Origin of the sequence: Halorussus sp. AFM4, from assembly GCF_051194995.1 — an archaeon.
Taxonomy (GTDB): domain Archaea; phylum Halobacteriota; class Halobacteria; order Halobacteriales; family Haladaptataceae; genus Halorussus.
Genome location: NZ_JBNTJT010000003.1, coordinates 111,115 through 165,091, shown reverse-complemented (window position 1 = coordinate 165,091; position 53,977 = coordinate 111,115). Strand labels below are relative to the sequence as shown.

Sequence of the window (53,977 nt, the reverse complement as noted above, 5' to 3'; positions counted from 1 at the left end):
CGCCCGCAGAATCCGGCGCGCCCGGCCCAGCGAGCTCCCGGCGTCCCGGAGCGCCCGCCCGACGCCGGACCGGGTCGCGTTCGCCCGCTCGGCCCGCGACGCCAGCCGCTCGGCCACCCTGTCGAGGTAGGCGGCCCGCGCCGCGACCCGCGCCCGGTCGGCCACGCCGTCGTACTGGCTGGGTGCGTCGAGGAGTTCCGCGCGCCGACGCCGGAGTTCGCGGGCGAGTTCGACGGCGGGCGGCTCGCCGGCGATGACCCGGGTCCGCGCGACCGCCACCGAAATGTTCCGGACGCGCTCGCGGAGCACTGCCAGGTCCCGGTAGACCCACTGCCGCAGGTCGGCCGGTCGCCGCCCCGCCACCCGCTCGGGTCGAGTGTCGAGGGTGCCGGTCGCGGCGCGGCGGGCCAGCGCGTCGAACCCGCCGCGGTCCGCGACCAGTCGCTCGGTCGCCCGCGCCGGCAGGTGCCGGAGGTTCGGGCCGCCGAGCGCGCCGCCGCGCTCGTGGACGTCCGCGACGGGACGGGCCGGTGGCGAGGGTGCCGATTCGGGGGAAGTCGTCCCCGCGCTGTGGTCGCCGGCGACACCGATGCCCACGGCGTACGTCTCGGTCCAGCGCTGGACGGTCCGCGCGCTCTCGTTGCCCCGCGTCCACTCGGTGACCAGCGAGTGCGTCCGGACGACCCGCCGGGACTCCCCGCGGAGCAGGTGCCGGCCCTGTGGCGCCGCGGGTCGGGGTCCGGTGCCGACTTCGACCGCGGTCCGCGTCCGGACCTCGCTCGACCGGCGGGTCCAGTTCGGACCGGGCGCGTCGGGCGTCGGGGTCGGGTCGCCCTCGGTCCGGACCTTCCGGACCGCCGCCACGAGGCGCGCGTCGACCGCGTACGCCGACCGCAGGACGCCGCCGAGGTCGGTCCCGTTCGCGCCGGCTATCAGGTCGGCGAAGGCCCGGTCCGCAGTCCGGTTGACCCCCGTTGGGACGGGCGACGGCGAGGTGGCGCGCTCGTTCGCGACGCCGCCGGGCATCGGGTTCTCGCGCTGGTAGCGCCGGGCGGCCGCCAGCAGTCGGCCGGTCCAGCCCGGCCCGCGCCCCGCGTTCGCGGCCGCGAGCAGGTCGGTCGCGCCGACCCTGGCTGTCGCCCAGCCGACCGCCCGCCGTCCGCGTGGGTCGCTGGCGCCGAACGCGGCCCGCTGCTCGCGCAGCACCGCGCCGTTGGTCGCGAGTTCGACGTGCCGGTTGGCCACCACGTTCTGGATCGGCGCGCGGCCGTACTGGGCGTACCCCCGGGCCCAGGCCAGCGCGTAGAGCCGGGCGGTGAGCCGCCGGCCGAGTCCGGGCGAGAGCGGGCCGCGGTCGAGCCGCGTCTCGAACCGCTCGGTGCGCTCGTGGAGCGCCAGCGCGGGGGTCGCGACGACCAGTTCGGGCGAAAGCGACTCGCGGTCGATCACGCGCTCTCCCCGGGTCACGGTGACCGTGACGTTCCGGATTCGAACGCGGAGCCCGGCGTTCTCGGCTCTCCCGGCGCCGCCCGCGGGTTCGATGGTGACCCGGCGCTTGGCCCGCTCGAGCGCCGAGGCGTTCCGGACCGGCGGGAGCGAGACCGAGGCGGTGACGCCGCCGGAGCGACCGCGGCCGGTCCGCGGGGTGCCGGCTCGGCTCCCGCCGGCGCGGACGTCCACCGACCCGAGGGCGTCGCGTGCTGCGAGGTAGATCCGGATCCGGAGGTAGTCGCGGAAGGGCGTCGAGGCGTTCAGCGCGCTCCCCGCGGGCGTGTCGGCGACCTCGGTCAGCGGCCGCCGGGCGGCCGTGCGTGCAGCGCCGGCGATAGCTCCGCGGAGCGCCGTGCTCGCGGCGGCGGTGGCGCGGTCCGCGGCGACGCCCGCCGCGTCGTCGGTCGCAGGTGCGGGCCCGCCGGCCAGCGTCGCGCTGAGGCCGGCGCTGCCGACCAGCAGGACGACGCCGACCAGCGCGAAGGGGACCCGCGCCCGGCGGTCCTCGGCGAAGTTCACGCCGACCACGTCCTGACGGTCAGCCGGACGTCCCGGACCGCGAAGGCGGCCGAGTGGACGTCGGCGTCGGGAGGCGGCGCCTCGCCCGCGACGACTCGACTGCCGGGGGTCGCGGTCGCGTCCGAGGCGTTCCGTCGAGCGACCACCTGCACGTCGCCGTCGAGCCGTCGTAGCGCGCGCTCGACCCGGGCCGTGACGGCGCCGACGAAGCCGGTGGTGCCGACTGTCGACTGGGCGCGTGTCGGGGGACGGGAGTCCGCGGTGTCCGCGGTGGCTGCACGGGCGAGCAGTCCGGCGAGGGTGTCGTGGACGGTCCGGTTGCCGGCCTCGCGCCCGCTAGCGGTCCCCGTCGGCGTGTCCGTCCCGCCCGCCTGGTAGGTCACCCGGGCGGTGCTCGTCGCCAGCAGTTCCGCGGCCTCGTCGGCGGTGTCCGGGTCGGTCGCCGTCGGCGTGCCGGCGAGGGTCAGCGCGCTCGCGGAGACCAGCAGGAGACAGAGCGCGGCGTCGAGGACGGTGCTGACGCCCCTCACGTCCACACCTCCGCGCGGAGCCGTCCCGGCCGGAGTCGGCCCGGCCCGACCCTGACGCTCACCGCGAGGTCTGCCGCCTCGGCGCGCGCCGGCGGGGTCGGTCCGGCCCGCCAGGTCCGGCCGGCCGCCGACAGGGTGAGGTTGACCGCGTACCCGTCGGGGGCAGCCCGCAGGCCGGCGGCGAGCGCGTCGGGAGCAGCGACGCCCGCCGGACCGACCGCGCGCTCGGCGCGCTCGACGGTCGGCTCGGCGAGGTTCCGATCGGGCGTCGGCAGAGCGTCGCCGAGGACGCCCGCGTAGGCCGCCAGCGCCACCCCGACCGCGAAGACCGCGACCAGCGCCGCCAGCGGTTCGACTTGGGCGCGGGTCGGTCGGCGAGCCGCCGGCGGGTCACCCGACCAGCGTGACATCGACGCCCTCCCAGGTGACCCGCCTGACCGTCAGTCGCTCGCGCCGGCGCCACGCCGGCGTCCGGTTCCGGGCCGCGGCCGCGGCGCGCCGGAGGTCGGCCGGTGCGCCGAAGGCCCGGTCCGGGGGCGTCCCCCGGAGGACGTCCCAGAGCGCGGTGTCGGGCCGGACCGGGGTCACTGGTCCGAACCCGAAGGCGGCGTGGCCGGTCGCGCCGTCGTCCCGGAGCCAGAGCCGGTACGGGCCGACCTTCGCGGCGTCGACCGACAGCGGGTGGACGCCGGTCGCGGCGTGGTCGCTCGCGGCCACGGCGTCGACGGTGTCGGCCGCGCCGGCCGCGTCCGGCGGGGGCGCTCGGGGCAGGGTCGCGGCGATGCCGACCGCGGCGGTGCCGGCCACCGCGAGACCGACCCAGAGGTACCACGTCTCGACTGGTGCGTCGAACATGGCCCGGGTTCGTCCCGTCCTCGCATTTAAACCCTCGCGCGATTTTCCACGCTCCGGCTCCCTCGCTGGTCTGACGTTCGAGACCTGGCGCGCGCCGGCGCGCCCTCGTGGCGCGCCGTCACCGTGCGAGGGCTGAGGACCGCAGGGAACGCAGTGACCGAGGACCGAAAGCGGCTGGGGAGGGGTGAGGCCCGCGGTCGCGGTTGCGGTGCTGTGCGGGACAGAGGTGACGGCAGTAGCTAGCCCCACTGCGGTTTCTGTCCCCGCAGATTCTGTAGGAATCCGACAGTACGACCCGAAGAAGAACCGACTCCGCCGAACCAACGAATCGAACTTCGATGCCTCAGACCAGGCTCTTGCCGTCGAACTCGCCGGGGTCGTACTCCATCTCCATCAGGTCGAGGATCGTCGGCGCGATGTCGTAGAGGTCGACGTCCCGGACGGTCGCCTCGGGGTCGTCGACGAACAGCGAGGCGTTGTCGAAGCTGTGCATCCCGTTGCGTGGGCCCTGGCCGAACACGTCGTCGTGGCCCTTGAACCCGGCCTTGAGGTCGAAGCCGTAGTTCGGGATGGCGACGAGGTCGGGCGCGATGTCCTCGTGGTCGCCGTGGAAGACCTCCTCCTTCTCGACCACGCGGTCGCAGACCTTCCGGCCCTCGGGGCCTTCGAGGTTCTCCAGCGCCTCCTTGAGCTGGGCGCGCTTCTCTTCGTACTCGCTCTCGGGGACGCTGCCGCGGGGCTCGCGGCCCTCGAGATTGATGTAGAACCGGCCGGGGATGAGCGAGTAGGCCTCGGTGTCGTCGCTGATGTCGCCCAGCTCCTCGTGGTCGTCGTCCTCGTAGGAGAGCCACCCCTCCTGCTCGAGCCAGGTGTTGGCGTAGAACTCGTAGTCGAGCGAGGTGAACCCGTGGTCGGAGGCGACCAGCATGGTGACGTCGTCGGGGAGGTTCTGGCGGATCTCGCCGAGGTAGCGGTCGACCTTCCGGTAGAAGTCGATGAACTCCTCCTTGTACTCGCCGTCCTCCTCGTAGTGCTTGTAGAGGAAGTGGTTGACCCGGTCGGTGGTCATGAAGACGCCGAAGAACAGGTCCCAGTCGTCCTGCTGGAGGTAGTGCTTGAACGCCTCGTACCGGGCGTCGAGGGTCTCGTGGGCGTTCTCGATGAACTCGGACTTGTCCTCGTCGTGGCCGAGCTTGGGGTTGGCGTCGATCTTGTAGTCGATCGACTGGAGGTACTCGCGGAGCTCGTCGGGGTACGACGCCTTGTCGACGCCGGGCGAGAGGAAGCCCGAGACCATCCGCTGGACGTTGCGCTGGGGCGGGAACGTGACGGGGACGTTCATCACCGTCGCGTCGCGGCCGGCGTCCTGGACGCGGTCCCAGACCCGGGTCGCCTGGACGTCGCGACCCATCGGGACGTACGTCTCGTACGAGCCGATCTCGCGGTCCTGGAAGCCGTAGACGCCGGTCTGTCCGGGGTTGACGCCGGTGGTGAGCGCGGGCCAGCAGGCCGACGACTCGGGGGGCACGATGCTGTCGATGGGGCCGGCGGCCCCCTCGTCGGCGAGCGCGGCGAGGTGCTGGAACTCGTCGAAGTGATCCTCGAGGAAGCTGTACGGCACGCCGTCGATTCCGAAGAAGGCGATGCGGGGCTTGTCGTCGCCACGCAGCCTGTCGAAGAGACCCATGTACCCGCATAGAAGGACCGCCTACATGAAATTTCTTTTCGTAAGGGCCGCTTTCGACGTGAACGACGGTGAAGGATTCTACCGGGCGACGAGCCCGTCGGAGCACGGACGCCGAACGTCCCGGGTTACGAGCTCTCGAACGCCTCGAACAGCGCCTTCCGGGTGCTGGCGTCGATGAGCATGTCGAGGGTCTCCTCGTGGTCGCCGTCGACCTTGGCGAACAGCCCCAGCGGGACCCGGGCGGTCGCGGCGTCGGTGTTCCCGCCGGTCGTCTCGCTGGTGCCGAACGCCGAGTCGAGGATGTCGACCGCGTTGGTCCGGACGTCCTCGGCCCGGCACGACACCACGATGGTCTCCTCGTGGAGCCCGAACACCGCCGCGGTCGAGACGCCCTCGAGCCGGAGCATCGTGTCGGCGGCCTCGTCGAGCGCCGACACCGAGGGGACCGACCCGACGTTGGTCACCGCGAAGCTCGCCCGGCGCTCGCGGTTCGCGATGGCGTCGCTGATGACGTCGAAGGTGTCGCCGCTCATCCCCGGCGACCGGAGGTCCTCGATGCGGCCGAGGTCGGCGTAGGCGTGGAGGAAGCCGGCCGCCTCGTAGTCGTGGCTGCCGTTCGCCCGGCGGAACTCCCGCGTGCCGGCCCGGACGCCGTGGAGGAGCGCGGTGGCGACTCGCTGGTCGGGGACGGCGTCCTCGGCCTCCAGCAGCCGTGTGACCGTGGTCGAGGTGGCGCCGTCGCCGGTCGGCGTCAGGGTCAGGATGTTCTCCTCGGCGGTCGGCCGGTGGCGCACGACCGCGACCACCGGCGGGTTGTTCGAGAGCCGCGGGACGGCGCCCCCGCCGCCGACCGCGATCGCGGCGTCGGCCTCGGTCAGGTCCTCGGCCCCCTCATCGCCGATGACCGCGAGTTCGAGGTCGAAGATGTTGCAGAACGTCTTGCTGTCCTCGCCGGTGACCGGGCCCTCCGCGAACAGCTGACCCGTGACGCCCCACTCGGTGCAGAGCGACTGGAGGCCCATCGCGGCCGCCAGCGCGTCGATGCTCGGCCCCTCCGGGACGACGAGCGCGACCCGGTCCTGTCCGGCGATCGTCTCGCGGAGGTCGTCGATCGGTTCGTCGTCGTCCCCTCGCCGCCAGTCGGTCAGCGACTGGGCGGCGTAGAGGACCAGTCCGCCCGAGAGCAACAGCGCCGCGGACACGGCGACCGTCTCTGCGCCGCCGAACGGGGACCCTAATGCCATCGGTTCGGCGTTGTTCAGGCCAGCGCCAAATAGTTTCGGGCGGTCGGCGTCGTACCTATCCGGTGCGAGATACGTCCGCCCATCGACACGCGGGTCGGGTCAGCTCCAGTTGTAGCGGCCAGTCGGGTCGTACCGGGCTCTCGGACGCGACCGCGAAAAGGATTCGAGTGTGTTCGAAGTGAGTGTACCCGATACCCGAGCGATCGCGGTTCGGACCGTCCTCAGGCGAAGTTCTCCTCGTAGAGCTCCATCGCGTGCTCGATGGCGTCGTGGGCGGACTGCCTATCCTCCCAGCCCAGCGTCTCGGTCTCCTTGCCGGCCTCGAGGTTCTTGTAGGTCTCGAAGAACTCCGAGATCTCGTCCTTCTGCTGGTCGGTGAGGTCGTCGACGTCCCGGACGTCGTCGTACCGGGGATCCTCGCTGGGGACGGCGATGACCTTGTCGTCCTGCTCGCCGTCGTCGTCCATCTTCATCAGCGCGACCGGGCGGGCCTCGATGACGCAGCCGGGGAACGTCTGGTCCTCGACGAGCACCAGCACGTCGAAGGGGTCCTCGTCGTCGTAGTACGACTGGGGGATGAACCCGTAGTCGCTGGGGTAGTGGACGTTGCTGTGGAGGACGCGGTCGAGCACGACGCCGGGGATGTCCTTGTCGTACTCGTACTTGTTGCGCTCGCCTTTGAGGCACTCCACGACCGCGTAGATCTCCTCGGGCGGGTTCGGTCCGGTCTCCAGATCTTCCCAGAGGTTCGCCATTGTTGCAGTGCGGGAATCCGTCCGAAGTCCGGAAAGTCCTTTCGGCATCGGGCTCGCGGCGCGTGCGCCCGAAGACGCAAGCGGAGTGACACCTCCCGGCGATTCTCGGCCGACAGTTTAACTTTCATAATAAGTGGTGGTACAACCGGCGGATGGGCTACGAAACGGTCGGGCGAGTGAGGAAGGATTAAATACCGTCGTGACAAACCGCTGGATGTCAGAGTCTATGTCAGAGGCACAGACACTCACAGAGACGAGTACCGCGCGTAATCTCACCGCCTTCCAGCGGAACATCCTGACCATCCTCTCCGAGGAGCCGATGTACGGGCTCGCGATCAAGCGAGAGCTCGAGGACTACTACGGCGAGGAGGTCAACCACGGGCGGCTGTACCCCAACCTCGACACCCTGGTCGAGAAGGGGTACGTCGAGAAGAGCGAACTCGACAAGCGAACGAACCAGTACGAGCTCACCGACGAGGGCCTCGCGGTGGTCGTCGACGCCCTCCAGTGGACCCTCTCGAAGTTCGTCAACGACGAGGAGCGCGCCGAACAGGTCAGGGAACTCGTCGCGGACAACGAGTAACGACCCCCACGCGACCCGTTACTCGTCGGCGACCTCGAACACGAGGTCGATAGACTCCTCGACGACCGCGCGCTGTTTTTCGGTCGGCCACGCGTTCCGCGGGAAGTACTCCTCGAGGAACTCCGCTACCTCGCCGCTGGTCGCCGACTCGACCGGCCGGGCGTAGTGGTTGCCCATGAAGTCGGCGAACGCGGCGGCGTTGTCGCCGTGGACGTCGCCGTGGGCCTCGCGGACGCGGGCCGCGACCTCGCGGTTGTGGCGCTCGACCGTCTCCCACTCGTCGGGATCACCGGGTCCGGACAGCGACACCTCGACCGCGCGACCGGTGTCCTCGATGCGGTCGGTCCGGATGACGCCGTCCTCTACCCACTCGTCGGGGTGGAGGACGAGGGTCGCGCCGGTGTCGTCCTCCCGGACGCGGGCCCGGTAACCGTGGGCGGCCAGCAGGTCGGCGCGGTCCTCGCGGTAGGCGTCGGCCTCCGCGTCGTCGACCGCGTCGCGCGCGCGGCGGGTCAGCCGCTCCGCGCGCTCCACGACCTCCTCGGGGAGTGCGTCGCGCTCTTCGGCGGAATCGTCGTCGACGCTATCGGGGACGGACATCCCGTCGTCACCGGTCTCGTCGGAACTGTCGGAATCGGTAGAACTGTCGGACTCAGGCATCGTCGAGGGCCTCGTTGGCCAGTTTGTCGGCGCGCTCGTTTATCTCTCTCGGCACGTGGCTAAGCTCCCAGTCGTCGAAGTCGGCGAGCAGTTCGCGGACCGTGACCCGGCGCTCGCGGAGTTCGGGGTCGTTGGTGTTCCACGCGCCGGTGACCTGCTTGACGATGAGCTCGGAGTCGCCCTTCACCTCGACCGAGTCGAAGCCGTAGTCGCGCGCGGCCCGGAGCGCCCGGATCAGCGCCTCGTACTCGGCCTGGTTGTTGGTCGCGCGCCCGATGGTCTCGCTGCCCTCGGCGGCGATGCCGTCGCTGGTGACGATGACCCAGCCCACCGACGCGGGGCCCGGGTTCCCCCTGCTGGCGCCGTCGAAGTAGACGTAGGCGTGGCCCCCGGCGTCCCGCAGCACCGCCTCGATGTCCTGGGGATTCGAGCCCTGGACGACGACCTTCCCGTCGTAGGCGACCGCGTTGGCGTCGCCGTACGTCGCGCGCCACCGCTCGTGGTCGGAGTTGCCCGCCGACACGTCGGCGCCGGCCTCGACCAGTTTCTCGCGCGCGGCATCCACGTCGCACTCGATGACGGGCATGCGGTGTCCTCCACGACAGCCGCATAAACCATTTCCGGATGGCGGTCTGTAGGCACTGACGTCGCCGGGCCGCCGAGCGTGGACGACCGGTGCCAGTCCGCCGATTCCGACCGAACGGCGCCGATCGGGTAATCTGCCCCCCGATTAACCACCGATTACCGGCCGAGGGTTTAAGTGCGTCCACACTACTACTATAAAAGTGCGATGACACGGTCCACTCGCCAGCGGGAGCGCCAAGCCGAGGCGGAGCAAACGGAGGACGAGTCAGAGGGTGTACGGGAATGCCCCGAGTGCAACTCTGATAACCTCGTGAAGAGTTCCGACAGGGCGGAACTCGTGTGTGAAGACTGCGGCCTCGTCGTCGAGGAGGAGCAGATCGACCCCGGTCCTGAGTGGCGCGCGTTCAACCACCAGGAGCGCCAGGAGAAGTCCCGCGTCGGCGCTCCGACCACCCAGACGATGCACGACAAGGGGCTGACGACCACCATCGACTGGAAGGACAAGGACGCGTACGGTCGCTCGATCTCCTCGAAGAAGCGCAGCCAGATGCACCGCCTGCGCAAGTGGCAGGAGCGCATCCGCACCAAGGACGCGGGCGAGCGCAACCTCCAGTTCGCCTTGAGCGAAATCGACCGCATGGCCTCGGCACTCGGCGTCCCGCGGTCGGTCCGTGAGGTCGCGAGCGTCATCTATCGGCGGGCACTCAAGGAGGACCTCATCCGGGGGCGCTCCATCGAGGGCGTCGCCACCAGCGCGCTCTACGCGGCCTGTCGAAAGGAGGGCATCCCGCGAAGCCTCGAAGAGATCTCGGAGGTATCGCGCGTCGAACGAAAGGAGATCGGTCGAACCTACCGGTACATCTCCCAGGAGCTCGGCCTGGAGATGAAGCCGGTCGACCCGAAGAAGTACGTCCCGCGGTTCTGTTCCGAACTCGAACTCAGCGAGGAGGTCCAGACCAAGGCCAACGAGATCATCGAGACCACCGCCGAGGAGGGCCTGCTCTCTGGCAAGTCGCCGACGGGCTACGCGGCGGCGGCGATCTACGCGGCGTCGCTGCTCTGCAACGAGAAGAAGACCCAGCGCGAGGTCGCCGACGTCGCCCAAGTGACGGAGGTCACCATCCGGAACCGGTACCAGGAACAGATCGAGGCGATGGGCATCCACAGCTAACGTCTCGGGCCGTCGACCGACTTCTCGCGGTTTCCAGTGCCGACCGGAGCCACTGCTGGCAGGTGGGCCTCTTCACGCTCGAAATCGAAGAGGAGCCGGGCTCGCGCCGCTAGATCAGGTCGTCGAGCTGGTCGTTCCGGAACTGCTCGGCCGGGTCTCGGTCGGGCTCGTCGGCCTCCTTGCTGGCCTGCTTGGCGCGCTCGAGGAACTCCTGGATGCGCTCGGAGCGCTCGACGCCCCCGAGCAGGATGAGCGACGCCAGCCGGCCGCTGTCGAGCGGGAAGTCCCCGCCCCGGACCTGGAGGCTGCCGGTCTCCTCCTCGACCCACTTCCGGGCGCGCTCGACACCTTTCCGCGGGATGGTCTCCGGCTGGCCGGCGGCGACCAGCAGCCCCGAGTCGGCCTCGATTGCGTTGGGGAGGCTGAGGTTGCTCAGGAGGGCACGGCGGGTGGTGGAGGTCACGGTGTTGATGTTCTCCTCGGCGTCCTCGGCGGCCTCGGCGCTGGCGAACCCGAGCGCCGCGATGCCGCCCGACCGGAGGGTGTTGATGACCTCGCTGGAGTCGACGACGCTCTCGCCGACCCCCTCGACGGCCTCGCCAGAGGCGAACAGGAGCCCCACGCGCTGGGCGATGTTCTGGTTGATCTTCTCGAACGCCTCGCCGACGCTCTCGCCGGAGGTGTGCCAGGCGTCGTTGTCGATGAGGAGGGTCGCGTCGGCCTCGCGGACGAGGGTCTTGAGCGAGCGGCCGGCGTTGGCCTGGTACATCGCCCCCTCGCCCCGGCCGGGGAGGACGCCGAGGCCGTAGACGGGCATCTCGTAGACGCGCTGGAGCTCGTGGGCGAGGACCGGCGCGCCGCCCGAGCCGGTGCCGCCGCCGAGGCCGGCGACCACGAAGATGGCCTCGGCCTCCGCGGTGATGCGCCCGTCGAGGGCGTCCATCACTTCGGTCGCGTCGCTCTGCATCACTTCGGCGCCGAGCTCGTTGTCGCCGCCGACGCCGTGGCCCTTGACGCGCTCCTGGCCGACGAGGACGGTATCGAGGTCGAGCTCCCGGAGGTCCGCCTCGGCCGAGTTGACCGCGAGGGCCCCCTGGACCGCGCCGAACCCCATCCGCTGGTCGTACTCGGCCAGCCGCTGGGTGAGCTTCCCCCCGGCCTGTCCGACACCAATCAGGACGACTTTCATGGGCGTTGGGTTGAATTGACGGCTAATCAACTTTCCGGCGTCGACCGACGCCGTCGCCCGACGCCGTCGCGGAAACCGACATCGCCGGCGAACAGTCGCCGCGCTCGCCGGTCGCGGTACCGGCCCCCGCGAAGGTTTAAGGCACAGGCCGGGACGAACCGGGGCCATGTCCGACGCGACCGACGCCGACACCGAGCGACTCGACCGCCGGCTCCGCGCGGTCGAGCGCGCGCTGACCGACGACGACCGCCCGCTCGCGGACCTCCGGGACGCGGCGGAGCTCGCCCGCGACCTCGAACGGCTGGCCGAACGGGTCGACGACGCGGCCGAGCGCCTCGACGACCTCGACGCCGCGACCCAGGCGCTCCGGGGGTACGTCGGCAGCGTCCGCGCGGTCGACGAGTCGGTCGAGCGCCGGGCCGACGCCGCGCTGGCGACGGCCGAAGCGGTCGAGACCAGGCTGGCGGAGGTCGAGGCCCGCGTGAACGACGGGCCCCGGTCGACGGAATCGACGGGGACCGAACCGACGCCGGGTGTCTCGGACTCCGGCGCCGTCTCTGGCTCTGACCCCGACGCCGAACCGACCGTCCGCGTCCGGCGACGACCGCCGTCCGACCGACCGTGCGGGTGCGAGTCCCGCGAGTCGGCTTCGCGGGCACGCCCCGACACCGGCGTCGGGGCGGACGGCGCCGAGTCCGACCCGGAAGACGCCGGCCTGCTCGCCCGCGTGGCGGCGTCGCTGCGGGGTCTGACGTAGTGCTGCGGCTGGTCCTGGCGGCCGCACTCGCGGTGGCGCTGGTCGCGGCCGTCACGACCGCAGTCGACGACGCGCGAGCGACCCGGACCGAACGCCTCGCCGGGCGCGAACTCGACCGGGTCGGGGCGACCGCGGCGACTCTGGCCCGCGAGGAGTCGCCCGGCGCGCGCCGGACGCTCGACCTGTCGCTGCCGGCGGACTCGCCGACCGCGGCCCCGCTGGCGTTCGTCTCGCTCGGCGGGCTGCCGGGTGAGGAAACTATCCGGGCCGACACCGCGGGCCGCGACGTGCTTGCCTTCCGCGTCGCGGACGGGCGACGGCACGTCAGGCGGGTCGCGGCCGATCTGCGGGTCGTCCGTGGCGGGCGGACTTCGGACGACGACAGGCAGGCACTCGTGCTTTCGAGTGGCGGGTCCTACGCGGTGACGCTCCGCCTCGTTCGCTCGGACGGGCGTCGAACCGTGGTCGTGTCGATCGGGTCGTCTCGTGATGGATAGCGGGTGATTCGACCGTTTATCGAGTTCTGGCAGAAGAACGGGCCTGAGGAGAGCGGACGGACGGTGAGAAGCTAGCTACTGCCGTCACATCTGTCCCGCACAGCGACCGCGAGCCTCACCCCCGGCCTCTTGCGATCCTCGCTTCGCTGCGTCCTCATCCCTCGCACGTCTGGCGCGGTACAGGGGCCGCGCCAGCGCGCGCCGATGGCGGTAGGTTGGCACCACACGCCGGCCCCCGTACGAGGCTTTAAACCCGAGGACGGGACGAACCCGGGCCATGCGAAACCCGCTCGACCGATTCCGCGACGACGATCCCGACTGCGCCTGCGAGCCCGCCATCGAGGACGATCGGCTGGTGGTCGACGCCGCGGCGTGCCCCGGCGCGGGCGACCTCGCGGCCGAACCGGCGTGCCGCGAGACGGTCGTCGCCGCGCTGGCCGACCGCGAGGCCGAGTCGGTCGCGACCCGGACCGACCGGCTCGAACGCGCCTACGAGGGCGAGGCGGCCGCGTTACTGATCGCCGCCGGCCGGTTCGCCGAGCGCGCGGCGTTCTACGACCGGTCGCTGGCCGACCGCGCGAAACGCGACCCGCTCGGCGCGGCCCGCGCCGCGGTCGGTCGCGCCGGGCCCGTGGCCGCCGTCGCTGCCGAGACCGGCCTCGCGGAGTTCGCCCACCGGGCGGAGGGGTACGCCGACGTGCTCCGGGCGTTCGTCGGCCCGCCCATCGCGAAGGCCCGCGTGGCCGCCGACCCGCCGCCGGACGCGGCGTTCGCCGCGACCCGCCGGCTCGCGACCGGCGCGACCGTCCGCATCTACGGGGACGAGCGCCCGCTCCGGACCTACCACCTCGAACCCGTCGAGCACGGCTTCGACCGGGCCGCGCTGGGGACCCTCGCGGGGGCCTACGAACTCCTCGCCGACGGGGGCGTCCCGGCCGGCGAGCGCGCACCGGGTCGGGCGGTCCGGCATGTCGCAGAAGCCGACGCCGACGTTCCGGTCGAAGCGGTCGCGGCCGCGCTCCACAAGCACACCCGGGGGTACGGCGTCCTCGCGGACTTCTTCGCCGACCCCGCCGTCTCGGACGTGTTCGCCACCGCCCCGGTCGACCGGAACCCGCTCCGCGCCACGGTCGACGGCGAGCGCATGCGGACCAACGTCCGGTTCACCGGGGCCGGCGCCCGGGCGCTGGCCTCCCGCTTCCGGCGGTCCAGCGGTCGGGCGTTCTCGCGGGCGGCCCCGACGCTCGACGCGACCGCCGACCTCGACGCCGCGCCCCACGTCCCAGCCGCCACCCAGGCCGACGGGGACCCCGGCGACGAGCGCACGGCGACGGCGGACGCGACGGTCCGGGTCGCGGGCGTGACCGACCCCGTGAGCGACGGGCCGGGATTCGCGTTCCGGGCCCACGACGCCACGCCGTGGACTCTACCGGCGCTGGTCGCCAACGACACCGTCCCCGCGCGGGCTGCGGGCCTGCTCTCGCTGGCCGCGGAGCGCGCCGCGGCCGGCCTCGTCGCCGGCCCCCGCGGCGCGGGCAAGACCACCCTGCTGGGCGCGCTCTGCTGGGAACTGCCCCCGGCGACCCGGACGGTCGTCATCGAGGACACGCCCGAGCTCCCGGTCGCGGCGCTCCAGCGCCGCGGGCGGGACGTCCAGCCGCTCCGGACCGAGTCGGGCGACGGACCGGGCCTCGAACCCCCGGAGGCGCTCCGGACCGCGCTCCGACTCGGGGAGGGCGCGCTGGTGGTCGGCGAGGTCCGCGGCGAGGAGGCCGCGGTGCTCTACGAGGCGATGCGGGTCGGCGCGAGCGGCGACGCGGTGCTGGGCACCATCCACGGCGACGGCGGCGCTGGCGTCCGCGAGCGCGTCGTCTCGGACCTCGGCGTCCCGGCCTCCTCGTTCGCGGTGACAGACCTCGTGGTCACCCTCGAAGCGATTCCGACCCCCGAGGGGAAGCGCCGCCGCGTGAAAGCCGTCGAGGAGGTCGTCGACGGTGAGCGGTTCGCGTCCCTGTTCGCGGTCGGTGGCGGAGACTCCACAGCGACCCCGGACGACGAACTCGCCGCCACGGGCCGCATCGACCGCGGGAACAGCCGACTCGTCGCGGACCTCGCCGAGGCAGACGAGTCCTACGCCGACGTGCGGGAGGCGCTCGCGGAGCGCCGCAAACTGCTCGCCGACCTGGCTCGCGAGGGGCGGACCAGCCCGGAGGCGGTGGTGTCGGCCTACGCCGCCCGGAGGGGAGCGTGAGCCCGGCGTCGCGGGGCGAGGCCCCCGGCGACCGCTTCGTGGTCCGCCTCCTCCGCGGCCTCGCCCGACTCTACCCCTGGCCGGTCGACCCCGGAGAGGACCTGCCGCGGGCGCTCGCATACCTCGACGCCGGGGTCGACGCCGAGACTGCGGTTCGGGCCGGATACGGCGCTGGCGCGCTTGCCGCGCTGCTCGGGCTCCCCGCGGTCGCACTCGCACCTGTCGCTCTTCGAGTGCCGGTCGCTGCCGGGCTCCTCGCCGTCTCGCTGGGAGTCGTCTACGCCGCGAAGCGGGGCCCCGTCGCGCTCGCGACCGCCCGGCGGACCGCCGCCCTCGGGGCGGCCCCCGCGCTCGTCGCCCGGGCGGTGCTGCGGATGCGGGTCGAACCCGCGACCGAGCGCGCGGCGGCGTTCGCGGCTCGCGGCGGGGACCGCCTCGCCGAGAGCCTGCGGGAGCACGTCCGGCGGGCCGAGGGGACCCCCGAATCGGGGCTCGCGGCGTTCGGCGCGACGTGGGCCGACTGGAACCCGCCGCTGCGCCGGGCCGCGCTGCTCGTGGAAGCGGCGGCCGACGCGCCGGCCGCCGAGCGCGAGGCGACGCTCGACCGGGCGATGGACGCCGTCCTGGACGGCACCCGCGACCGGATGGCGGCGTTCGCCGAGTCGGTCCGCGGCCCGACGACGGCGCTGTACGCCTTCGGCGTCCTGCTCCCGCTCGCGCTGGTCGCGGTCCTCCCCGCGGCCCGGGTCGCCGGCGTCCCGCTGTCGATTCCCGCGCTGGTGGTGCTCTACGACCTGGCGTTGCCCGCGGCGCTCGTCGCGGCGGGCGCGTGGCTGCTGGTCCGGCGGCCCGCCGCGTTCCCGCCGCCCGCGGTGTCCCGGGACCACCCCGAGGTTCCCGACCGGCGGTGGCCGGCCCTCGGGGCGGGCGTCGGTACTGGACTGTTTGCCTGGATCGCAATTGGAACCGCCCCGCTCCCGGGCTGGACCCGCTGGCCGGCGATGGTCGGCGGGGCGGTCGGGGCGGGACTCGTCGTCCGGTACCGCCCGGTCAAGCGCGTCCGCGACGACGCCCGCGCCGTGGAGGCGAACCTGACCGACGCGCTCTACCTGGTCGGCCGGCGGGTGAGCGACGGCGCCGCCGTCGAGGCCGCGATCGCCGACGCCGCCCCCGAGGTCGCCGGCCGGACCGGCGAGACGCTGGCGGCGGCCGCGGGCGTCCAGCGCCGCCTCCGGGTCGGCGTCCGCGAGGCGTTCCTGGGCGAGCACGGCGCGCTCGCCGACGTGCCCAGCCCCCAGGCCCGGAGCGTGGCCGCGCTGCTGGCGGTCGCGGCCCGGGAGGGCCGACCCGCGGGCCGCGCGGTCGTCGCGATGGCCGACCACGTCGACGACCTCCAGCGGGTCGAGCGCGAGGCCCGGCGGGAGCTCGCGAGCGTGACCGGGACGCTCCGGAACACCGCGGCTGTGTTCGGCCCGCTTGTCGGCGGCGCCACGGTCGCGCTCGCCGACGGAATGGCCGCCGGCGCGCTGGGCGAGCCGCTCCCGACCGCGGCGCTCGGTCTCGCCGTGAGTACGTACGTCCTGCTGCTGGCGGCGATCCTGACGGCGCTGGCGACCGGGCTGGAGCGGGGGTTCGACCGCGCGCTGGTCGGCTACCGGGTCGGCCTGGCGCTGCTGGCCGCCGTGGGGTCGTTCTTCGCGGGGTACGTCGGCGCGGGGTTCGCGCTGTGACGCCGGCGCGGGGCGACCTGATGGCGTCGGCAGACTCGGGAGCAGGCGCGTCCGGATTCGAGCGAGTAAGGTTCAAATCGCTCGGGTGCCAAGGGCCGACGAATGCGTCTCGACGAGTACATCGAGGGCCTCGGCCCGGACGAGGACGACCGCAAGCGCCGGCTCGCCGAGGAGAAGTCCTACGAGATTCTCGACTACGTCGAGCAGGTCGAGGACCGCTTCGCCGAGGTCGCACAGGGCGACTCGCTGGTGGGGTCGACCTCGCCCTCGGTGTTCGTCGGGCGGTCGAACTACCCGAACGTCTCGACCGGCATCCTCTCGCCGGTCGGCGAGGAGGACCGGGCCGCGGAGTTCGCCACCAGCAGCGAGTGGTACGACCGCGGCCTCGACATCGACAACGTGCTCCAGTACCGGACGGGGCTGCTGAACTCCAACCACGCGGCGAACGTCGACAACGTCGCCGACGCCTGGGACGGCTTCGTCGGCACCCAGCGCGAGGTCGCCATCGCCGACCGACCCGTCGACGTCGAGATCGGGCTGTCGGACTCGCTGGACCTCGATCTGGACGTCGACGACATCGCGACGCCGACCGGCCCCTCGGCCCGGGCGACCTCCGCGGACCTGACCGAGAACCCCCACGTGCCCCGGCCGGTGAAGAAGACGCTGGAGGACGACGACTGGCAGGCCCAGGGCGCGATGACCTACCTCTACCGCCGGGGGTTCGACGTCTACGAGATCAACGACATCCTCTCGGCGGGCGCGCTCGGCCGGGGCGAGAACCGCCGGCTGGTCCCCACGCGGTGGTCCATCACCGCGGTCGACGACACCATCGGCCAGTTCCTCCGCGGGCAGATACGGACCAACCGGAGCGTCGACGAGACCCAGGTCTGGGTCAACGAGTACGTGGGCAACCGCTACTGGGTGATCCTGACCCCCGGCAAGTGGGAGTTCGAGCTCGTCGAGATGAAGGCGCCGGGCAGCATCTGGAACCAGGACCCGACCGGCGAGACGTGGATGGCCAGCGCCCACGAGGGGTTTGAGGGCCGGACCGGCTACGTCGACGAGACCGCCGGCGCCTACTACGCCTCCCGGCTGGCGGTGCTCGAACACCTCCAGTCGGTCGGCCGGCAGGCCAAGTGCCTGGTGCTCCGGGAGGTGTCGGACGACTACTGGGCGCCGGTCGGCGTCTGGCAGATCCGCGAGAGCGTCCGCAACGCCTTCGACGGCGAGTTCGGCGAGGCCGAGACGTTCCACGGTGCGGTCCGCGAGATCGCGCCCCAGCTGCCGGTCTCGCTGGCCGACCTCCGCCGGAAGTCCCACCTGCTGTCGGGGCTGCAGGCGAACCTCGCGGACTTCTCCTGACGTCGGGGCTGGCCCGTCTCCCGTCCCGGCCGAAGACTTATCCCGACGGTGTGCTCATTCCCGGCCATGGTCCCCCTCCAGGTCGCCGTCCCCGGCGGTGTCGAACTCCTCGTCATCCTCCTGGTCGCGCTCGTCGTGTTCGGGGTCCCCGTCGTGCTGGTGGGCGCGGGCCTCTACCTCTACCGGCAGTCGCGGTCGGACCGCCCCGCCGGCGAGGAGATCGCGTCGCTCCGCAGGGAGGTCGAGCGGCTCCGCGAGGAGGTCGACCGGCTGGACGACGAGAAGTAGCGACCGCGATCACGGTTTCGGCGCGGGGAGTCGGCGTCTCGCTCGAGCGGCGCCGACACCTACGCCGTATCGAGGTTCGCCCAGGCCTCGTCGACCAGGTCGCCGGTCTCGGCCACGATGTCGTCCCACGCCTCGTCGTCCGGCGCCATCCCCACCAGCCGGGCGATGCGCATGATGCTGACGTGGTAGACCACCTGCTTGCCCGGTTCCTCCTCCCAGACGACCACGTTGCACGGGAATATCGCGCCGATGCGGTTCTCGCTTCCGTCGAGCGCCCGGTCGGCCATGCCGGGATTGCACGCGCCCAGCACGTAGTAGGGGTCGCGGTCGGCGTCCTCGACCTTCTCGTTGAGCAGTTCCGACGGGGAGAACTCCGCGGGCACGCCGAAGCCGGCGTCGGTGAACGCCTGCCGGACGTGTTCGATCGCCTCCTCGTGGTCCATCTCCAGGGTCGCCCGCTTCTCGCCGATGTCCTCGTCGTCGAGCTCCCGGGGGTCTATTGGAAGACTCATGCAATACTGGCTTCGCGTCGGAGGGTGAAAAGTCCGCCCCTCCCGGCCGTCTCGGTCCGGCGGTGTGAGGGCGCCGCGGAGTCCGCGGGCCGGTCTCAGAGCGGCACCGGCAGCCACCGCAGCCACCGGACGACCTGCTCGGGCGGGAAGATCGGCGGGTGGAGCACCAGCCAGTCCAGCAGCCCCAGGCCGAGACCGTGGGCGACCACCGACGGGAGGATGGAGTTGCTCTTGTAGTCGACCGCGCCGAACAGCACGTCGGTCGGCCCCGACAGCATGAGCTCGATGGGGGGCTTGTACATGTGGTGGAACGCGTACACCACGGGGCTGATGAACACGCTCTTGAATCCGATCTCCCGGACGCCGACGCAGAGCAGCCCCCGGTAGTACGTCTCGGCCGCCAGCGCGATGACGAACTGCATGAGCGCGTGGGGGAGAAACTCCCCGAGCGCGGCGCTGGTCTCCCACATCGGGTAGTAGGTCCGGATCGTCGGTAGCGACGACCCCACGACGTAGAACGGGAGGACGAACAGCGACAGCAGGACGGTGTTCCGGAGCGCGGTCCGGTCGACCCGGTAGCCGAGGGTGCGCCCGTGCCGGACCGCCAGCGCGAGCGGCGCGAGGATGTAGACGACGGTGTCGCGGACGAGTCGCTCGTGCAGGCCCCCGACGTCCCACGCCATCCACGCCACGGTCAGGACCGCGCCGGCGAGCAGCGCGCGCTGGACCCAGCTCAGCCGGGCGACGCCCCGGCGGACCGCCCGAGCGACGGACACGCTACTCGTCGGCCGTCGGGATCGGTCCGGTGCCGGCCGCCGCGCGGACCAGTCCGAGGAACTCCTGGCGGCTCTCGAAGTACGTCTCGTCGACTGCGGCCAGCAGGTCGCCCAGGTCGCGCGGGCCGTCGGGCGTCCGGACGGTCGTCTCCTCGCCCTCCTTCCGGAGTATCTCGCTCTTCTGTACCGGCCAGTGGAGTCGAGAGGCCACGCGAGCGAGCGGCGCGCCCTCGACGGGGTCGCCCTCGCCGAGTTCGACGGCTGGCTCTTCCTCTTCCTCGTTGTCGTCGGCCATACGGCCGGATTCGAATCCCTCGGGATTAGAGCTTTCGGAACTCCCCGTTCGCGCGCCGAGGCCGGCGAATCAGACCGACGGGCGACGGACGCACCGCCGGCGAACCGGCGGTATCAGTCGCGGACGACGACGTAGCCGTCGCTGTAGACGGTCACTTCGTAGCCGAGGAGGTCGAACACGACGTGGCCGCTGCCCCGCGGCGCGCCGTCGTGTCGGTCGGCGAAGAGGCTGTCGAGCGCGTCGGGGTCGATCTTGTCGTAGAGCGGCGTCCCGAGCTCGGCCGGGTCGACGTCGGCGGCGTCGGCGACGGCGTCGATGACCGCCGCGCTGAGCGGCTGGTCGCGGTCGGCGGCGGTGCGGTCGGTGAACTGTGGCGTCTCGTCGAGGTTCTCGGCGGCGTTCTCGCTCATTTGTCGTCTTCCTCCGTTCGGTCGATGATACCAGAGGTTGACGCAGCTACATACAAAAAATCACCGCATCCATTTGAATAGGTTGTTCGTTTATCAAAATCGACGGCCTCCGTCGACGGAGCGATCCGAGCGCCTCGCCGCGCTCGGGACCTGTTCAGGGTCGTTCGTCGGCGATTCGGCGGATCGCCCCGGCGAGGACGTCGACGCCGATCGGGATCGTGTCCTCGTCGACGTCGAACGTCGCGGTGTGGTGGCCGCCGGGGTGGTCGGTGCCGACGCCGACGTAGGCGGCCTTGCCGCCGTTCCGCTGGACCGCCCGCATCAGGTAGGTCGCGTCCTCGCTGCCGCCGAGCTCGTCGCGCTCGACCACGCTGTCGACGCCGTCGGTCTCGCCCGCCGCGTCGCCGACCAGGCCGACGAGTTCGTCGTCGCTCTCGGCGCTGGGCGCCTCGCCGTTGGTCGTGAGCTCGACGTCGCAGCCGTGCATCTCGGCGGCCGACTCGATGGTGCGCTCGGCGCGCTCGACCATGTAGTTCTTGAGCTCGGTGGTCTCGCCCCGGACCTCGCCCTCGATGTACGCCTCCTCCGGGATGATGTTGGTCGCGGTGCCGCCGCCGACCCGCCCGGCGTTGACCCGGGTGGCGCCGTCCTCGTGGCGCGGGATGGCGTAGAGGTTCTGGACCGCGGTCGCCATCGCCTGGACCGCGTTCTCGCCGGCGTTCGGTTCGCCGCCCGCGTGGGCCGGTTCGCCCGAGAACTCCGCCCGGAAGTGGCTCACCGCCAGGAAGCCGTCCATCCCCGCGACGACCTCGCCGGTCGGGTGGTCGAGGCCGACGTGGGCCGCAAGCAGGTAGTCGACGTCGGCGAGGTGGTCGCTCTCGGCCATCGACTTCCCGCCGGCGATCATCTCCTCGCCGGGCTGGAAGAACACCTTGAGGGTGCCCTCGAAGTCGCTGTCCTTGACCGCCTCGATCACGCCGAGGCCGATAGTGGCGTGGGCGTCGTGGCCGCAGGCGTGCATCGCGCCGTCGTGCTCGGAGCGGAACCCCTCGGCGACCGGCGCGTGGTCGTCGTCGGTCGACTCCTCGCGGAGGAGGCCGTCGATGTCGACCCGGAGGCCGACGGTCGGCCCCTCGCCGCGGTCGAGCACCGCGACCGCGCCGGTGTAGCCGCCGTCGAGCCGTCCGAGGACGTCCTCGTCGGCGCCCGCCTCGCGGGCCTGCTCGTACCACTCCTCGAGCTCGTCGTCGTCGGGGACCGCCATGCGCTCGTCCTCGGCGACGGCGTCCGGCCCGACGTACAGGTCGTCGACGCCGATGCGTTCGAGCTCCCCGACGATGCGGGCGGTGGTGTAGAACTCCCGCCACGCGGGCTCGGGGTGGCGGTGGAGGTCTCGTCGGATCTCGACCAGTCGGTCGCGTTCGGCCTGGTGGCTCATGTGGGACCCGAGGCGTGCCACCGCCTTAAGCGCTTGAGGCCCGGCAAGGCGCGTGGCCGGAATTGCGTGCGTTCATGTGGCTCCGCTCGGAAGGCTTGACCGAGACACAGACATGGCGGACACCGGAGACGAGACGGCGGAGGAATCGGTCGCCGAGGAACTGGCCGACGCCAGGCGGGCGCGGACCGGGGACCGCATCGCGTTCCACGGCGGGCCCGCGGCCAGCGCGATCCCCATCGGGCTGTTCATCCTGTGGGCCATCTTCCAGAGCGGCGTCCTGCGGGTCAGCGACACGACGGGGCTGGTCGTCGGCATGCTGCTGTCGCTGGTCGTCGGGATGTTCTTCGCGAAGGGCGACTGGAAGACGTACGCCAACACCATCTTCGAGGGGATGACCCAGCGCGTGGCCGCCACGGCCATCGTGGCGTGGCTCTGGGCGGGCATGTTCGCCGAGACGATCCAGGTCGGCGGGTTCGTCGGCGGCCTGGTCTGGGCCGCCGACGCGCTGTCGGTCGGCCCGGCGCTGTTCCCGGCGATCACGTTCGTGCTGGCCGCGCTGCTGGCGACCGGCATCGGCACGGGCTACGGCACCGTCATCGCGTTCACCGGGCTGTTCTTCCCGGCGGGCGTGCTGCTGGGCGCGAACCCGACGCTGCTGTTCGGGGCCATCCTCTCCGGCGCGGTGTTCGGCGACAACCTCGCGCCGGTCTCGGACACCACCATCGTGAGCGCGGTGACCCAGGACGCCGACATCGGCGGCGTGGTCGCCTCGCGGTTCAAGTACGCCCTGCTCGCGGCCGTTCCGGCGTTCGCGGGCTACCTGGTCGCCGGGTCGGTGATGGAGGGCGCCGAGATCGCGGGCAGCGCCGACGTGCTGGCCGGCCAGGCCGAGGCGCTGGGACTGGTCCACCTGGCGTCCATCGGGGTCGTCATCGTCACCGCCGTGGCCGGCCGCCACATCGTGGAGGCCATCTCGTGGGGGCTGGTGGTCGCGGTCGCCGCCAACCTCCTGTTCGGCCTCGCGTCGCTGTCGGAGATGCTGCTGTTCCAGGCGCCGGCGAACGTCGAACTCGCGCAGCGGCTCTCGGTGCTGCCGATCGTCACGACCGTGCCGGCGACGTCCGACCGGATCGCGGTCTCGGGCGCCTTCTACGACGGCGCGGCCGGGTTCTTCCCGCTGATCGTCCTGACGCTGCTCATCGTGGCCGGCGCCCGCATCATGATCCGGGGCGGCGGCTTCGCGGCCATCCAGGACTGGCTGCTGTCGCGGGTGGCCACCAGCGTCCGCCGGGCCGAGACCACGATGGTCCTGGGCACGGCGTCGGTCAACGCGATGATCACCATCAACACCGCGGCCGAGATCGCCATCGCGCCGTACGTCGCCCGCATCGGCGAGCGGTTCAACATCAACGGCTACCGCCGGGCGAACATCCTCGACGCCAACACCTCCGCCCTGGGCTACATCTTCCCGTGGGCGGGCGGCGTGCTCGTCGGCTACACGGAGATGCGGGGCCTGGTCGGCGCCGAGGAGTTCGACTGGTTCACCCGCGAGCTGCTGGTCAACCCAGCCGAGGTGTTCCCCTTCGTCTTCCACGGCTGGCTGCTGTTCGGCGTCTTCGTCTTCTCGGCGCTGACCGGCTTCGGGCTGGAGTACACCACCGACCGCGAGTCCGAGGAGGTGGCCCGGGTATGAGCCTCCGCGAGAAGTACCTGGCCGGCCTCTGGTTCCGGACGAACAGACCCGCCTTCGAACCGGGCGCGGAGATCTCGGCGTTCGTGACGGGCTACGACGGCGACGTGCCGGTCGCCCGCGTGGGCGACACCGTGCTGCGGATCGAAGACGCCCCTGCGGACGCGCTCGACACCCGGGTCAGGCTCCGGGTCGAGGAGTTCGACGAGGCCGCCCACCGCGGGACGGCCCGGTACCTGGAGACGGTCGGCGAGTCGTCGTTCTGACCGCCGTCGCTCGGCAGTCGACCGCCCGGCCCCGCGGTCGGGGCGCGGCTCGCCGGAAGCGCCGCGTATTCCCCTCGGGCGGCCCTACGGCGACCCGAGATGTCCTCCGAGATGACCGCGTACGTGATCGAGGAGTTCGGCGGCCCGGACGCCTTCACCGAGACGACCGTCGAGGTCCCGGAGCCCGGGCCCGACGAGATCCGGGTCTCGGTCGCCGCGACCAGCCTCAACCCCGTCGACTACAAGATCCGGCGGGGCGACCTCCCCGACTTCGCCCCCGAACTGCCGGCGCGGCTCCACTGCGACGTCGCCGGCGTCGTCGACGCGGTCGGCGAGAACGTCGACCGGTTCGAGGAGGGCGACCAGGTGTACGGGATGCCCGGCGGCGCGGGCCGGCAGGGCGCGCTCGCCGACTACGTCGTCGGCCACGCGGGGACGTTCGCCGGCGCGCCGGAGTCGATCCCGCTCGAGGACGCCGCCGCGCTCCCGGTGGTCGCGCTCACCGCCTGGGAGATGCTCGCGGACAAGGCGACGGTCGAGGTCGGCGACGACGTGCTGGTCTACGGCGCGAGCGGCGGCGTCGGCCACGTCGGCGTCCAGCTGGCCGACTGGTTCGGCGCGGCCGTGACCGCGACGGGCTCGACCGAGGCGAAGCGGGAGTTCGCCGCCGAGCTGGGCGCCGACGCGACCGTCGACTACACGGCGACCGACGTCGAGACCTACGTCGACGAGCACGCCGGCGGCGAGGGGTTCGACCTGGTGTTCGACCCGGTCGGCGACGACCACCTCCGGACGGCCTTCGAGGCGGTCCGGCCGTTCGGCGCCGTCGTGACGACCGAGTCGAGCTCGACCCAGGACCTCTCGGCGATGCACGCCAACTCGCTGGAGCTGGGGGTCGTGCTCGTCATCCTGCCCGTGCTGCTCGGCGAGTACCGGGAGCGCATCGGCGAGGAGCTCGACACGATAGCGACGCTCGTCGACGACGGCGCCGTCGAGCCCCGCGTCGACGAGCGGTTCGGCTTCGACGAGGCGGCCGACGCCCACCGGCTCGGCGAGTCGGGCGAGTTCCGCGGGAAGCTGCTGCTGGTCAACGAGTGAGCGCCGCAGAGAGGGAGGAGACCGCGGTCAGGCCATCTGCTCGATCTGTTCGAGTTCGACCTCGACGTGGACGCCCTCGGGGAAGTCGAACTCGGCGACCCGGCGGGCCAGCGCGTTGTGGCCGACGATCTCGAGCTGGCGGGTGTAGACGGTGTAGTCCCACGACCGGAACTGCCGGCTCTCGTCGCCGGTCGTCGATTTGTACTGCGGTACGGTGAGCTGTTCTGGCGGGGCGGAGTGCGGACCCCGCAGCTCCGCGCCCTTCCGCTCGGCGGTCGAGCGGATCTCGTCCACGACGGTCTCCAGCGCGGGGTGGTTGCCGCTCTGGAGCCGGATTCTGGTTACGAAGGTCATGGCTGGGGGTTCGGTGTGGCATCTGTTTTGCGTCGAAGTACGTAAATCGTCTGCTCTTCGCGCGGTCGGCCGGCACCGGACCGGCACCGTGTTCCGCCGAGTCGCGTCCGGCGTTCCGGCGAGTCGCGTCCGGCGTTCCGCCGTCGGCTGGCGGAAACGCGCGACCCGTTTTCACGGATTTCCGGGCGTTCGTTCTCCGACATTCTCTTAACGCACCGCCGTATATACTCCAGTAAATGACGGTTGAAGCCACGTCCGCGGGTGCGATCCTCTACAGGGATACCCGCGGCCGCCGCGAATACCTCCTCCTCAAGTCCCGTCCGGGCGACTGGGAGTTCCCCAAGGGCGGGGTGGAGGGGGACGAAGAGCTACAGCAGACGGCCATACGAGAAGTGAAAGAAGAGGCCGGGATCAAGGACTTCCGGCTGCTCGACGGGTTCCGCGACGACTACGACTACGTCTTCGAGGCCAACGGCAACACCATCCACAAGACGGTCCACCTGTTCGTCGCCAAGTCCTACGAGGCCAGCGCCGAGCTCTCCCACGAGCACCGCGACCACCAGTGGCGCGACTACGAGCAGGCCATCAACACCATCACGCAGGACGGGCCGCGCGAGATCCTCGAGGACGCCCACGAGTTCCTCAACGAGAAGGAGGAGAACGGCGACGTCTGAGAGTCGCCGCGGGGCATCCGCGGCGATCGGACTGCGCCGGACCGCAACTGATCCCGGTCGAACGTCGACCGGCGTCGGCCCCGCCGAGCGACTGCGCTGTCTGGACGCCGACGCCTGACTGTTCTCGCCGAACCGTCGCCGGTCGACCGAACCACTTAGGCCGGCCCCGCACCTGGCCCCGAGCGTGAGCGACGCCGACGACGGCGCGCCGACCGCGGGCGCCGACCCGGAGTTCGTCTTCGAGCTGCGGACCTGCCGGTGGGCCGAGCGCGAGTGGCCGCCCGGCGAGACCGAGAGCGCCGGGAACGGGGGCGGCACCGGCGCCGACGCGGACGCAGAACGGAGCGACTGCCCCGCTATCGTCGCGCGCCAGCTCGGCACGAAGCGCCGGCGATGGGACACGCTCGTCGTGGAGGTCGACCCCGAGGGGCTCCGACAGCGGGCGAACTTCGGTTCGCGCCGGCTCGACTCGGACCTGCTCGACGTCGTCCCGCACGCGCCGGCCGACTGGGAGTGGTACCGCGACGCGCTCCCGGACCCCGGCTACCCGTGGCGGTACGTCCGGGAGTCCATCCACCGCGCCGACGACCGCGGCATCCTCGACGTCCGGCGGCGGAACAACCGCATCCAGATCCGCCGGAAGTGGGCCTACCCCGACTGGGTGCGCCGCGTCGTCGCGGTCGAGAACAAGCCCGACCTCGACGCCAGCGCGGCCCGGGACCTCGCCGCGCAGCTGGAGTACGACGTGGCGCTCGCGCTGGCCGACGAGGTGTGGGTCGCCACCCGCGCGACCGGCGAGCGGGTCGAGCCCGCGCTGCTGGAGAGGCTCCCGGTGGAGGCCGGCATCCTCACCTTCGATCCCGGTTCGGGCACCGCCGGCGTCGAGTGGTACCCCCGCAGCCTCGACGTCGAGGCGCCGGGCACCCGCATCCTCGAACGCGGCGAGGTGACCGAGTACGGCAGTTCGGCGTCCCGGTTCGAGTACGCAGACCCCGAGTGGAAGGCCCACAAGCGCCTGGAGATCGCCGAGCGGGCCTACGAGAAGGGGTGGCGGGCGTTCGCCGAGACGATGCGCCCGGACTGCCGGCACTTCCAGCTTCGGCGCGACGGCCGGACCCTGCTGCCGTACTGCGCCGCCAAGGAGCGCCACCAGACCAGCTCGGAGTGCTCGGGGTCGTGCCCGGAGTTCTCGCCGGAGCCGCCCCAGTGGCGCACGAAGGGGTGGCCCATCGAGGGCGGGCCGGGCAAGGGGGTCCGGAAGCTCCTGACGGACCGGCGGGAGCGCAATCGGCCGGACTGATGTTCCCGCGCCGGTCGACGGACCGGCCGCGGTCGGTCACCGCCCGACCGTGAGAACTATTCGTTGTCGCTGAGTGACACCTGCCATGGATCCGCCTTCCGTCTCCAGGCGCCACCTGCTGGCCGCGGCGGGCGTCGGCGCGGCCGGGACGCTCGGCGTGGTGACGCGCAAGCGCGGCCCCGACACCGTCTCGACGCAGGCCGACAGCCCCGACTGGCCCCTGGTCCACCACGACGCGCGCAACACCGGCGCGAACCGCCGCGCGTCCGGCCCCGAGAGCGACCCCGACGTCCGCTGGCGAGCCCGGCGGTTCGGCGCGGGCCAGCGGTTCGACGGCTACCTGAACCTCCCGACGCCGGCCGTCGTCGGCGACACCGTCTTCGTCGGCGGCCCCTCGCTGTCGGCGCTCCGGGTCCGCGACGGGACCGAGCGCTGGTCGGTCGGCGGCGCGGCCGACGAGACGTTCCACGGCGCCGGGTTCGCCGACGGGACCCTCTACGTCTCGACTCGATACCCGGACGGACCGGGTGTCGCGGCGGTCGCACCGACCGGCGAGCGGCGGTGGCGACGGCGCATCGACTCCGACTTCGACGTCGCCCAGCCGCCGCTGGTGGCCGGCGAGACGGTCTACGTGCCGGGGTACACCGCTCTCGCCGCCCTCGGCGCGGCGTCGGGGACCCGGCGGTGGCGGACCGACGCCGGGGCGCGTCCGGCCGCCCACCCGGCGGTGACCGACGACGCGCTCTACGCGCCGACGGGGTGGTACGGGCTGTTCGCCCGGGACCGGCGCCAGGCGTTCCACGCGGTCCCGCTGGGCGACCCGCCGCGGGTCCGGTGGCGCTACGAGCCCGACGAGATGGCGCGTCCGGCGCCGGCGGTCGGCGACGACGGTCGCGTCTTCGTCCCCGAGACCGAGGAGTGGTACCCCGAGCACGACGAGGACCGGGGGAAACTCGCCGCGCTCGCCCCCGACGGGTCGCGGCGCTGGGCGAAGCCCGGCGGTACGGTCGCGACCTCCCCGGTGGTCGTCGACGGGACCGTCTACTGCAAGTGGGGCGCAACGGTCGAGACCGTCGACAAAGGCGAGTACGTCAGGGGCCGGTCGGACGCCCGAATCGCGGCCCGCAACGCCGACGACGGGTCCGTCTGGTGGACCCGCCGGTTCGGCGACCTCGGGAGCTGGGCCATCTCGCCCGTCTCGGACGGCGACCGGCTCTACGTCCCGCTCCACGACGGGGCCGGCGACCGGAGCGCGGTGGTCGCGCTCGACGCCGCGACCGGGGAGACGCGGTGGCGCCGGAACCTGGCCAGCCCGGCGTACCACCTCGCGCTGGCGGGCCGGACGCTGTACGTCGCCACCGCGAACGGGACGCTGTTCGCATTCGAGTAGCACAGAAACTCCGACGCGAGGTCGATCCAGGCGGGGTCCGCGACCGGCGCGGTCACTCCGAGACCGACACCTCGACCTCGTCGCGCTCGACCGCCAGCTTGAACGTCGGGACGGTCCGGTAGACGACCTCCACGACCCCCTTCCGGCGGAGCGCCTGGAGCGCCGACCGGACGTCCTCGGCCTCGGGGTCGACGTCGTACTCCGCGCGGAGCTTCTGGAGCACCGACACCACGCTCTCGGACTCCTCGTCGGGGCCGGCGACGACCGAGAACACCTGCCGCTGGAGCTCCGGCACCCGGATGGCCGAGGGCGCGCCCTCCTCCTCGTCGTCGACCACGCCCGGTTCGACGTCGACGAGGTCGGCGGCCTCGCTCGTGGCGCGGATGAGGCTGTTGTCGTCGCGGTAGTAGTAGTCCTTGAGTTCGCTCTCGAGGTACTGGTGGACCTCGCTCCCGCTCTCGAGACCCCATCGCTCCTGGAGTTCGGCGTTCTTGGTCGGCTGCAGCTCGACGAGGTCGGCGAGTCGCTCCTGGGCCTCCTCCGAGAGAGTCATCGGCCGGCGCTACGGCGGGGGGATATTTCCGCTTTCCGGAAGGTCGGACGCTTGCGGGCGGTCGGGCGACGGGGGTTTGGTCCCGGGATTCCAACGGGTCCGCGACCGGTGGGACAGCCGTTCGGCGTTCCGGGAGAACAACGACCGGTGATCCGGGAGACCGGGGATAGCTAGCTACTGCCGTCACCTGTGTCCCGCAACCGCCACCGCACCGCGACGGCCTCACGCCTCCCTAGCCTCCTGCGGTCCTCACTTAGTCGCGGTCCTCGTCCCTCGCACGGAGATGGCGGCTCACGAGGAGCCGCCGGGGAGCGAATCTCCCACGAGCCTGCCCTCGCTCCGCTCGTCAAAACGCCAGCGCGCGCCGAGTCACTTAGACCCAGTTCTCCAGGCCCGCAGAACGTATCAACCACCTGTCGGACCCTCGGAAGGATTATTCCGCGCGGCGCCGTCGGGAGGGGTATGTCCGACTGGGACACCATCGCGCTCGACTACGAGGACGACGTGGCGACGATCACCGTCGACCGCCCCGACCGACTGAACGCGCTCAACGTCGACACGCTCGAGGCGCTCGACGAGGCGCTCGACGAGGTCGAGGACGAGCGGCCGGGCGCGGTCGTCCTCACCGGCGCGGGCGACGACGCCTTCGTCGCCGGCGCGGACATCAGCTACATGCGGGACCTCTCGACGCCCGAGGCCCAGGCGTACGCCGAGCTCGGCCACCGGATCGCCGACAGGCTGGAGCGGTTCCCCGCGCCGGTCGTCGCGGCGGTCAACGGCTACGCCTTCGGCGGCGGGTGCGAGCTCGCGCTGGCCTGCGACCTCCGAGTCGCCAGCGAGGACGCGGTCATCGGCCAGACCGAGATCGACCTCGGCATCATCCCCGGGTGGGGCGGCAGCCAGCGCCTCCCCCGGCTCGTCGGCGACGAGATGGCGCGCCGGCTCATCTTCTTCGGCGAGCGCATCGACGCCCAGGACGCCCGCGAGCACGGCCTCGTCGGCGAGATCGTCGCGGCCGACCAGCTCGACGACCACGTCCACGAGCTGGCGGCCGACCTCGCGGCCAAGCCGACCTACGCGCTGGCGGCCGCCAAGGAGGCGCTCAACCAGTCCCACGAGATGAGCCAGGAGGCGGGCCTGCGCTACGAGCGCCGGCTCTGGAGCGGGCTGTTCGGCACCCACGACCAGCGCGAGGGGATGGCAGCGTTCCTGGAGGACCGCGAGCCCGACTGGGAGTAGGCCCTAATCCTGCGGGGTCGGCGAGACCAGGCTCTCGGTCTCGGAGACCGTCTCCTCGACCTGCGTGTACACCAGCGCCAGCCCCAGGGCCGCCAGCGCCGCCCCGAACGCGAACGGCCAGACGAAGCCGAACGTGACGAGGAACCCGGACGCGAGGGGACCGATGGCGGTCCCGAGCCCGAACGCCATCGTCAGGACCGAGAGCTTCGTCCCGGACTGGCCCTCCGTCGCAAGGTCGCCGGCCAGCGCCAGCGCGGGGGCGAACACCAGCGCCACTGCGATGCCCTGGACGAACCGGGCGACGACCATCGCGGCCGGGGTGGTGACGTACCCCTGGGCGAGCAGCGCCGGGACGAGCACGGCGAACCCCGCGACCAGGAAGGGTCGGCGCCCGTACCTGTCGCTGGCCCGCCCGATGGGCACCTGGAAGACGACGTTGGCGATGACCACCGCCGCGAACTCGACGCTGAACAGCACCGACCCCTGCGAGAGCCGGTCGGAGAGCTGGGGTTCGAGCGTCGCGAACAGCCCGATGCCGATGGCCATGAACAGCGTCGCGACCCCGAGGGTGAACACCGGGTCGAGCCCCGCGTCGTCGGGGTCGGTAACCGACACCGCGAGGTCGTCGCCCGCGCTCGCGGCGGTCCGCTCGGGGTCCTCGACGAACGCGGCCACGAGCGCGAAGCTGACCGCCGCCCCCAGCGCCGCGACGCCGAACGCCGCGGCGAACCCCGAGATCGTGCCGGCCGGCGTCGCGTAGGGGCCGAACTCGAGTAGGAACCCAGCGATGAGCGGGCCGAAGCCGAACCCGATCAGCCGGAAGGTGTTGAACACCCCGAAGTTGTTCCCGCGGGTCGCGTCGGTCGCGAGCTCGTTGACCAGCGCGACCGTCGCGGGGATGGCCAGCGCCGCGCCGACCCCCTGGAGCATCCGGAGCGCGAGGATCGCGGCGTAGCTGTCGGCGAAGACGTAGGCGCCGCTGGCGACCCCGAGCAGCGCGAGCCCGGCCAGGATGAACGCCCGGCGCCGCCCGGTCCGGTCCGAGAGCCGCCCGGCGAACGGCTGGCCGAAGCTGTTGAGGAAGCCGAACAGCGAGAGCGCGACCCCGATGAGCACCGACTGTGCGACCGCGACCCCGAGCAGTTCGCCCCCGCCGCCGGGCACGTCCAGGATCACCTCGTCGAGGAACTGCGGCAGCACCACGATGAGAAAGGAGTTGCCGACCGAGTCGATCATCCGGGCGAACGCGAGGGTCAGCACCCGCCGGTCGGTCCCGAGCAGCGCCATCCGTCGGACCCAGGGCGCGTGCGGGGAAGACGGTTGCGGCACCGGCGTCGCCCGGGTCGAGTCCGGACGGGGTCAGTCGGACGCGGGGCGGTCGGACGCCGGACGGTCCGACGCGGGGCGGTGCACGGCCGCCCGACCGTGGGACGACCGCTGCCATGCGTAGGTTTAACACACCCGGCCGCGTAGGTTCGCGTTCTCCAGCCGGTCGCCGGCCACCCGCCGCGACCCGGAGTCCGACAGATGACCAAGATAGAGTGCCAGAACTGCGGGCGGAAGGCCACCGTCGACAGCGACCAGCGGGCGTCCGACGCCCCGATGCGGTACTGTCGGCGCTGCGGCGAGGAGCTCCCGCCGCGCGAGGAGTGGTGAGCAGGCCGCCCGGGCGACGACCGAGTCCCGCGCGACCCGCGGCGAGTGACGACCACGGATCGCTGGCCGGCGACCCCGGGCCCGTCCTCGGCCCGTCACCGGACCGATTCGTCCCCGTCACACAACCGATTTAGCCCCGCTGCCCGAACGCCACCGCATGGAGCGGACCGCTATCGACGCTGTGGAGTCGGCCGCGTTCGGCGACGGCGTCGACCGACGCGGACTGACCGACGCGCTCGACGCGGAGCACCTCGCGGTCAACCGCTACCGCGTCCCGCCCGGCGAGGGGTTCCCCAGCGGCCTCCACGCCCACGGCGACCAGGAGGAGGTGTTCGTAGTCCTCGACGGCGAGGCGACCTTCGAGACCCTGGTTCCGCGGGGCGAGGCGGGCGGCGACCCCGGGGCCACCGAGTGGGAGGCCGGCGAGGTCGCCGTCGCCGCGGGCGAGGCGATCCGGTTCGCGCCCGGCGAGTACCAGTCGGGCCGGAACGCCGGGGAGGCGGAGCTGGTGGCCCTCGCGCTCGGCGCACCGCGGGACAGCGAGGACGTGCGAATCCCGCTGGCCTGCCCGGAGTGCGGCCACGGCTACCTCCGGCCGGAAGCGGGCGGAGCCGGGGATGTCCGGCTCGTCTGTCCGGACTGCGACGCCCGGAACGCGCCCGAGGGGTGTCCGGACTGCGGGAGCGAGATGCGGGTCGCGCTCGCCGACGCGGAGCGGCGGGAGTCGCCGTCCGGTGACTCCCGGGAGGTCGCCGGCGATCGCCCGGAGACGAGAGTGGTCTGCCCGTACTGCGGCGCCGAGGCGGCGACGCCGTTCCGGTCGTGACGCGGTGTCGTTCGAGGGTCGGTGAGACCGACCGCTCCGCCGCGCCGGTCGAGGTGCGTCAGTTCACGACCGCGTCGCCTTCGACGGCGGTCACGGCGACGTCCTCGTCCAGCACGACGCGGAGTTCGTCGCCGTCGCACGCGACCGTCACCTCGACCCGCCACGGGTCCTCCGAGCGCACGGTGACCGGGTCGGTGGCGGAGACGAACGCCAGTTCCCAGAGCGGGCGGTCGGTCACGTCGACGCCCCTGGCGTGGAAGAACGACACGACGGCGGGGTGGTAGAGGACGTTCTCGCCGGGCGTGGTGAACATGAACCCGCGGCAGTTCTCGCAGCTGCGGGCGACGAACACCGCCGACTCGTCCTCGCCGGTGAGCGTGTCGCTGTCCACCCGCCGGAACTCGCCCGGCATCGGGCCCGCGCACCACTTGCAGACGCCCCGGTTGAACAGCATGATGTTGTGGCGGCTCCACTGGTCGAACGCCCGCAGCAGCTCGTCGTCGCCCCAGTTCTCGACCGCGGTCGGCGGGAACGGGACGTCCTGGAACTCCCGGTCGCAGTCGGGACACGCGATCCGGAGTCGCGCGTCCTCGTAGCGGACGTCGAGCGCCGAGCCGCAGTCGAGACAGCCGCTCTCGGGCTCGACGTCGCCGGCGTCCGTCTCGTCCGTGAAGAACCCGGAGACGACCGTCCGGTACAGCAGGTCGCCGGGGTACGTCAGCGAGTAGCCGCCGTCGCGCTCCCGGACGAATCGGCCGACCAGCTGCTGGAGGTGGTAGTTGAACTTGCCGCTGTCGCGGATCCCCGCCCGGTCGCGGAGCTCCGAGAAGCTGAGGACGCCCTCGTACTCCTCGTAGGGGGCCTCCGCGAGCGCCCGGAGGACGGTCATCCGGGTCTCGTCGGCGACCAGCCCGAACGCCTCGGCCGGGTTGAGTCCGTCGGCCTCGCTCATACGGGCCACTCCGCTCGCGGCCCCTAAATACCCACTCCTGCCGCAGGAGCCACTCCGGTGCTGGCGAGCCTCCCGCGGCGAGGGCGGCCGCCGTCGGGGGACGCCGCCGACGAAGGGGCAGGGATTTGTCGCTCGACTCCGAACGGCCGCGCATGGAGACCACCGACGCGTTCGTCGGCCTGACGTGTGTCGACTGCGGCGAGACGTTCGACGCCGAGGCGGCGACCCACCGCTGTCCCGACTGCGGCGGCATCCTGGACCCCGACTACGACTACGACGACATCGACCTGACCCGCGAGGACCTCGAGTCCCGGCGGTTCGAGTCGATGTGGCGCTACGAGGAGCTGCTGCCGTTCCCGCGCGAGGCGGCCGTGACGATGGACGAGGGCGCGACCCAGCTGGTGGAGTGCCCGACGCTCGCCGACGAGCTCGGGGTCGGCCGGGTGCTGTTCAAGGACGAGGGCCGCAACCCGACCGGGACGTTCAAGGACCGGGGCCAGACCGCCGCGGTGACGGCGGCGGTCCAGCACGGCGCGACCGACGTGGCGCTCAACTCGGCGGGCAACGCCGGTCAGTCGGCCGCGGCCTACGCCGCCCGGGCGGGCCTCGACTCCCACGTCTTCCTGCCCTCGCGGGCCGGGTTCACCAACAAGGCGATGGTCAACGTCCACGGCGGCGACCTCACCGTCGTCGAGGGGCGCATCGGCGACGCCGGCGCGGCCTACCAGGACGCGATGGCCGAGCACGACGACTGGTACTCGGTCAAGACGTTCGTGACGCCGTACCGCCACGAGGGCAAGAAGACGATGCTGTACGAGGTCGTCGAGCAGAACGACTGGGAGGTGCCCGACGCCGTGGTGTACCCGACCGGCGGCGGCGTCGGCCTCGTGGGAATGCACAAGGCCGCGAAGGAGCTGCGCGACCTCGGCCTGACCGACGACATCCCGGCGATGTACGCGGCCCAGTCGGCTGGCTGCGCCCCGGTCGTGGAGGCGTTCGAGGAGGGCAAGGACGTCCACGAGGTCTGGGAGACCCCCGACACCATCTGCGGCGGCATCGAGATCCCCGACCCCGGCGCGAGCCCGCTCATTCTGGACGCGCTCCGCGAGAGCGACGGCGGCGCGGTCGCCACCAGCGACGAGGACATCCTCGACAGCGCGATCACGGTCGCCCAGCACGAGGGCCTGGAGATGGGCGCGACCTGCGCGGCGGCCGCCAGCGGGGCGTGGGAGCTCGCCCGGCGCGGCGAGTTCGACGAGGACGACACGGTCGTGCTGCTCAACACCGGCGCGGGCAACAAGGACGACGACGTGCTCCGCAGCCACCTGATGAGCAAGGGCGTCTGACCGAGCCGTTGGAGAACACCGGAGCGTCGCGGTTTCCGATTCCGGTCGCGTCGCTCGATTCGACCGGGCGGTGGGCGGCCCCGGCCCGTTCCGGGAATCTCGGTTCTACTGTTCGACGCTGACCGGATTCTCCGTGATGATCCAGGCGTCGGGCGATTCCTTCGACCGGAGTTCGAGGCGGCCGTCGTGGAAGTGAGCGGTGACACGTTCGCTCGACTCGGTCTCTGACATCCTGTCCGGCGCTACGCCGGACCCGGCCATTACTATACGCCGTCTACCCGCAGGATACAGGCGGTCTACCGGTCGATACGCGGGGTCTACTCGGCCGTAAGCCCGACCGGACCGCGAGAAACGGACGGCGGTCAGTAGTAGTACACTTCGAACTCGGTGCCGCAATCGCCGCAGTCGACCGTCGTCCCGGTGAGCCGGTCGGCGTCGCTGAACCGCGGGTCGGCCTCGCCGCCGTCGGTGGCGACCGCGGCGATCCGGCCGTCGCAGTTCGGACACCCGATGCTCGTCTCGATGCGCGACATGCCCCGAGATACCCCGCGTCGTCGGTTAGTTATACGCCGTCTAAACTCGGCACAGGTCGGGCGTGGCGCCGGGACGGTTCGCCGTAGTTCCGCGGGACGAGGGGCGCCGGTCGGTGCGCCCCGGCTCCCCGGCGGTGCGCGCCGACCTGGGACGGGACAAATATAAGTTTTAGACGCCGCTAAATCCGGACAACGAATGCTGAGCGACGTGATGGAAGACTACCTGAAAGCGATCTACGCCCTCCAGAACGAGGACGGCGGGCCGGTCGCCACCTCGGCCATCGCCGACTACCTCGACGTGACGTCGCCGACGGTCACGAGCATGATCGAGAAGCTCGAGGACCGGGGGCTGGTCGAGCGCGAGAAGTACAAGGGGGTCGAGCTCACCGCGGAGGGCGAGACGGTGGCGCTGGAGGTGGTGCGCCACCACCGGCTGCTCGAGTCGTACCTGACCGAGCACCTCGACTACGCGTGGAGCGAGGTCCACGAGGAGGCCGACACCCTCGAGCACCACATCAGCGAGGAGTTCGAGCAGCGGGTCGCCGAGGCGCTGGGCGACCCCGAGGTCGACCCCCACGGCGACCCGATCCCGGGCGCCGACCTCACCCCGCCGGAGGCCGACGACACCACCCCGCTCTCCGAGCGCGAGGCCGGCGACCGGCTGGTGGTCGCGCGGGTCAGCGACCGCGACGAGGAGGAGCTGCGCTACCTCGCGGACGCCGGCGTCGCGCCCGGGACCGAGCTCCGCGTCGTCGACGTGGCGCCGTTCGGGATGGTGACCGTCCGGCTCGACGGCGGTGACGGCGCCGAGCAGAGCCTCCCCGAGAACGTCGCCCGCTCCATCCGGGTCCGCCCCGTCGAGGACGCGAACGGAGACGAGGGCGACGACGCCCGCGGTGACGGCGGCGACGCCGACCGGGACGGGGGAACCGACCGCGGCGACGCCGACGCGGACCGCGACGGCGACGACGCCGGCGGTGCGAACGACCGCGTCGGGGCCGACGTCGAGGGCGCCAGACCGTGACCGGTCGCGCGGCGCTCGCGGGCCGGAGGGGACCCGACCGGTCCGGTACCGCCTGCCGATCGCTGATACTGTCGACGCGATAGACTTTTCTCCCGCGGGGTTCCTACCACGGAGCGATGCTCGACGCAGTCGTCTCGGCGCTGGCGGGCGTCGCGCTGGGCCTGTCGCTGGCGGCCCCGCCGGGGCCGATGAACGCCGTCATCGCCGAGGAGAGCGTGCTCCGGGGCTGGGGGTCGGGGTTCCGGGCCGGCCTCGGCGCGATGTCGGCCGACGCCTGCTTCTTCGCGCTCGCGCTGCTCGGGGTGGTCGCGGTCGTCCGGGACGCCCCGGCGCTCCGGGGCGCGCTGTTCGCGGTCGGCGGACTACTGATGCTGTACTTCGCCTACGGCGCGGCCAGCGACGCCAGCGAGGCGTTCGGCGCCGACGCCGCGACCGACCCGACCGCCGCGGACGGCGCCGGCGGCGGCCACGAGGACAGCAAGGGCTTCCGGAAGGCGTTCGCGCTGGCGCTGACCAACCCCTACCAGATCCTCTGGTGGCTCACGGCCGGCGTCGGCCTGCTCGACCCCGGGACGTTCGCGATCGACGCGCTGGGCGGCCTGACCGTCTCGACCGGGAGCCCGGTCATCGTGGTGGGGTTCTTCGGCGGCATCGGGCTCTGGATAACCGGGTTCCCGGCGGCGCTGGTGTCGGTCGGCCGGCGGGTCGACGCGTTCGCGCCGGCGGTCGCCTACCTCAGCGCCCTCGTGCTCGCGCTCGCGGGCCTCTCCTTCCTCTCGAAGGCCGCGGGGATGGTGGTGTAGGCCGGCGGCGCAGCTCGGCGACGGAGCCTCGCGTCGATCGCGCAGTTTCCAGAACGGGTTCACCCGCGGGTGACCGGCCCGTTCGTCCGGGCCGACCCGCGCTCGGCGGACCGTCCGTCGCTCAGGGTCGCCGCTGGGTCCGGCGGTCGGCCGACGTCTCGCAGTCCATCTCGGGGACCTCGCTCTCCAGCCACTCCCGGAACCACTTGACCCGCTTGAGCCGCTCGTGGGCGATGCCCTCGGCGGTGTCGCTCTCGACGCGCTTGGCGGCGTCCTTGCCCCGCTCCATCACCCGGTCGACCATCTCGGCGGCGTCCATGTGGGTCCGGGCCTCGTAGCCCATCCGGAGCAGCATCAGCGCGGTGCCGTTGGCGCCCACCTTGTCGAGCAGGTCGGCCTCGATGAGACACCGGGTCTCCTTGGGCAGGTCGGTCAGGTCGCCCTGGTAGGAGTGGTTCTCGACCGCCTTGCACACCTCCTCGATGAACGACTCGGGGAAGTCGCCGTGGGTCTCGAGGTACTTCCGGGCGACGCGCGCGCCCTCCTCGGCGTGGACGTCCTGGTCGGCGTCGAGCTTGGCGATGTCGTGGAACAGCGCCGCGACCCGCGCCACGTCGACGTTCGCGCCCTCCTTCTCGGCGATGGTGCCCGCGAGGTCGACCACGTTGAGGATGTGGTTGAACCGGTACTCCGCGGAGTGCCAGGGGTACCACCGCATCCGGCCGCCGCCGTCCTCGTTCTCGACGCTCGCCGCGAGGTATTCGTACACGAAGTCCTTCATCTCCTCGAACTCGGCCTCGGAGACGGGCGACTCCTTAATCTCGACGCCCACGGAACCACCTCAGTTCGCAGCTGTCCGTCTTCATTGTTACTCGTATAAACGAATGATTGACTCTTTAGGCTTACGACGAGAGAACTCGTGCCGAACGTCGCGATTTCCCGGGCGTCGGTCGGGGTTCGACCGCCGTCCGTCGGACGGTCGTCGCCGCGGGGTCGTCTCCTTTCCGCGATACGTCGCCGGGACGCGGTCGCGCGACTGTCGATGCCCCTCGGGGCGGACTGCTCGCACTCCCGCCACGGCGCGCGGTCAGCCCCGCCGCGGCACGCAGACCGACCCCGCCACGCCGCGCTCGGTCTGACCCCCTACGGCGCGCGGTCCAACTCCCCTACGGTGCGCGGTCTGATCCCACTACGGCGCGCGGTCCGACTCCGCTACGGCGCGCGCAGCTCGAACTCCACTCGCTCGGTCGCCTCGCCCTTCGACTCCCGGCCGGTGATCTCGATCCGGCCCAGCTCGCCCAGGCTGTCGACGTGGGTGCCACCGCAGGGGCAGTAGTCGAACCCCTCGATCTCGACCACCCGGAGCGGGTCGACGTGGTCGGGGATGCGGTCGAGCAGCGCCCGGCCCTCGTCGGTGCGCTCCTCGACCTCGGCGCGCGGGCGCTCGGCCTTCGTCACCGCGAGGTCGCGCTCGACGGCATCGTTCGCGAGGCGCTCGATGCGCTCGAGGTCCGCGTCGTCGAAGTCGACCGGCTCGAAGTCGATCCGCGACCGGTCGGCGTGGATCTGGTTGCCCGCGGTCGTCGCGCCGTACTCGTCGAGCACCACGCGCGAGACGACGTGCTGGGCGGTGTGCATCCGGCGGTGGGCCGCGCGGCGCTCGTCGTCGATGTCCCCGCGCGCCGCGTCGCCCGGCCCGGGGAGGTCGCCCTCGACGTCCTCGACGTAGTGGCGGACGTCGCCGTGGTTCTTCCGGACCTTCGTCACTCGGGCCCGGCCGCCGTCCCACGACAGCTCGCCGCGGTCGGCGGGCTGGCCGCCGCCCTCCGGGTAGAAGTACGTCCCGTCGAGCACGACGTAGTCGTCGGTCGCCTCGGTGACGGTCGCCTCGAACTCGGTCACGTCGTCCTCGTCGGGGAGGTAGCGTTGCTCGGTCACGGGCGAGAAAAAGCGGCCGGGGGGCTTAACGCTTAGTTGAGCCAGCCGGCGACCCGCCTGCGGAGCCGCGCGAACAGCGGCGTCCGGCGGGCCTCGTCGCCGTCGGTCCGGGGTCGGTCGGTCGCGCGGTTCGGCGATCTGGCGGGCTGCGACACGGGTCGGGCCTGCTCGCGCGACCGGAACAGGTCGCGGGTCGCGAGGGCGAACAGCGACGCGCCGAGCAGGGTCCAGCAGACGACGCGGGTCCGTCGGGCCCGTCGGGCGAAGACGTAGCCGACGCCGACGAGCGGGATCGCGGCTATCGCCCACGTGGGGTCCATCGCTCTCCGGTCGGGCGGAAGTGGTCGAGTCGGTGCGTCCGGGTGGGGGCCATGCGGGCGGAATCACGGTCCGTAGCGGCTTTGTTATGCGTTGCCTGAGGACGTGGTGCGACCGACTCGCGGCGCGGTCGGGGCGCGGTCCGCCGCGGTAAAGAGGGTCTGTAGCGCAGTAAGCACCCGTAACCGCCCCGGCGGCCGGGTCGCGACCCCCGACCGACCGCGGGTCACGACGTCACCCGATCGCGATCGAGACCGCCACCAGCCCCGCGAGGATGCAGACGAGGCCGACCCGGCGCTTGTGGCGGGCCAGCGCCGCCTCCGGTTCCGGCGGGACGTTCAGGAGGTCGGACTGGAGCTCCAGCACCGCCCGCGGGAAGCAGTAGTCGACCAACCCCAGCGTGAGCAGGGCGACGCCGAGCGCGAGTCTCACGGGGACGGACATGGAGTGTACCTAGTCGGCACTCGGCACGAAATACTTACTCCGGACCGAGCCGACAGGTCGGCGCGCGGAGGGGAGTCGCCCGCCGGGCGGCTCGCCCCGCGGTGTTCACGTGACGGTCGCCTGCCGGGCGGCTCGTCCCGCGGTGCTCACGCGACGACCGGCCGCGAGATGATCCACAGCGACAGCACGGTGTAGCCCACCATGACCGCGACCAGCGGGAGGTGGGCCCGGCGGGCCCGGGCGGGCGTCCCGTACCGGCCGACCGCGACCCGGTGGGCCGCGATCACCGCGACGACGTGCCCGACCACGACGAGCAGCACCTGCGACCCCCAGAACGCCGACACCGACAGCCACCCCAGCAGGTCGACGGTCGCGTCGGAGCCGACCGCGCGGAGCCCGAGTTCGACGGCCCGCGCCAGGTTCCGGACCACGTAGGGGAAGTTGTGCGCGAGTTCGTAGGCGACCGCGATGGGGACGACGGTGGGCGCGAACGCCCTGGCGGTCGCGACCGCCGACGGCCGGGTCGCACCGTCGCGGTCGGGGACCGCAGCCCCGCGGTTCGCATCGGCGGCCGCACCGTCCGTATCGGCGGCCGCACCCGCACCGGCCGCGTCGGCCGGCCCGGCGCCATCGGTTCGACCGGCAGTTTCACCGGGGCCGCCGCGGCCGTCTGTCGCGTCCGGACCGCCCGGCGTCGGCGTCGACCCGATTCGCTCGACGGCCGCCGCGGCGCCGACGAGCCCGAGCAGGAACACGACGAATCCGGCGACGTACAGCACCACGCCGGTCGCCGCGCCCGCGCCGAGCGCGTCGCGGGCCGCGAACAGGAGCCGCTGGTACTCCGGCGTCGCGGTGAAGCCGTCGAAGCTCACCGTGTACACCATCGCGACGACGAAGGCGAGCAGGCCCGGTTCGGCGGTCGACGACGCGCACCCCTCCCAGGGGTACCGCGCCTCCACGGCGTAGCCGTCCTCCCGGGCGCGGACCCGGACCGGCGCGACCCGGCCGAACTGCCGGTACAGCACCTCGAACGCGTCGGCGCGGCGGAACCACGCCCGCCCGAAGGCGACGCCGCCGAGCACCATCGCGACCGCGTAGAGCGCGACCAGTCCCGCCGTGAGCCGGGGCGAGCGCGGGATCACGGTGAGGTTCTCGACCACGCCCGCGACGGCGACGTAGCCGACCACGGCGGGCCAGACGCCCCACGCCGCCGGGTACTCCACCAGCCTGACCCGGTCGCCCTCCAGCGCCTCCAGGAGCGCGTGGACGCCCCGCCACGGCGAGAGCGCCCGCCACGGGCTCCCGACCAGCATCGCGACCAGTCCGACCCCCTTCAGCCAGAGCGGCCAGACGAACACCGTCGCGGCGTTCTCGGCCGCGACCTGCCGCCCGGCGAGCCCCCGGACGACGGCGAACGCGACGAGGGCGGCGAAGCCGACCCGTCCGGCGGCCCGGAGCCACCGCACCGTCCCGGCCGGGAGCCGACCGACCGTCCGGGTCCCGGTCGGCGCGAGCTCGCCGCCGCGTCCCAGCCAGGCCGCGGTGAGGGCGACCGTCGCGCCCGCGCCGACGAAGAGGGCGGGCAGCGGAATCGGCGCGTCGAACCGCGTCCCCCCGAGGTCGTGGGCGGCGGCCACGCCAGTGGACGCGACGACGACCCCCGCGAGCGCGACGAGCGTCGCGACCGACCCCCCGACGCGTCGCGTCCGTTCCATACCTACGCACCCGGCGGTCGCGCGGAAGTAGCTGCTGGTACGCGCGTCGAATCCCGCCCGCCACATCGGTACCCTTTATCCGGGGTGGCCGCAAGCCACGGTATGCGTCTACGGACGGTCGCCGTCCTGCTCGCGGTCCTCGTCGGCCTGCTCGGCGCGACCGCTGTCGGCCTCGGCGTCTTCGGGGGGGAGAGCCTGACCCTCACGACCGAGTGGGTGAGCGAGACGGGCCGGGAGGTGACCTCGAACCACCACGCGGTCGCCGCGGGCCGGCCCGGCGGCCGGGGGACGGTGTACGCGCCGGTGAGCGGTCGGGCCAACACGACCCAGTGTGCGCTCTACGCGCTCCGCGGCTCGAACGGGTCGACCGCGTGGCAGTACGACGTGCCGCCGGCGGACTGCACGATACACTCCGTGGCCGACCCGACGCTGGCCGACTACGACGACGACGGCACCGTCGAGGTGCTGGCCGCAACGACCGAGCGGGCGGTCGTCGCGCTCGACCCGACCACCGGCGAGGTCGAGTTCCGGCGCGACCTCCGCTCCTACGGCTACTCGAAGCCGGTCGTGACCGACCTCGTCGGCGACGGCGCGAAGGAGATCGTCGTGGTCGACGTCCACGGGTCGGTGTACGTGCTCCGGCCGAACGGGTCGGTCGTCTGGTCGAAGCGGCTCGACCGGTACACGTGGGGCCAGCCGGCGGTCGCGGACTTCGACGCCGACGGCGCCCCGGAGCTGGCGGTCGGCGTCGGCGGGGAGGGCGAGCTCACGGTGTTCGAGCCGAACGGCACGGTCGCCTGGCGGCGGACCGACCCGCTCGGCGGCTCGATCTCGTGGATGACGACGGGGCAGGCCGACGGCGACCCGGCGCGCGAGATCGTCACCGCGACCGCCGCGGGCGGCGTCACGGCGTTCGACGGGCGGTCGGGCCGCATCGAGTGGGAGCACGACTTCGGCCGACTCGCCGCGGTCCGGGCCCTCGGCGACGGGGACGGCGACGGCGCGCCCGAGGTGTACGCGGTGGCCCGCGACGGGAAGCTCCGGAGCGTCGACGCCGCCAGCGGGACCGTCGAGTGGACGACCGCGCTGACGACCGCCGACGTCCAGATGACGCCCCCGCCGTCGCTCGGCGACCTCGACGGCGACGGCTCGCCGGAGCTCGTCGCGGTCGCGAACGACGGGACCGTCGCGGTCGTCGACCCGACCGACGGCGACGTCCTGGCGCGCCACGAACGGGACGTGCCCATCTTCACGTACCCGGTCCTCGCGGACGTCGACGCCGACGGTCGTCCGGAGGCGCTCGTCATGTACGGCGACGGTCGGGTCGTGGCGCTCTCGGTCCCCGAGAACGGATAGAAGCCACCCTCTCGGAGCCGATCGCCAGTCGGTCGATCAGGTGGCGGACAGGACGGCGACGCTCCCGTCGTCGTAGATGACGACGATCTCGTCCTCCGGGTCGGCGTCGAGGTTCTTCAGGCGGGGGTACGTGTTGATCGGCACCTCCCGCTCGTACGTCGACTGCATCTCTCCAGTCTCCGGGTCGACGATGGAGACGACGCCCGCGTTGCTCACCGCGACGAGTTCGGACGCGGGGTCGCCGTCGACGTCGCCCAGCGTGGGCGGCGGCCCGACCACCGATTCCTCCGTGGTGAGGGTGGTCGTCCACTCGACGGTCCCGTTGCCGGCGTCGAGACTCCGGACGACGCCGTCGCGCGCGGCGACGTACACTTCGGCCTGGCCGTCGCCGTCACCGTCGCCGAGCGAGTGGACCGTCGCCCCCGTCGCGTCGAAGTCGCGGCGCCACTGGACCGCGCCGTTCGCCCCGTCGAGCGCGATCACGGTCCCGCTGAACGTCGTGAGGACCATCTCCCGCGGGGCGTCGCCGTCGGCCTGCCCCGTCGTCATCCACTTGACCGAGGTCACGTCGCTGAGGTCGGTCCGCCACGCGGTGCGCCCGTCGTTCTCGAGGAGGACGACCCTCCCTTTTATCTGGCCGATCACCAGCTCCGGGGCGCCGTCGGCGTCGAAGTCCGCGACCGCGGGCTGACGGACCCGGGCGTCGGGGAACTTCCGGGTCCACAGCTCGGTGCCGTTCGCGTCCAGCGCGAACACGCCACCGAGCAGGTCCGCGACGAGCGTCTCCGGCGCCGGCGCGCCGGTGACGTTCGTGACGATGGGCTGGGAGTACCCCAGCGACGTGAGGCGGTGCTCCAGTTCCTTCTCGCCCGTCCGGAGGTCGTACGCGACGAGGGTCTTCAGACTCGTCGCCGCGACGATCTCGCGGCGCCCGTCCCGGTCGTAGTCGGCGATCGTCGGGTCGGAGATCGAGTGGACGGTGCACTCTGACTCCGGGAGGTCAACGTGCCAGCGCTCGGACCCGTTGCCGTCGAGGACCCGCAACCGACAGTGCTCGGCCTGTCGGCTGTTGAGCGGGACAGCGACGAACGTCTCCCCGTCGACGGTCACGCCGGTGGGCGAGTGGTGGTTCGACTCGAGGCTCCACGGCGGCGTGCTCACCCACTCTGCGGTCAGGGTCCGGGTCGACTCCTCGCGGACCAGGCTGTAGCCGAAGACCGAGCCCAGAACGAGCACGACGAGCAGGACACCCGCGACGGTCCGGACGCGCATGCGGCCCGTACGACCAAGTTGTGGAAAACTCTTGCCCCCGACAGACCGGACGCTGAGGTCTCCATCGGAGGATTCATCGGACGAGCAGACTGGCCGGACGAGCAGACTGTCCGGACGAGGGGACGCGTCCCGGCTCAGTCGGCCGCGAGACCCGACGCCGACTGCCCGCCCACCCGGCGCGCCGACTCGACCGAGTAGACCAGGCTGGCCGTGAACAGGACGACGCTGGCGACGATGAACAGCGAACTCAGCGGCGAGGCCGTGTCGACGAACACCCAGTAGATGGGCGCCGCGACCGACGGGCCGGCCGCCAGCACGGCGACCTTCGCGACGAGCGGCCCGCAGCACCCGCAGGTGCAGGAGCCGACGACGACGCCGGTGCCGGCGGTGCCCTCGACGCCGCCGGCCCGCTCGCCGAGGCGCCACTGGCGGGCGATGAGCGCGGCGTTCAGCCCGATGAGACCGCTGAGCAACCCGACCACGATCGCGATACCGGCCGAGAACGCGAAGAACAGCGGCACGTCTGGCAGCGCCACCTCGAGTGTCGGCCACTGGACAAGCTGGTAGACGACCGGCAGGACCTCGACCGTGGTCTCGTGGGGCGCGCCCTCCTCCCAGAAGACGGTCACGAACCCGCTTGTCGCCATGAAGAACACCGCGACGACCAGGCCGACGCCAAGGCCGAACCGGCGGGCGACCGGGTCGCGCAGCACGCTCGCCAGCACGTCGCCGGCGTCGGTCCAGACGATGTACCCCACGAGCACCGGCGTCGCCAGCACGACGAGGTAGCCCAGCGGGTGGGTGTAGCCGGCGGGGCCGGGGACGAGTTCGGGGTACGAGATCCACAGCCCCATCAGGATGCCGAGGAACGTGTACCGGGGCCGGGTCGGCCACCGGAGCCACCCCACCACGAGGCTGGCGACCGAGACGGCCAGCCCGACCGACAGCGACAGCGGCCGGTACCACGACCGCGGGAACGGCATGGACTGTGCGGTGTAGCTGGGGTCGCCCAGCAGCCCCTCCCAGAGGACCGTCCCGAACGCGGCCACGACGAGGCCGGCCAGCACCCCGTAGAGCGCGGTCGTCGGTCTGAGCCGGCCCCGCCGCTTCAGCAGGACGCTCCCGACCAGGCCGGCGACCCCGAGCGCGACGACGGCCAGTCCGTGCCACTGGGAGAGCCCCGACGAGTGGGTCCCGCCGTGCGCGGAGGCCCGCGGGACCGCGGCGAGGGCGAGCAGCAGTACCAGGCCGACCGAGAGCGGCCGTGCCGAACCCCGGAACCGCGGCCCGGCCCGGGCGACTTCGGCCGCCTCCGGTCGCAGCGTCGATGGTAGTCGCACATACGAACTTCCGTCCTGCGATAGAATTACTTTACGGACCGCGGAGCGGCCGAGCTGGTTCGGCTCGCGCTCACGCAGTCGCGGCGGTCGAGCGCCTCAGTCCGCGAAGCGCGAGCGGGCGACCGAGACCGACCGGTCGCCGAGCGCGAACGACTCGACCGACCCGCGAACCAGGCGCGACCGGGGGAGCGACCGGCCGAGGACGGTCGCCGACCCCCGGACGAGCCACGGCGGGACGTACCGGCCGTAGTCGAGCCAGAGCGCCAGGCCGCGGGCGGCCCGCCGCTGGAGCGCGATGACCTCCTCGACGGTCGGCCGCCGCCGCGCCTCGAAGGCCCCGAGCGTCTCCGCGGACAGCGGTCCCTCCCCGTCGGCGAGCGCATCGGTAATGAGCCCGTGGGCGACGACCGCGTCCTCGACGGCGAGGGGGTTGCCCTGGGCGCCGATGGGACTCGCGGTGTGGGCCGCGTCGCCGAGCAGCACGAGCCCGTCCCGGGTCCAGGTCGGCGCGACGCCCGGCGCGACGTCGAGCAGCGTGGTGTCCCGGAACCCGTCGAGGTGGGCGTCGATGGCGGGACCGAGGCTCGGGTCGACCGCGGCCACGCGGTCCCGGAACGCGTCGAACCCCGCCTCCCGGACGGACTGCCACTCGCCGGCCCGGACCGGGTAGCCGACCTGGAGCTCGCCGGCGCCCAGACCGAAGTACACCAGCACGCCGTCGCGGTCGATGCGGCCCTGGGCCGGGGCGTCGACGGCGCCGGCCGGGAGCTTGAACCAGACGAGGTCGACGGGCGAGTCGAACAGGCCGGGGTCGACGCCGGCGCTCGTCCGGACGGTGGAGTACCGCCCGTCGGCGCCCGCGACGACCCGGGTCTCGAACGCCACCTCCTCGTCGGCCTCCCGGTCGCGGGCCGCCGCGCCCCGGACGACCCCGGCCCCGTCGGTCCGGAGGTCGGTGACGGTGGTGGCGGGGTAGAAGGCGAAGCCGTCGTACTCGCTCGCGCGCTCGACGAGGTACTCGAGGAGCGCCGGCTGCTCCATCATGAGCGCGTAGGGGTAGTTGGTGTCGAGCAGGTCGAAGTCCACCAGCGCGACCCGCCGGCCGTAGAGCGAGAACGCCCCCTCGGTGACGGTCTCGTGGGCGAGATCGAGGACGTCGTCGAGCACGTCCATCTCGTCGAACAGCCGGACGACGCCGGGGTTCCAGCCGAAGCCGCGGTACTCCCGCTCGAACGTGGCGGCCCGCTCGACGAGCGCGACGTCGACGCCGCTGCGGGCGAGGAGGTACGCGAGGACGGCGCCGCCGGGGCCGCAGCCGACCACGACGACGTCGACGGTTACGGTTCGGTCGGGCATACCTGCTCCTCGTTCGCCGGGTAGTTATAGCTCGTCTCGGTCGGGAGTCCGCGGTTCGAGGTGCGGCCCGCGGGGTCGGAGCGGATGCTCCCGGGCGGGTTCACGGGAGGCAGAATCGTCTATAGTCCCGGGCGGATTCGAACCGCGAGGACTCGAATCCTCTCGTCCTCTGGGCGTCGAATCCGCAGATATCTCTCGCTCACCGACGTTCGCGAGAAGATAGTCCCGGGCGGATTCGAACCGCCGTCATGGGCTGTCCTCCGTATCGACTCGTAACCCGATACGTCCAAAGGCCCATATGATTGGCCACTACACCACGGGACTACGACGGGATGCAGTGACTCGTAGCTTTTGCTCGTACAATAGTGTTACTTTTCGGCTGACGGAACGGAAACGCTGGCGTTCCCTGCTTCCACGTTCCGGTGACAGCTTCGACAGAGGGCGATCACGTTATCCAGAGTATGGGCTCGCTGCGTTCGTTCGAAGTTTCGGACGGGTTCGACGTGATGAACGTCCGGGTTCCGTCCGATTTCATCGGCGGTCTTCCCACAGTTCTGGCACGTGTAGTCGTCTCGCTCTAACGCTTTACGTCTGATTCGCCACCACGATTCTCCGTAATTGAGTTCGCCACCCTCCCATTGGTGGTGCTGCTCACCGACGACGTTTTCGGATAGCCACGCGCCGTAGCAGTCCAGATCGCAAAAGACACCTCGCTCTCGCTTCTCCACGCGAGATGGACGGGCCTCGATGTCCACACCGCAGAATGTGCACGCAGTCGAAACTCTATCCCTCGTCGCCGGATTGTCCGGAAGTAACCCGTTGGCGTCCGAAACGCAGTCCGGGCAGTTCATTCCGTCCTTTTCGGACGGGTAGTACTCGAACAGAGAGCCACAGTTTCGACACTCGGAGTCCTTCTTCGCATCCCTCCAGTTCCCGTTGTTCTCACCGCCGTTCGGATCGCAGTCGTCGCAGAACGTCAGTCGCGACTTCGGGTCGTAGAACTCCGTTCCGCAGCCCTTGCAGGTGCGGTTCGGCAGGTTTCCCTCGTGGGTGTGGCCGTAGTGAATCCGCATTCCCTGCTCGGAGTCGAACGGGGCCCCGCACGTCGGGCACTCCATGCGGGGGAATTGTGACTATTTCGACTTCAAATCTCGAATCGCACGTCCGAGAACAATAGAATCGCTCCGCGGTCTAGTCCGCCTCGCCCTCTTGCTGGACCAGTTCGGCGCACATGTCGGCCTCGGCGTCGAAGCAGTCCGGGCACTGGGGCTCGCGGTCGATGATGGTGTCGAGTCGCTCCGCGACCGTCTCGTCGATGACGCTCTCCAGGGCCTTGGCCTCGCTCGGGAACTCCTCGACCTCCAGCACGTTGTAGAGGAACCGCTCGATGATGCAGTAGGTCTGGAGGGCGTCGCGGGCCTGCTCGATGCCCTCGTCGGTGAGGGTGACGCCCTTGTACTTCTCGTGGTCGGCCAGGCCCCGGTCCTGGAGCTTGCCGATCATCTCGTTGACGCTGGCGGGACTCACGTCGAGCCGGTCGGCGAGCGCCCCGGTCGAGGCCGGTCCGTTCTCCATCTGCTGCACGAGATAGATCGCCTTCAGATACTGGTCAGCGGTGTTCATTCTCGGGCCTCCATGACCGCGGTCACTTCCTCGACGCCGTCGGCCTCTTCCTCGCGAATCGCCTTCAAGGTGGCGAGCAGTTCATCCCGGTCGAGGCCGTACTCCGCGTCGCTGGCCTCGATGGCGTCGATCAGGTCGTCGTAGAACTTGTAGGCGGTCTCCTCGCCGTGGAGCTGGTCGTAGAGCACGCCGTCGAAGTCCTCCGGACCGGTCTGGGCGTAGGTGCTCTCGACCAGCGCCTGGACCTCCTCGACGGGCACCGCCTCGGCGTCCAACCGGTCGATGAGCGCCTCGAGCTGCTCGCGGTGCTCGGCCGACTCCTCGCGGGCGTCCTCGAGCAGTTCCTCGATGGCGTCGTCGCGCTCCTCGGGCGAGAGCGTGTCGTAGTGGCGCGCCGCCCGGACCTCGACGACCTCCTCCAGGACGACTCCGATCTGGAGCAGGCGGGCGAGCTGGGTGTCTGACGAGACGCGGTCGTTGACGGTCATCTCGACCACCCGCGTTCGTCCCTCGATACGACAGTCATCAGGGGATAGTCGGGAGTACGGCGACTTAACAGGTTTGGTCCGCCGGCAGTCACTGCCGGGTGCGACCGATCGCGAAAAAGGAACGGAAGCGGGCGAGCGGGTCTACGTCCGGAGCCGCTCGGCGATGCGGGTCTGGAGGTCCTCGCGGAGCTCCTCGACCTCGACCTCCTCGAGCACCGGGACGAAGAAGCCCTCGACCAGCATGTTGCGGGCCGTCAGGTCGTCGACGCCGCGGGAGGTCATGTAGAACATGTCCTCCTCGTCGATCTGACCGACGGTCGCCGAGTGGCTCGCCTCGGTGTCGTGGTTGTTGATGATGAGCTTCGGCGAGGCGTCGGCCTCGCTCTCGTCGGAGAGCATCAGGGTGTTCTCGCGCTGGTAGGAGTTGGTGTCCCACGCGTCGCGGCCGACGTCCTGGACGCCCTCGTACACCGACCGGGCCTCGTCGTCGAGCACGCCCCGGGTGACGAGGTCGGCGGTGGTGTGGGCGGTGTTGTGCCAGACCCGGGCCGCGACGTCGAAGTGCTGGTCGCCGTGGCCGAAGAACGCGCCGACCGTCTTGGTCTCCGAGCCCTCGCCGTTGAGCTCGGTCTCGACCGACGACTTGGTCAGCCGGGAGCCGAGGTTGCCCTCGATCCAGTTGACCGTGGCGTAGTCGTCGGCGTCGCCGCGCTTGAGGGTGTAGTTGTACGTCTCCTGGTCTAGGTCCTGGAGCGAGCCGTACTGGACGTGGCTGTTCTCGCCGGCGGCGACCTCGACGATGCCGCTGTAGTAGCGGTCGCCGTCCACGTCCTCACCCGTGTCCTGGCGCTCCAGGATGGTCACGGAACTCGACTGCTCGGTGACGACCAGCGTGTAGTTGAACAGCGACTGGGAGTTCTGCGTGGTCCGGATGGTCACGTCCTCGGCGTCGACGTTCCGCGGGACGTAGACCACGGTGCCGGTGCTGAACAGCGCGGTCGACAGCGCGGTCAGGTAGTTCTCCTGGGGGTCGACGACCGACCCGAAGTGCTCCTTCAGGAGCTCCTCGCGCTCCTCGACCGCTTCCGCGAAGGGCAGGACCTCGGCGTCCTCGGGACCGACCTGGTCCTTCTCCTCGGCGGCGTTCAGCGGGTCGACGAAGCTCTCGTAGTCGAGCGCGTCGAGGTTGGTCCAGTCGCGGCCCGGCGTCCGGATGACGTCGGGCATCTCCAGCTCGCTCAGCGCGTCGAGCGCGTCGAGCCGGGTCTCGAGCAGCCAGTCGGGCTCGCCGAGCTCGTCGGATATCTGGCGGACGGTCTCCTCCGAGATGGTCTCGTGAACCTGCGCCGCGGTCATCCGAGACTCCCCTCCATTTCGAGTTCGATGAGGCGGTTGAGTTCGACGGCGTACTCGATGGGCAGTTCCTCGGTGATGGGCTCGATGAAGCCCGAGACGATCATCTGCTTGGCGTCGTCGTCGTCGAGTCCACGCGACTGGAGGTAGAAGACGTCCTCGTCGCCGATCTTGCCGACGGTCGCCTCGTGGGCGACGTCGACGGTGCTCTCGTCGATCTCCATGTACGGCATCGTGTCCGAGGTGCTCTCGTTGTCGAACATCAGCGCGTCACATTCGACCGACGTCGAGGAGTCGGTGGCGCCCTCGGAGATGTGGACGAGGCCGCGGTAGTTGGTGCGACCGCCGTCCTTCGAGATCGACTTGGACTCGATGGTGGAGTTGGTGCGGGGCGCGTTGTGGTAGACCTTCGCGCCGGTGTCGATGTCCTGGCCCTCGCCCGCGAACGCGATACTGATGTGGTTCGCCGACGCACCGCGACCCTTGAGGATGGAGCACGGGTAGAGCATGGTGGCCTTCGAGCCCATGCTGCCCGACACCCACTCCATGCGCCCGCCGGCCTCGACCAGCGCGCGCTTGGTGTTGAGGTTGAAGGTGTTCTTCGACCAGTTCTGCACCGTCGAGTACTGGACGTGGGCGTCCTCCTTCACGAAGACCTCCACGCCGCCCGAGTGGAGGTTGTGGGTGCCGTACTTCGGGGCCGAGCAGCCCTCGATGTAGTGGACCTCGCTGCCGGGCTCCGCGATGATGAGGGTGTGCTCGAACTGGCCCATGCCCTCGGAGTTCATCCGGAAGTACGCCTGGACGGGCATCTCGACCGTGACGTCCTCCGGGACGTACACGAACGAGCCGCCACTCCACACGGCGCCGTGGAGCGCCGCGAACTTGTTGTCGGACGGCGGCACGCAGGAGGTCATGAAGTGCTCCTTGACGAGCTCGGGGTGCTCCTGGACGGCCTCGTCCATGTTCATGAAGATGACCCCTTTCTCCTCCCACTGCTCCTGCATGTTCTGGTAGACGACCTCCGACTCGTACTGGGCGCCCACGCCGGAGAGGGCCTTGCGCTCGGCCTCCGGGATGCCCAGCTTCTCGAAGGTGTCCTGGATGTCTTCCGGGAGGTCGTCCCAGCTGTCCGCGCCTTCGCGCTTGTCGACGTCGGGGCGGATGTACGGGACGATCTCCTCGACGTCCAGCTCCGAGAGGTCGGGCTGGCCCGGCCAGTCTGTCGGCATCGGCATGTTCTGGTAGTGCTCAAGCGCGCGCAGCCGGCGCTCGAGCATCCAGTCGGGCTCGTCCTTGTCCTCGCTGATGAGCCGGACGACCTCCTCGGTCAGCCCCTTGTCGGACCTGACCGCCGCGCTCTCTTCCTTCTTGAACGCGAAGCGTTCCTCCGTGTTTGTCTCTTTCAGTTGGTCTTGTTCGGAACTCATGCTATCACCTTACGCGGCCTCGTACACTTCTTCGCGGACCCAGTCGTACCCCTTGTCCTCGAGCTCCTCGGCGAGCTCCGCGCCGCCGCTCTTCGCGATCTCGCCGTCGAGCATCACGTGGACGTGGTCGGGCTCGACGTAGTCGAGGATGCGCTGGTAGTGGGTGATCTGGAGGATGCCGGTGCCCTGCTCGTCGCGCAGGGCGTTGATGCCGTTCGAGACGTCCTGGAGCCGGTCGATGTCGAGCCCGGAGTCGATCTCGTCGAGCACCGCGATCGACGGCTCGAGGATGGCGGCCTGGAGCACCTCGTTCTGCTTCTTCTCGCCGCCGGAGAAGCCCGCGTTGAGGTACCGCTGGGCGAACTTCTCGTCCATGTCGAGCTGCTCCATCTTCTCGCTGAGGATCTGCTGGAACTCCGCGACGCCGACCTCGCCCTCGTCGGCGGGGCCCTCCATCGGGCTGGTGTCGTAGCCCGCGTCCTCGTCGTCCTCTTCCTCGGCCTCCTCCTCGTCCTCGAAGAGCTCCTCGCGCTCCTCGAGCTTGGCGTTGAGCGCCTGCCGGAGGAAGTTGACCATCGTGACGCCCTCGATCTCGGCCGGGTACTGGAAGCCGAGGAAGATGCCCAGCGCCGCCCGCTCGTTCGGCTCGAGGTCGAGCAGGTCCCAGGTCCGCATGTCTTCGGGGATGTCGACCTCGTCGCCGAACTCCCCGTCCTCGAGGTGGAGCAGCACCTCGCCGTCGGTCACCTCGTAGGCCGGGTGGCCCGCGATGACCTTCGCGGTCGTCGACTTCCCGCTCCCGTTCGGTCCCATCAGGGCGTGGATCTCGCCGGACTCGACCTCGAGATCGACGCCGTTGAGGATCTTCTCGTCGGCCTCCACGACTTCCGCGTGTAGATTTTTGAGTTCTAGCGTTGCCATTGTAGGTTCACCTAAGTCGTTCGGAGAAAGGGTTGTCCGACCCATAATGCTTTCGCATTCCCACGTAAATGGTTTCGCGGAGACGAAAAAATACTTTCCAGAATGAGAAGGCCTGTCACTCGACGCGACGGTAGCGCTCAGACGAAGCTGCCGAGCCCGGTCTGCTCCTGGCCGGACTTCACCTCGTCCCACGAGACGCCCAGCGCCTCCAGGATGCGCTCGATGGGGCCCTGGAGGGTCTTGTCGAGCATCTTGTCCCAGTCGACCTCGAACTCCTCGGGCACCTGGTCGGCGAACTCGAAGCAGATGACGTCGGGCTCCTGCTTGAACTCGCAGTAGAGCCGGTCGGCCTTCGAGGTGCCGGCGGGGTCGAACCCCTCCTCTTCCTCCATCCGGCGCCAGAAGTCCGGGTGGACCCCGTCCAGGTAGAGCCGCTTGGGCTTGCTGCCGCGCTGGAAGTTGGTGCCCAGCAGCAGGTTGGCGTACTTCGCGCCCCGGACCTGCGCGGTGTCGGTGTCGTAGGCGTCGAGCCGCTTGCCGATGCCGCCGGGGATGCCCACGTCGTCGAGGTCGACGTTGCCGGCCTGGTAGTCCTCGATGATGTCGTGGACGTACTCTTTGACCTCGTCCAAGTCCTCGCCGTGGACGATCATGTCGATGACCTCCTTCTGGACCGTCTTGGTGATGGGCGCGATGTCCGAGCGCTTGTACTCGAAGCCGGTGATGTCGATGTCGTCGACGTCCTTGCCCTCCTTCCAGACGATGTGGCCGGCGTAGCGCTTCTTCTTGCCCGCCTGGAAGAACCGGCGGTAGAGCTTCTCGAACTCGATCTGGAAGCGGTGCTCCTCGGCGTTGAGCTCCTCGAGCGCGAAGTCGTCGTAGGCGGTGTTGATGCGCTCCTCGATCTCGAAGGACTGCTCGACGGCCTCCTCCTTCGAGACGCCGACGCCGAGTTCGAGCATGACGCTGTCGGTGTCCCCGTAGGCCACCTCGTAGCCCATCCCCTCGGCGGTCTCCTGGGTGTACTCGATGACCTCGCGGCCGGTCGCCGTGATGGCGGCGCCCATCGCCTTGTCGTAGAGCCGGAACCGCTCCCAGCCCAGCACGCCGTACAGCGAGTTCATGATGACCTTC

At 71.4% G+C, this 53,977-nt stretch carries 56 protein-coding genes, 1 tRNA gene and 1 pseudogene (2 of these 58 running past the window's edge); 21 read left to right on the top strand and 37 right to left on the bottom strand.

Annotation, left to right across the window (positions count from 1 at the left end):
• From ACQUQF_RS13880 to ACQUQF_RS13850, 7 genes are all read right to left on the bottom strand, one after another.
• A protein-coding gene (locus tag ACQUQF_RS13880; RefSeq protein WP_435179692.1) for a DUF7286 family protein crosses the window boundary here: on the bottom strand, nt 1-2,010 show its 5' portion. The gene continues 1,134 nt to the left of window position 1, outside the view; only the first 2,010 of its 3,144 coding nucleotides appear in the window; its start codon is at nt 2,008-2,010; its stop codon lies off the left edge, out of view.
• Nucleotides 2,007-2,540, bottom strand: a complete 534-nt coding sequence (locus ACQUQF_RS13875) for a DUF7284 family protein (protein ID WP_435179691.1) — start codon at nt 2,538-2,540, stop codon at nt 2,007-2,009. Before ACQUQF_RS13875 ends, ACQUQF_RS13880 begins: the two co-directional genes overlap by 4 nt.
• Nucleotides 2,537-2,950 carry a DUF7285 family protein gene (locus ACQUQF_RS13870; RefSeq protein WP_435179690.1) on the bottom strand — a complete coding sequence of 138 codons (414 nt, stop codon included), beginning with the start codon at nt 2,948-2,950 and terminating at the stop codon, nt 2,537-2,539. The genes ACQUQF_RS13875 and ACQUQF_RS13870 overlap by 4 nt, the downstream gene beginning before the upstream one ends.
• On the bottom strand, nt 2,931-3,395 hold the full coding sequence (locus tag ACQUQF_RS13865) for a DUF7283 family protein (protein WP_435179689.1): 465 nt from the start codon (nt 3,393-3,395) through the stop codon (nt 2,931-2,933). Before ACQUQF_RS13865 ends, ACQUQF_RS13870 begins: the two co-directional genes overlap by 20 nt.
• Before the next feature lie 343 nt (nt 3,396-3,738).
• Complete coding sequence (locus ACQUQF_RS13860; protein ID WP_435179688.1) at nt 3,739-5,082, bottom strand: alkaline phosphatase family protein; 1,344 nt, start codon at nt 5,080-5,082, stop codon at nt 3,739-3,741.
• Between the two features lie 125 nt (nt 5,083-5,207).
• Nucleotides 5,208-6,326: a DHH family phosphoesterase gene (locus ACQUQF_RS13855; protein ID WP_435179687.1), complete on the bottom strand. Its 1,119-nt coding sequence runs from the start codon at nt 6,324-6,326 to the stop codon at nt 5,208-5,210.
• Nucleotides 6,327-6,547: 221 nt separating this feature from the next.
• Nucleotides 6,548-7,081 carry an inorganic diphosphatase gene (locus tag ACQUQF_RS13850; protein WP_435179686.1) on the bottom strand — a complete coding sequence of 178 codons (534 nt, stop codon included), beginning with the start codon at nt 7,079-7,081 and terminating at the stop codon, nt 6,548-6,550.
• 226 nt (nt 7,082-7,307) lie between these two features.
• On the opposite strand from ACQUQF_RS13850, the gene ACQUQF_RS13845 reads away from it, so the two are divergent.
• Nucleotides 7,308-7,664, top strand: coding sequence for a PadR family transcriptional regulator (locus ACQUQF_RS13845; RefSeq protein ID WP_435179685.1), 357 nt, complete (start codon nt 7,308-7,310; stop codon nt 7,662-7,664).
• 18 nt (nt 7,665-7,682) lie between these two features.
• Here the strand turns inward: ACQUQF_RS13845 and ACQUQF_RS13840 are convergent, their stop codons facing one another.
• Both ACQUQF_RS13840 and rnhA read right to left on the bottom strand, forming a co-directional pair.
• Nucleotides 7,683-8,324 carry a DUF7108 family protein gene (locus ACQUQF_RS13840; RefSeq protein ID WP_435179684.1) on the bottom strand — a complete coding sequence of 214 codons (642 nt, stop codon included), beginning with the start codon at nt 8,322-8,324 and terminating at the stop codon, nt 7,683-7,685.
• Nucleotides 8,317-8,910 carry a ribonuclease HI gene (rnhA, locus tag ACQUQF_RS13835; protein ID WP_435179683.1) on the bottom strand — a complete coding sequence of 198 codons (594 nt, stop codon included), beginning with the start codon at nt 8,908-8,910 and terminating at the stop codon, nt 8,317-8,319. The genes ACQUQF_RS13840 and rnhA overlap by 8 nt, the downstream gene beginning before the upstream one ends.
• 204 nt (nt 8,911-9,114) lie before the next feature.
• Between rnhA and ACQUQF_RS13830 the strand changes: the two genes are divergently transcribed.
• Nucleotides 9,115-10,080, top strand: a complete 966-nt coding sequence (locus ACQUQF_RS13830) for a transcription initiation factor IIB (protein WP_115795304.1) — start codon at nt 9,115-9,117, stop codon at nt 10,078-10,080.
• A 109-nt stretch (nt 10,081-10,189) separates the two neighbouring features.
• Here the strand turns inward: ACQUQF_RS13830 and ACQUQF_RS13825 are convergent, their stop codons facing one another.
• Entirely contained in the window at nt 10,190-11,269 is a 1,080-nt protein-coding gene (locus tag ACQUQF_RS13825; RefSeq protein WP_435179682.1) for a tubulin/FtsZ family protein, read from the bottom strand.
• Between the two features lie 166 nt (nt 11,270-11,435).
• Here ACQUQF_RS13825 and ACQUQF_RS13820 point away from each other — a divergent pair, with 166 nt between their 5' ends.
• From ACQUQF_RS13820 to ACQUQF_RS13795, 6 genes are all read left to right on the top strand, one after another.
• Nucleotides 11,436-12,026 carry a DUF7310 family coiled-coil domain-containing protein gene (locus ACQUQF_RS13820; RefSeq protein WP_435179681.1) on the top strand — a complete coding sequence of 197 codons (591 nt, stop codon included), beginning with the start codon at nt 11,436-11,438 and terminating at the stop codon, nt 12,024-12,026.
• Nucleotides 12,026-12,523 (top strand): DUF7311 family protein, encoded by a 498-nt coding sequence (locus tag ACQUQF_RS13815; protein WP_435179680.1) that lies wholly within the window; start codon nt 12,026-12,028, stop codon nt 12,521-12,523. Before ACQUQF_RS13820 ends, ACQUQF_RS13815 begins: the two co-directional genes overlap by 1 nt.
• A gap of 277 nt (nt 12,524-12,800) precedes the next feature.
• Nucleotides 12,801-14,774, top strand: a complete 1,974-nt coding sequence (locus tag ACQUQF_RS13810) for an ATPase, T2SS/T4P/T4SS family (RefSeq protein WP_435179679.1) — start codon at nt 12,801-12,803, stop codon at nt 14,772-14,774.
• Nucleotides 14,771-16,504: a type II secretion system protein gene (locus ACQUQF_RS13805; protein WP_435179678.1), complete on the top strand. Its 1,734-nt coding sequence runs from the start codon at nt 14,771-14,773 to the stop codon at nt 16,502-16,504. The genes ACQUQF_RS13810 and ACQUQF_RS13805 overlap by 4 nt, the downstream gene beginning before the upstream one ends.
• 102 nt (nt 16,505-16,606) lie before the next feature.
• Complete coding sequence (gene nreA, locus ACQUQF_RS13800) at nt 16,607-17,866, top strand: DNA repair protein NreA (RefSeq protein ID WP_435179677.1); 1,260 nt, start codon at nt 16,607-16,609, stop codon at nt 17,864-17,866.
• A gap of 66 nt (nt 17,867-17,932) precedes the next feature.
• The gene (locus ACQUQF_RS13795) at nt 17,933-18,154 is read left to right on the top strand and encodes a preprotein translocase subunit TatA (RefSeq protein WP_435179676.1); all 222 of its coding nucleotides are present in this window, start codon (nt 17,933-17,935) and stop codon (nt 18,152-18,154) included.
• A gap of 59 nt (nt 18,155-18,213) precedes the next feature.
• Here ACQUQF_RS13795 and ACQUQF_RS13790 read toward each other — a convergent pair whose 3' ends face one another.
• The 5 genes from ACQUQF_RS13790 to ACQUQF_RS13770 form a co-directional block, all read right to left on the bottom strand.
• Nucleotides 18,214-18,666 carry a DUF302 domain-containing protein gene (locus ACQUQF_RS13790; RefSeq protein WP_435179675.1) on the bottom strand — a complete coding sequence of 151 codons (453 nt, stop codon included), beginning with the start codon at nt 18,664-18,666 and terminating at the stop codon, nt 18,214-18,216.
• Between the two features lie 95 nt (nt 18,667-18,761).
• Nucleotides 18,762-19,442: a CPBP family intramembrane glutamic endopeptidase gene (locus tag ACQUQF_RS13785; protein ID WP_435179674.1), complete on the bottom strand. Its 681-nt coding sequence runs from the start codon at nt 19,440-19,442 to the stop codon at nt 18,762-18,764.
• A 1-nt stretch (nt 19,443) separates the two neighbouring features.
• Nucleotides 19,444-19,737 (bottom strand): DUF5789 family protein, encoded by a 294-nt coding sequence (locus ACQUQF_RS13780; protein WP_435179673.1) that lies wholly within the window; start codon nt 19,735-19,737, stop codon nt 19,444-19,446.
• Between the two features lie 113 nt (nt 19,738-19,850).
• Nucleotides 19,851-20,147 carry a HalOD1 output domain-containing protein gene (locus ACQUQF_RS13775; protein WP_435179672.1) on the bottom strand — a complete coding sequence of 99 codons (297 nt, stop codon included), beginning with the start codon at nt 20,145-20,147 and terminating at the stop codon, nt 19,851-19,853.
• Between the two features lie 154 nt (nt 20,148-20,301).
• Complete coding sequence (locus ACQUQF_RS13770) at nt 20,302-21,585, bottom strand: amidohydrolase (protein WP_435179671.1); 1,284 nt, start codon at nt 21,583-21,585, stop codon at nt 20,302-20,304.
• A 112-nt stretch (nt 21,586-21,697) separates the two neighbouring features.
• Between ACQUQF_RS13770 and ACQUQF_RS13765 the strand changes: the two genes are divergently transcribed.
• The 3 genes from ACQUQF_RS13765 to ACQUQF_RS13755 all read left to right on the top strand — a co-directional run bounded on the left by ACQUQF_RS13765 (nt 21,698) and on the right by ACQUQF_RS13755 (nt 24,639).
• Nucleotides 21,698-23,278 (top strand): Na+/H+ antiporter NhaC family protein, encoded by a 1,581-nt coding sequence (locus ACQUQF_RS13765; protein ID WP_435179670.1) that lies wholly within the window; start codon nt 21,698-21,700, stop codon nt 23,276-23,278.
• Nucleotides 23,275-23,541: a DUF7513 family protein gene (locus ACQUQF_RS13760; protein WP_435179669.1), complete on the top strand. Its 267-nt coding sequence runs from the start codon at nt 23,275-23,277 to the stop codon at nt 23,539-23,541. The genes ACQUQF_RS13765 and ACQUQF_RS13760 overlap by 4 nt, the downstream gene beginning before the upstream one ends.
• Before the next feature lie 99 nt (nt 23,542-23,640).
• Nucleotides 23,641-24,639 carry a zinc-binding dehydrogenase gene (locus ACQUQF_RS13755; protein ID WP_435179668.1) on the top strand — a complete coding sequence of 333 codons (999 nt, stop codon included), beginning with the start codon at nt 23,641-23,643 and terminating at the stop codon, nt 24,637-24,639.
• A gap of 27 nt (nt 24,640-24,666) precedes the next feature.
• On the opposite strand, the gene ACQUQF_RS13750 is transcribed toward ACQUQF_RS13755, so the two are convergent.
• A complete protein-coding gene (locus tag ACQUQF_RS13750; protein ID WP_435179667.1) occupies nt 24,667-24,993 on the bottom strand; it encodes a 30S ribosomal protein S10 in 327 nt (108 codons plus the stop codon).
• A gap of 236 nt (nt 24,994-25,229) precedes the next feature.
• Here ACQUQF_RS13750 and ACQUQF_RS13745 point away from each other — a divergent pair, with 236 nt between their 5' ends.
• The 3 genes from ACQUQF_RS13745 to ACQUQF_RS13735 all read left to right on the top strand — a co-directional run bounded on the left by ACQUQF_RS13745 (nt 25,230) and on the right by ACQUQF_RS13735 (nt 28,357).
• Nucleotides 25,230-25,667, top strand: a complete 438-nt coding sequence (locus ACQUQF_RS13745) for a bis(5'-nucleosyl)-tetraphosphatase (protein ID WP_276281045.1) — start codon at nt 25,230-25,232, stop codon at nt 25,665-25,667.
• 184 nt (nt 25,668-25,851) lie between these two features.
• A complete protein-coding gene (locus tag ACQUQF_RS13740) occupies nt 25,852-26,967 on the top strand; it encodes a DUF5787 family protein (RefSeq protein ID WP_435179666.1) in 1,116 nt (371 codons plus the stop codon).
• An 85-nt stretch (nt 26,968-27,052) separates the two neighbouring features.
• Nucleotides 27,053-28,357, top strand: coding sequence for a PQQ-binding-like beta-propeller repeat protein (locus ACQUQF_RS13735; protein WP_435179665.1), 1,305 nt, complete (start codon nt 27,053-27,055; stop codon nt 28,355-28,357).
• A 52-nt stretch (nt 28,358-28,409) separates the two neighbouring features.
• Here ACQUQF_RS13735 and ACQUQF_RS13730 read toward each other — a convergent pair whose 3' ends face one another.
• On the bottom strand, nt 28,410-28,910 hold the full coding sequence (locus ACQUQF_RS13730) for a DUF5797 family protein (protein ID WP_435179664.1): 501 nt from the start codon (nt 28,908-28,910) through the stop codon (nt 28,410-28,412).
• Nucleotides 28,911-29,372: 462 nt separating this feature from the next.
• On the opposite strand from ACQUQF_RS13730, the gene ACQUQF_RS13725 reads away from it, so the two are divergent.
• Nucleotides 29,373-30,149, top strand: a complete 777-nt coding sequence (locus tag ACQUQF_RS13725; protein ID WP_435179663.1) for an enoyl-CoA hydratase/isomerase family protein — start codon at nt 29,373-29,375, stop codon at nt 30,147-30,149.
• 3 nt (nt 30,150-30,152) lie between these two features.
• On the opposite strand, the gene ACQUQF_RS13720 is transcribed toward ACQUQF_RS13725, so the two are convergent.
• The gene (locus tag ACQUQF_RS13720; protein WP_435179662.1) at nt 30,153-31,436 is read right to left on the bottom strand and encodes an MFS transporter; all 1,284 of its coding nucleotides are present in this window, start codon (nt 31,434-31,436) and stop codon (nt 30,153-30,155) included.
• A gap of 240 nt (nt 31,437-31,676) precedes the next feature.
• Here ACQUQF_RS13720 and ACQUQF_RS13715 point away from each other — a divergent pair, with 240 nt between their 5' ends.
• Both ACQUQF_RS13715 and ACQUQF_RS13710 read left to right on the top strand, forming a co-directional pair.
• The gene (locus ACQUQF_RS13715; protein WP_255457444.1) at nt 31,677-31,805 is read left to right on the top strand and encodes a hypothetical protein; all 129 of its coding nucleotides are present in this window, start codon (nt 31,677-31,679) and stop codon (nt 31,803-31,805) included.
• Nucleotides 31,806-31,962: 157 nt separating this feature from the next.
• On the top strand, nt 31,963-32,631 hold the full coding sequence (locus ACQUQF_RS13710; RefSeq protein ID WP_435179661.1) for a cupin domain-containing protein: 669 nt from the start codon (nt 31,963-31,965) through the stop codon (nt 32,629-32,631).
• Nucleotides 32,632-32,689: 58 nt separating this feature from the next.
• Here ACQUQF_RS13710 and ACQUQF_RS13705 read toward each other — a convergent pair whose 3' ends face one another.
• Complete coding sequence (locus tag ACQUQF_RS13705; protein WP_435179660.1) at nt 32,690-33,583, bottom strand: winged helix-turn-helix domain-containing protein; 894 nt, start codon at nt 33,581-33,583, stop codon at nt 32,690-32,692.
• A 152-nt stretch (nt 33,584-33,735) separates the two neighbouring features.
• Between ACQUQF_RS13705 and ACQUQF_RS13700 the strand changes: the two genes are divergently transcribed.
• Entirely contained in the window at nt 33,736-34,929 is a 1,194-nt protein-coding gene (locus tag ACQUQF_RS13700; RefSeq protein WP_435179659.1) for a threonine synthase, read from the top strand.
• Between the two features lie 105 nt (nt 34,930-35,034).
• On the opposite strand, the gene ACQUQF_RS13695 is transcribed toward ACQUQF_RS13700, so the two are convergent.
• The gene (locus ACQUQF_RS13695; protein WP_435179658.1) at nt 35,035-35,160 is read right to left on the bottom strand and encodes a hypothetical protein; all 126 of its coding nucleotides are present in this window, start codon (nt 35,158-35,160) and stop codon (nt 35,035-35,037) included.
• A gap of 131 nt (nt 35,161-35,291) precedes the next feature.
• Nucleotides 35,292-35,462 (bottom strand): hypothetical protein, encoded by a 171-nt coding sequence (locus ACQUQF_RS13690; protein WP_435179657.1) that lies wholly within the window; start codon nt 35,460-35,462, stop codon nt 35,292-35,294.
• Nucleotides 35,463-35,658: 196 nt separating this feature from the next.
• Between ACQUQF_RS13690 and ACQUQF_RS13685 the strand changes: the two are divergent.
• Nucleotides 35,659-36,345 (top strand): annotated as a pseudogene (locus tag ACQUQF_RS13685) (metal-dependent transcriptional regulator); the annotation flags it as partial.
• A 257-nt stretch (nt 36,346-36,602) separates the two neighbouring features.
• Nucleotides 36,603-37,289: a LysE family translocator gene (locus tag ACQUQF_RS13680; protein ID WP_435179656.1), complete on the top strand. Its 687-nt coding sequence runs from the start codon at nt 36,603-36,605 to the stop codon at nt 37,287-37,289.
• Nucleotides 37,290-37,410: 121 nt separating this feature from the next.
• Here the strand turns inward: ACQUQF_RS13680 and ACQUQF_RS13675 are convergent, their stop codons facing one another.
• From ACQUQF_RS13675 to ACQUQF_RS13655, 5 genes are all read right to left on the bottom strand, one after another.
• The gene (locus tag ACQUQF_RS13675; RefSeq protein ID WP_435179655.1) at nt 37,411-38,121 is read right to left on the bottom strand and encodes an HD domain-containing protein; all 711 of its coding nucleotides are present in this window, start codon (nt 38,119-38,121) and stop codon (nt 37,411-37,413) included.
• Nucleotides 38,122-38,501: 380 nt separating this feature from the next.
• The gene (locus ACQUQF_RS13670; protein WP_435179654.1) at nt 38,502-39,227 is read right to left on the bottom strand and encodes an alanyl-tRNA editing protein; all 726 of its coding nucleotides are present in this window, start codon (nt 39,225-39,227) and stop codon (nt 38,502-38,504) included.
• Between the two features lie 32 nt (nt 39,228-39,259).
• Entirely contained in the window at nt 39,260-39,547 is a 288-nt protein-coding gene (locus ACQUQF_RS13665) for a hypothetical protein (protein ID WP_435179653.1), read from the bottom strand.
• A gap of 232 nt (nt 39,548-39,779) precedes the next feature.
• Nucleotides 39,780-39,989, bottom strand: coding sequence for a hypothetical protein (locus tag ACQUQF_RS13660; protein WP_435179652.1), 210 nt, complete (start codon nt 39,987-39,989; stop codon nt 39,780-39,782).
• Between the two features lie 146 nt (nt 39,990-40,135).
• Nucleotides 40,136-41,704 (bottom strand): hypothetical protein, encoded by a 1,569-nt coding sequence (locus ACQUQF_RS13655; protein ID WP_435179651.1) that lies wholly within the window; start codon nt 41,702-41,704, stop codon nt 40,136-40,138.
• Nucleotides 41,705-41,806: 102 nt separating this feature from the next.
• Here ACQUQF_RS13655 and ACQUQF_RS13650 point away from each other — a divergent pair, with 102 nt between their 5' ends.
• On the top strand, nt 41,807-43,060 hold the full coding sequence (locus ACQUQF_RS13650; protein WP_435179650.1) for an FG-GAP-like repeat-containing protein: 1,254 nt from the start codon (nt 41,807-41,809) through the stop codon (nt 43,058-43,060).
• A 36-nt stretch (nt 43,061-43,096) separates the two neighbouring features.
• Here the strand turns inward: ACQUQF_RS13650 and ACQUQF_RS13645 are convergent, their stop codons facing one another.
• From ACQUQF_RS13645 to ACQUQF_RS13595, 11 genes are all read right to left on the bottom strand, one after another.
• Nucleotides 43,097-44,332 (bottom strand): PQQ-binding-like beta-propeller repeat protein, encoded by a 1,236-nt coding sequence (locus ACQUQF_RS13645; RefSeq protein ID WP_435179649.1) that lies wholly within the window; start codon nt 44,330-44,332, stop codon nt 43,097-43,099.
• Nucleotides 44,333-44,466: 134 nt separating this feature from the next.
• Nucleotides 44,467-45,672: a hypothetical protein gene (locus tag ACQUQF_RS13640; protein WP_435179648.1), complete on the bottom strand. Its 1,206-nt coding sequence runs from the start codon at nt 45,670-45,672 to the stop codon at nt 44,467-44,469.
• A 96-nt stretch (nt 45,673-45,768) separates the two neighbouring features.
• Nucleotides 45,769-47,028 carry an FAD-dependent monooxygenase gene (locus ACQUQF_RS13635; protein ID WP_435179647.1) on the bottom strand — a complete coding sequence of 420 codons (1,260 nt, stop codon included), beginning with the start codon at nt 47,026-47,028 and terminating at the stop codon, nt 45,769-45,771.
• Between the two features lie 220 nt (nt 47,029-47,248).
• A tRNA-Gln gene (locus tag ACQUQF_RS13630) sits at nt 47,249-47,352 on the bottom strand.
• A 44-nt stretch (nt 47,353-47,396) separates the two neighbouring features.
• Complete coding sequence (locus ACQUQF_RS13625; protein ID WP_435179646.1) at nt 47,397-48,146, bottom strand: HNH endonuclease; 750 nt, start codon at nt 48,144-48,146, stop codon at nt 47,397-47,399.
• A 73-nt stretch (nt 48,147-48,219) separates the two neighbouring features.
• Nucleotides 48,220-48,651 carry a metal-dependent transcriptional regulator gene (locus tag ACQUQF_RS13620; RefSeq protein WP_435179645.1) on the bottom strand — a complete coding sequence of 144 codons (432 nt, stop codon included), beginning with the start codon at nt 48,649-48,651 and terminating at the stop codon, nt 48,220-48,222.
• Nucleotides 48,648-49,139: a ferritin-like domain-containing protein gene (locus tag ACQUQF_RS13615; protein WP_435179644.1), complete on the bottom strand. Its 492-nt coding sequence runs from the start codon at nt 49,137-49,139 to the stop codon at nt 48,648-48,650. Before ACQUQF_RS13615 ends, ACQUQF_RS13620 begins: the two co-directional genes overlap by 4 nt.
• 141 nt (nt 49,140-49,280) lie before the next feature.
• Entirely contained in the window at nt 49,281-50,495 is a 1,215-nt protein-coding gene (gene sufD / locus ACQUQF_RS13610; RefSeq protein WP_435179643.1) for a Fe-S cluster assembly protein SufD, read from the bottom strand.
• Complete coding sequence (sufB, locus tag ACQUQF_RS13605) at nt 50,492-51,922, bottom strand: Fe-S cluster assembly protein SufB (protein ID WP_435179642.1); 1,431 nt, start codon at nt 51,920-51,922, stop codon at nt 50,492-50,494. Before sufB ends, sufD begins: the two co-directional genes overlap by 4 nt.
• 9 nt (nt 51,923-51,931) lie before the next feature.
• Complete coding sequence (locus tag ACQUQF_RS13600) at nt 51,932-52,843, bottom strand: ABC transporter ATP-binding protein (protein ID WP_435179641.1); 912 nt, start codon at nt 52,841-52,843, stop codon at nt 51,932-51,934.
• Between the two features lie 137 nt (nt 52,844-52,980).
• Nucleotides 52,981-53,977, bottom strand: partial view of a DNA-directed DNA polymerase gene (locus ACQUQF_RS13595; protein ID WP_435179640.1) — the end only. It continues 1,739 nt past the right edge of the window; only the last 997 of its 2,736 coding nucleotides appear in the window; the start codon falls outside the window, past its right edge; it ends in the stop codon at nt 52,981-52,983.

What these genes read in the sequence shown, in the direction of transcription:
- ACQUQF_RS13860 (WP_435179688.1), bottom strand. Translation starts at nt 5,082, where the DNA reads ATGGGTCTCTTCGACAGGCTGCGTGGCGACGACAAGCCCCGCATCGCC.
- ACQUQF_RS13830 (WP_115795304.1), top strand. Translation starts at nt 9,115, where the DNA reads ATGACACGGTCCACTCGCCAGCGGGAGCGCCAAGCCGAGGCGGAGCAA.
- ACQUQF_RS13825 (WP_435179682.1), bottom strand. Translation starts at nt 11,269, where the DNA reads ATGAAAGTCGTCCTGATTGGTGTCGGACAGGCCGGGGGGAAGCTCACC.
- ACQUQF_RS13695 (WP_435179658.1), bottom strand. Translation starts at nt 35,160, where the DNA reads ATGTCAGAGACCGAGTCGAGCGAACGTGTCACCGCTCACTTCCACGAC.
- ACQUQF_RS13870 (WP_435179690.1), bottom strand. Translation starts at nt 2,950, where the DNA reads ATGTCACGCTGGTCGGGTGACCCGCCGGCGGCTCGCCGACCGACCCGC.
- ACQUQF_RS13790 (WP_435179675.1), bottom strand. Translation starts at nt 18,666, where the DNA reads ATGAGTCTTCCAATAGACCCCCGGGAGCTCGACGACGAGGACATCGGC.
- ACQUQF_RS13710 (WP_435179661.1), top strand. Translation starts at nt 31,963, where the DNA reads ATGGAGCGGACCGCTATCGACGCTGTGGAGTCGGCCGCGTTCGGCGAC.
- ACQUQF_RS13755 (WP_435179668.1), top strand. Translation starts at nt 23,641, where the DNA reads ATGTCCTCCGAGATGACCGCGTACGTGATCGAGGAGTTCGGCGGCCCG.
- ACQUQF_RS13765 (WP_435179670.1), top strand. Translation starts at nt 21,698, where the DNA reads ATGGCGGACACCGGAGACGAGACGGCGGAGGAATCGGTCGCCGAGGAA.
- ACQUQF_RS13840 (WP_435179684.1), bottom strand. Translation starts at nt 8,324, where the DNA reads ATGCCTGAGTCCGACAGTTCTACCGATTCCGACAGTTCCGACGAGACC.
- ACQUQF_RS13700 (WP_435179659.1), top strand. Translation starts at nt 33,736, where the DNA reads ATGGAGACCACCGACGCGTTCGTCGGCCTGACGTGTGTCGACTGCGGC.
- ACQUQF_RS13820 (WP_435179681.1), top strand. Translation starts at nt 11,436, where the DNA reads ATGTCCGACGCGACCGACGCCGACACCGAGCGACTCGACCGCCGGCTC.
- sufB (WP_435179642.1), bottom strand. Translation starts at nt 51,922, where the DNA reads ATGAGTTCCGAACAAGACCAACTGAAAGAGACAAACACGGAGGAACGC.
- ACQUQF_RS13810 (WP_435179679.1), top strand. Translation starts at nt 12,801, where the DNA reads ATGCGAAACCCGCTCGACCGATTCCGCGACGACGATCCCGACTGCGCC.
- ACQUQF_RS13615 (WP_435179644.1), bottom strand. Translation starts at nt 49,139, where the DNA reads ATGACCGTCAACGACCGCGTCTCGTCAGACACCCAGCTCGCCCGCCTG.
- ACQUQF_RS13600 (WP_435179641.1), bottom strand. Translation starts at nt 52,843, where the DNA reads ATGGCAACGCTAGAACTCAAAAATCTACACGCGGAAGTCGTGGAGGCC.
- ACQUQF_RS13730 (WP_435179664.1), bottom strand. Translation starts at nt 28,910, where the DNA reads ATGACTCTCTCGGAGGAGGCCCAGGAGCGACTCGCCGACCTCGTCGAG.
- ACQUQF_RS13650 (WP_435179650.1), top strand. Translation starts at nt 41,807, where the DNA reads ATGCGTCTACGGACGGTCGCCGTCCTGCTCGCGGTCCTCGTCGGCCTG.
- ACQUQF_RS13665 (WP_435179653.1), bottom strand. Translation starts at nt 39,547, where the DNA reads ATGGACCCCACGTGGGCGATAGCCGCGATCCCGCTCGTCGGCGTCGGC.
- ACQUQF_RS13715 (WP_255457444.1), top strand. Translation starts at nt 31,677, where the DNA reads ATGACCAAGATAGAGTGCCAGAACTGCGGGCGGAAGGCCACCGTCGAC.
- rnhA (WP_435179683.1), bottom strand. Translation starts at nt 8,910, where the DNA reads ATGCCCGTCATCGAGTGCGACGTGGATGCCGCGCGCGAGAAACTGGTC.
- nreA (WP_435179677.1), top strand. Translation starts at nt 16,607, where the DNA reads ATGCGTCTCGACGAGTACATCGAGGGCCTCGGCCCGGACGAGGACGAC.
- ACQUQF_RS13855 (WP_435179687.1), bottom strand. Translation starts at nt 6,326, where the DNA reads ATGGCATTAGGGTCCCCGTTCGGCGGCGCAGAGACGGTCGCCGTGTCC.
- ACQUQF_RS13760 (WP_435179669.1), top strand. Translation starts at nt 23,275, where the DNA reads ATGAGCCTCCGCGAGAAGTACCTGGCCGGCCTCTGGTTCCGGACGAAC.
- ACQUQF_RS13655 (WP_435179651.1), bottom strand. Translation starts at nt 41,704, where the DNA reads ATGGAACGGACGCGACGCGTCGGGGGGTCGGTCGCGACGCTCGTCGCG.
- ACQUQF_RS13780 (WP_435179673.1), bottom strand. Translation starts at nt 19,737, where the DNA reads ATGGCCGACGACAACGAGGAAGAGGAAGAGCCAGCCGTCGAACTCGGC.
- ACQUQF_RS13750 (WP_435179667.1), bottom strand. Translation starts at nt 24,993, where the DNA reads ATGACCTTCGTAACCAGAATCCGGCTCCAGAGCGGCAACCACCCCGCG.
- sufD (WP_435179643.1), bottom strand. Translation starts at nt 50,495, where the DNA reads ATGACCGCGGCGCAGGTTCACGAGACCATCTCGGAGGAGACCGTCCGC.
- ACQUQF_RS13770 (WP_435179671.1), bottom strand. Translation starts at nt 21,585, where the DNA reads ATGAGCCACCAGGCCGAACGCGACCGACTGGTCGAGATCCGACGAGAC.
- ACQUQF_RS13795 (WP_435179676.1), top strand. Translation starts at nt 17,933, where the DNA reads ATGGTCCCCCTCCAGGTCGCCGTCCCCGGCGGTGTCGAACTCCTCGTC.
- ACQUQF_RS13735 (WP_435179665.1), top strand. Translation starts at nt 27,053, where the DNA reads ATGGATCCGCCTTCCGTCTCCAGGCGCCACCTGCTGGCCGCGGCGGGC.
- ACQUQF_RS13745 (WP_276281045.1), top strand. Translation starts at nt 25,230, where the DNA reads ATGACGGTTGAAGCCACGTCCGCGGGTGCGATCCTCTACAGGGATACC.
- ACQUQF_RS13725 (WP_435179663.1), top strand. Translation starts at nt 29,373, where the DNA reads ATGTCCGACTGGGACACCATCGCGCTCGACTACGAGGACGACGTGGCG.
- ACQUQF_RS13645 (WP_435179649.1), bottom strand. Translation starts at nt 44,332, where the DNA reads ATGCGCGTCCGGACCGTCGCGGGTGTCCTGCTCGTCGTGCTCGTTCTG.
- ACQUQF_RS13705 (WP_435179660.1), bottom strand. Translation starts at nt 33,583, where the DNA reads ATGAGCGAGGCCGACGGACTCAACCCGGCCGAGGCGTTCGGGCTGGTC.
- ACQUQF_RS13620 (WP_435179645.1), bottom strand. Translation starts at nt 48,651, where the DNA reads ATGAACACCGCTGACCAGTATCTGAAGGCGATCTATCTCGTGCAGCAG.
- ACQUQF_RS13775 (WP_435179672.1), bottom strand. Translation starts at nt 20,147, where the DNA reads ATGAGCGAGAACGCCGCCGAGAACCTCGACGAGACGCCACAGTTCACC.
- ACQUQF_RS13625 (WP_435179646.1), bottom strand. Translation starts at nt 48,146, where the DNA reads ATGGAGTGCCCGACGTGCGGGGCCCCGTTCGACTCCGAGCAGGGAATG.
- ACQUQF_RS13690 (WP_435179657.1), bottom strand. Translation starts at nt 35,462, where the DNA reads ATGTCGCGCATCGAGACGAGCATCGGGTGTCCGAACTGCGACGGCCGG.
- ACQUQF_RS13865 (WP_435179689.1), bottom strand. Translation starts at nt 3,395, where the DNA reads ATGTTCGACGCACCAGTCGAGACGTGGTACCTCTGGGTCGGTCTCGCG.
- ACQUQF_RS13680 (WP_435179656.1), top strand. Translation starts at nt 36,603, where the DNA reads ATGCTCGACGCAGTCGTCTCGGCGCTGGCGGGCGTCGCGCTGGGCCTG.
- ACQUQF_RS13720 (WP_435179662.1), bottom strand. Translation starts at nt 31,436, where the DNA reads ATGGCGCTGCTCGGGACCGACCGGCGGGTGCTGACCCTCGCGTTCGCC.
- ACQUQF_RS13850 (WP_435179686.1), bottom strand. Translation starts at nt 7,081, where the DNA reads ATGGCGAACCTCTGGGAAGATCTGGAGACCGGACCGAACCCGCCCGAG.
- ACQUQF_RS13660 (WP_435179652.1), bottom strand. Translation starts at nt 39,989, where the DNA reads ATGTCCGTCCCCGTGAGACTCGCGCTCGGCGTCGCCCTGCTCACGCTG.
- ACQUQF_RS13845 (WP_435179685.1), top strand. Translation starts at nt 7,308, where the DNA reads ATGTCAGAGGCACAGACACTCACAGAGACGAGTACCGCGCGTAATCTC.
- ACQUQF_RS13635 (WP_435179647.1), bottom strand. Translation starts at nt 47,028, where the DNA reads ATGCCCGACCGAACCGTAACCGTCGACGTCGTCGTGGTCGGCTGCGGC.